The organism is Pseudomonas chlororaphis (assembly GCF_001921865.1).
Lineage (GTDB): Bacteria > Pseudomonadota > Gammaproteobacteria > Pseudomonadales > Pseudomonadaceae > Aquipseudomonas > Aquipseudomonas chlororaphis_D.
Genome location: NZ_MSCT01000006.1, coordinates 1 through 54,687 on the forward strand (window position 1 = coordinate 1; position 54,687 = coordinate 54,687).

A 54,687-nucleotide genomic window follows, 5' to 3' on the forward strand; every position below is an offset into this window, starting at 1 on the left:
GAGCTGTTGCTGACGGCCCAGCATCGCGACGATCAAGCGGAAACCTTGCTGTTTCGCCTGTTGCGTGGGGCCGGAGTCAGGGGGCTGTCGGCCATGCCCGCGTCACGTGCGCTGGGGCAGGGGCATTTGTTGCGGCCTTTGCTCGACATTCCCCGTAGCGAGCTGGAACGTTACGCTAGCGACCATCAACTGCAGTGGATCGACGACCCCTCCAACCAGGATCGGCAATTTTCCCGCAACTACCTGCGGCATCAGGTATTCCCGCAATTGACGGCACGCTGGCCGCAGGCTGTCGGCAGCATGGCGCGCAGCGCGGCGCATCTGCGTGAGGCGCGTGAGTTGCTGGATGACCTGGCGGGTATCGATCTGCAAGAAGCGTCTGCCGGTGTCGAGTTCGAGTGGTTGGGATTGCCCTCCCTGGCGCTGGCGCCGTTGCGCGGGCTATCGGAGGCGCGGCAGCGTAACGCGCTGAGTCACTGGTTGAGCCGTTTCACGCCGTTGCCCGATAGCGACCACTGGGCGGGTTGGCAGACGCTGCGCGATGCCGCGGGCGATAGCTGCCCGGTATGGCGGCTGGGGCAGGGCGAACTGCGAAGGGCCGTGGGGCGCTTATGGTGGTTGGCGGATGGGTGGCTGGAGTCCGTTGTGTCGCCGGCTCGCTGGCTCGATACCCACTCGCCCCTGGTGTTGCCTGGCAACGGCCTGTTGCAGTTTTCCGGTCATGCGCCGCAAGGACCTTTACAGGTACGGTACCGCCAGGGTGGCGAAGTGATGCAACTGCCGGGGCGTGGCCATCGCGACCTCAAGCGCCTGCTCAACGAGGCGGGGTTGCCGGCTTTCGCGCGTGGCAGATTGCCGCTGCTCTATCGAGGCGAGCAATTGCTCGCGGTGGCGAACCTGCCAGGGCTTGACGCAAATGCCCATGAAGGGTGGCAGTTGCATTGGCAGCCGCCTTCGAGCGATCAAGGTTTGAGCTGAAAGTCCCTTTCCGGTAGACTACGCTCCCTTCTTGATACAACTTCTGTGGATTCGCCTGAATTGCAGGAGTTGCCGATTACCAAGCAGTCTTTGCTGGGCGATTCCAAAAAATGTGTAGCGAGCAACGTACCGGTGTTTTCTCTTCCGGTCTGTCCCAACGCGGCGGTTTTTTTGAAAGGTGCACTGTGATTAATGCAGGTGATCGGGGGCTTCGGCCTTCCTTCGCTTTCCCCGGCGGCACTGACCGCTTTAACGCAGACTTCTAGGGTTTTTCATGACGCGCTACATATTCGTCACGGGCGGTGTTGTTTCTTCATTGGGGAAAGGCATTGCATCGGCTTCATTGGCGGCCATCCTGGAGGCGCGGGGACTTAAGGTCACCATGCTCAAGCTGGACCCGTACATCAACGTCGACCCGGGCACCATGAGCCCGTTCCAGCACGGTGAAGTGTTCGTCACCCACGACGGCGCCGAGACCGACCTGGACCTGGGCCACTACGAGCGGTTCATCCGCACGACCATGACCCAGAACAACAACTTCACCACCGGCCGTGTCTACGAGCACGTGCTGCGCAAAGAGCGCCGTGGTGACTACCTGGGCGCGACCATCCAGGTGATTCCGCACATCACCGACGAAATCAAGCGTCGCATCATCAAGGGTGCCGGCGATGCCGACGTGGCCCTGGTGGAAATCGGCGGCACGGTGGGCGACATCGAGTCGCAACCGTTCCTCGAGGCCATCCGTCAGTTGCGCGTCGAAGTCGGTTCCAAGCGCGCGATGCTGATGCACCTGACCCTGGTTCCGTATATCGCCACCGCTGGCGAGACCAAGACCAAGCCGACCCAGCACTCGGTGAAGGAACTGCGCTCCATCGGTTTGCAGCCTGACGTGCTGATCTGCCGTTCCGACCATCCGGTGGACGTCTCCTCGCGTCGCAAGATCGCCCTGTTCACCAACGTTGAAGAGCGTGCGGTGATCTCCCTGGAAGACGTCGACACCATCTACAAGATCCCGGCCGTGCTGCACGCCCAGGGCCTGGACGATTTCGTCGTCGAGCGTTTCGGCCTGCAATGCAACGGTGCCGACCTGTCCGAGTGGGAAAAAGTGGTCGACGCCAAGCTCAACCCAGAGCACGAAGTCACCATCGCCATGGTCGGCAAGTACATGGAGCTACTGGATGCCTACAAGTCGCTGATTGAAGCGATGAGCCACGCCGGCATCACCAACCGCACCAAGGTCAACCTGCGTTACATCGATTCCGAAGACATCGAGAACCAGGGCACCGCGCTGCTGGAAGGCGTCGATGCGATCCTGGTCCCGGGCGGTTTCGGCCTGCGTGGCGTGGAAGGCAAGATCACTGCGGTGCAGTACGCTCGCGAAAACAAGGTTCCGTACCTGGGTATCTGCCTGGGCATGCAAGTGGCCGTGATCGAGTTCGCTCGTAACGTGCTGGGCTGGAAAGATGCCAACTCCACCGAGTTCGATCGCGCCAGCGGTCACCCGGTCGTCGGCCTGATCACCGAGTGGGAAGATGCCACCGGCGCGGTCGAAACCCGTACCGAAACCTCCGATCTGGGCGGCACCATGCGCCTGGGGGCTCAGGAATGCCTGCTCGCGGCCGGCTCCAAGGTGCACGACTGCTATGCCAAGGACGTGATTGTCGAGCGTCACCGTCATCGTTACGAAGTGAATAACAAGCTGCTGCCGCAGTTGATCGAAGCCGGCCTGAACATTTCCGGTCGTTCCGGCGACGGCGCGCTGGTCGAAGTGGTCGAGGCCCCGGATCATCCATGGTTCGTCGCCTGCCAGTTCCACCCAGAGTTCACCTCGACGCCACGTGACGGCCATCCGCTGTTCAGTGGCTTCGTCAAGGCGGCTTTGGCTCAACACCAGAAGAAGGCGTAAACCCGATGGCACAGAAGATCATCCGCGTCGGCGACATCGAGATTGCCAACGACAAGCCCATGGTGCTGTTCGGCGGCATGAACGTGCTGGAAAGCCGCGACATGGCCATGCAGGTCTGCGAAGAGTACGTGAAGGTCACCGAGAAGCTCGGTATCCCTTATGTATTCAAGGCCAGTTTCGACAAGGCCAACCGGTCTTCTGTGACCTCCTATCGTGGTCCTGGGCTGGAAGAAGGCATGCGTATCTTCCAGGACATCAAGCAAGCCTTTGGCGTGCCGATCATCACTGACGTCCATGAGCCGCACCAGGCAGCGATCGTCGCTGAAACGTGCGACATCATTCAGTTGCCGGCCTTCCTGTCGCGCCAGACCGACCTGGTGGTCGCGATGGCCAAGACCGGTGCGGTGATCAACATCAAGAAAGCCCAGTTCCTCGCGCCCCAGGAAATGAAGCACATCCTGAGCAAATGCGAGGAAGCGGGCAACGATCAGTTGATCCTCTGCGAGCGTGGTTCGAGCTTCGGCTACAACAACCTGGTGGTGGACATGCTCGGCTTCGGCATCATGAAGCAGTTCGAATACCCGGTGTTCTTCGACGTGACCCACGCGCTGCAAATGCCGGGCGGTCGCGCCGACTCAGCCGGCGGTCGCCGTGCCCAGGTCACCGACCTGGCCAAGGCCGGCATGAGCCAGTCCCTGGCCGGCCTGTTCCTGGAAGCGCACCCGGACCCGGACAACGCCAAATGCGACGGCCCATGTGCCTTGCGTCTGGACAAGCTCGAACCTTTCCTGGCCCAGCTCAAGGCCCTGGACGAACTGGTTAAGAGTTTTCCGACGGTAGAGACCGCGTAAAGCCGATTTCTCCGGTAAAGTACCGCACGATTAAACGCTCAGGCCTGCGGGCCTGAGCCTTATTGTCCGCAAGTCTGCCTCCCGTTCCCTGCTTGCCGACGGTAAAGAGATTCCCTTCAGCTGCGTCGTTTTCGTCAACTTTGGAGTGTTTACAACAATGGCAAAAATCGTCGACATCAAAGGTCGTGAAGTTCTCGACTCCCGTGGCAACCCCACCGTCGAAGCGGACGTGCTTCTCGACAACGGCATCATCGGCAGCGCCTGCGCGCCGTCCGGTGCTTCCACCGGCTCGCGTGAAGCGCTGGAGCTGCGTGATGGCGACAAGAGCCGTTACCTGGGCAAGGGCGTACTGAAGGCAGTGGCCAACATCAACGGTCCGATCCGTGACCTGCTGCTGGGTAAAGACCCAAGCGACCAGAAAGCCCTCGACCACGCGATGATCAAGCTCGACGGTACCGAGAACAAGGCCACCCTGGGCGCCAACGCGATCCTCGCTGTTTCCCTGGCCGCGGCCAAGGCTGCGGCACAGGACCAGGACCTGCCGCTGTATGCACACATCGCCAACCTGAACGGCACCCCGGGTGTGTACTCGATGCCTGTGCCGATGATGAACATCATCAACGGTGGCGAGCACGCCGATAACAACGTCGACATCCAGGAATTCATGGTGCAGCCGGTTGGCGCCAAGTCCTTCTCCGAAGGCCTGCGCATGGGCACCGAGATTTTCCATCACCTCAAGGCTGTGCTGAAGGCCCGTGGCCTGAGCACCGCGGTTGGCGACGAAGGCGGTTTCGCACCGAACCTGGCGTCCAACGAAGACGCGCTGAAAGTGATTTCCGAAGCCGTGGCCAATGCCGGTTACAAGCTGGGCACCGACGTGACCCTGGCTCTGGACTGCGCCGCAAGCGAGTTCTTCGAAGACGGCAAGTACAACCTGTCCGGCGAAGGCCAGGTGTTCACCGCTGAAGGTTTCGCCGACTACCTGAAAGGCCTGACCGAGCGCTACCCGATCATCTCCATCGAAGACGGACTGGACGAGTCCGACTGGGCTGGCTGGAAGATCCTCACCGACAAGATCGGCGAGAAGACCCAACTGGTGGGCGACGACCTGTTCGTGACCAACACCAAGATCCTGAAAGAAGGCATCGACAAGAAGATCGCCAACTCGATCCTGATCAAGTTCAACCAGATCGGCACCCTGACCGAAACCCTGGAAGCCATCCAGATGGCCAAGGCTGCTGGTTACACTGCAGTGATTTCGCACCGCTCCGGCGAAACCGAAGACTCGACCATCGCCGACCTGGCCGTGGGCACCTCGGCGGGCCAGATCAAGACCGGTTCGCTGTGCCGTTCCGACCGCGTATCCAAGTACAACCAATTGCTGCGTATCGAAGAGCAATTGAACGGTAAAGCCAAATACAACGGCCGCAGCGAGTTTCGCGGTTAAGCAGTAGATGGTAAAAAGACACCGGATCGGGGCGAAAAACTCGCAAAAGCGTGGTTTTTGCCACTAATCTGATGCCTTAAGAGCACAAGCCTGGTTCTTCCAGGCTTCGTGCTGTCAGTAGGTTCGAAGTTGTTGGCATGGCTGTCTTTTTTCACTGGATACCCGATATTCGATGCGCAGTCCCAATTGGTTGTTCCTCGTCTTGCTCTTGCTGCTGGCTGGCCTGCAGTACCGCCTATGGGTGGGGAATGGCAGTTTGGCGCAGGTAGCCGACCTGACTCAGCAAATTGCCGATCAGCGTTCCGAAAACGAGCGTCTGCTGGAGCGCAACCGCGTACTCGACGCGGAAGTCATGGAATTGAAGAAAGGCATGGAGACCGTCGAAGAGCGGGCTCGCCATGAACTGGGCATGGTCAAGGAGGGCGAAACCCTCTACCAGTTGGCCCAATGATTCAGTCGTTACCGGCCTTCTGGGCCGTGATTCCTGCCGCGGGCGTCGGTGCCCGCATGGCCGCGGACCGTCCCAAGCAATACCTGCAACTGGGCGGGCGCACTATTCTCGAACACAGCCTCGGCTGTTTTCTCGACCATCCGACCCTGAAGGGGCTGGTGGTCAGCCTGGCGCTTGACGATCCCTATTGGCCGACCCTGGCCTGTGCCCACGATCCTCGGATCCAACGGGTCGAAGGTGGCGCCGAGCGTTCCGACTCGGTGCTCAATGCCTTGCTCCATCTGCATGCGCAGGGTGCCGCCGATGAAGATTGGGTGCTGGTGCACGACGCCGCGCGGCCGAACCTGTCCCGCGATGATCTGGATAAGCTGCTGGGCGAACTGGCGAACGATCCTGTCGGTGGCTTGCTGGCCGTGCCGGCCCGCGACACCCTGAAGCGGATCGACAAGCATGGACGAGTGCTGGAAACCGTCGATCGCAGCCTGATCTGGCAAGCCTATACGCCGCAGATGTTCCGCCTGGGCGCCTTGCATCGCGCCTTGGCCGACAGCCTCGTGGCGGATGTGGCGATTACCGACGAGGCGTCGGCGATGGAGTGGGCCGGCCAGGCGCCACGCCTGATCGAAGGGCGTGCCGACAACCTCAAGGTGACCCGTCCGGAAGACCTGGAGTGGTTGCGCCAGCGTTTGGCCAATCGCCGCTGACATCGGTCTGCTGTGCAGTCTTTCGGTTATCCGCAATACTCCGGCCGCTTGGCCAACCCTTCCTTGAGATAATCCACCAGCTTGCGCACCTTGGGCGACAGATGCCGTTGCTGCGGATACAGCGCCCACACCGCGGTATTCGGTGGCTGATGCGCTTCCAGCAGAGAAATCAGCGTGCCCTGGTGCAGGTGCCCCAGCACGTAGTAATCCGGCAACTGGCAGAGGCCAGCTCCCTGTAGCGCTGCATCCAGCACGGCCTGCCCGCTGTTGCAGCGCCAATTGCCTTGTACCCGTTGGGAAAACTCGCGACCGTCCTGCTCCAGCTGCCAGATGTCCGAACTGCCGATCAGGCAATTGTGCCGGCTCAACTCCGACAGGCTGTGGGGCCGTCCGTAGCGTTCCAGATAGGACGGCGAAGCGCAGAGATACATGCGCCGTGGCGCCAGGCGGGTCGCCACCAGCCGCGAATCCTGCAGGCGGCCCAGGCGAATCGCCAGGTCCAGGCCTTCGTGCACCAGATCCAGCGGGCGGTTGCTCAGCTCGATATCCACCCGCAGTTGGGGATAAAGCCCCATGAAACGGGTCACCAGCGGCACGATGAAGCGCTCGCCATAGGCCACCGCGCAGGTCATGCGCAGCATGCCCTTGGGTTCGCTGGTCAAGTCGCTGACCGCGCGTAGCGCTTCTTCCCGGCCGTCCTGCAAGCGCTGGCAATGTTGCAAAAACGTCTGTCCGGCTTCGGTCAGGGTCACCCGGCGGGTGCTGCGATACAGCAGCCGGGTCTGCAACCGCTCTTCCAGGCGCACGATCTGCCGGCTGATATGGGACGACGAAACCCCCAGGCGCTCCGCGGCGGCGGTGAACTGGCTGCATTCGGCCACGGCGACGAACTCGTCGATACCTTCCCAGCGGTTCTCGTTCACGATGATTATCCCTGTGTGGCAATAATGTTTTGCTTTTGCCTGGATTATTCATCGCTGTGCGCTGTTTTACACTCCCTGTCTCGTTTTTATTCGTTGGAGACCCAGGATGATCAAGTCGCGCGCTGCCGTTGCCTTCGAGGCCAAGAAACCCCTTGAGATCGTTGAAGTCGACGTCGCCATGCCCAAGGCCGGCGAGGTGTTGTTGCGGGTCGTTGCTTCCGGCGTTTGCCACACCGACGCTTACACCCTGTCCGGGGCCGACCCGGAAGGTATCTTCCCGTCGATCCTTGGTCACGAAGGCGGCGCGGTGGTCGAGGCCATCGGCGAGGGCGTGACTTCGGTCGCCGTGGGCGACCATGTCATCCCGCTGTACACCCCGGAATGCGGCAAGTGCAAATTCTGCCTGTCGGGCAAGACCAACCTGTGCCAGGCGATCCGCGCCACCCAGGGCAAGGGCCTGATGCCGGACGGCACCACTCGTTTCTCCTACAAAGGCCAGCCGATTTTCCACTACATGGGGACCTCGACCTTTTCCGAGTACACCGTGTTGCCGGAAATCTCAGTCGCCAAGATCCCTAAAGAGGCCCCGCTGGAAAAGGTCTGCCTGCTGGGTTGCGGCGTCACCACCGGGATCGGTGCTGTGATCAACACCGCCAAGGTCAAGGCGGGTGACACCGTGGCGATCTTCGGCCTGGGCGGTATCGGTCTGTCGGCGGTGATCGGCGCTGTGAAAGCGAAGGCGGGCCGGATCATCGCCATCGACATCAACCCGGCCAAGTTCGAGATCGCCAAGCAACTGGGCGCGACCGACTGCGTCAACCCGAAAGACTTCGACCGGCCGATCCAGGAGGTCATCGTCGACATGACCGACGGCGGCGTGGACTTCTCCTTCGAGTGCATCGGCAACGTGCAACTGATGCGTGCGGCGCTGGAGTGCTGCCACAAGGGCTGGGGTGAGTCGGTGATCATCGGCGTGGCCGGTGCCGGCCAGGAAATCGCCACCCGTCCGTTCCAACTGGTGACCGGCCGCGTCTGGCGCGGTTCGGCGTTCGGCGGCGTGCGTGGTCGTTCCGAGTTGCCAAGCTACGTGGAGATGGCGCAGACCGGTGAGATCCCACTGGACACCTTCATTACCCACACCATGGGCCTGGAGGACATCAACAAGGCCTTCGACCTGATGCACGAAGGCAAGAGCATCCGCACCGTCATTCATTTCTAAGAGCAGCAACAAGCAGTGAGCTGCAAGCGGCAAGCGAGAAACACCTGCTTGTGGCTTGAGGCTTGCGGCTTGTGGTTGGAGGTCTGCCATGAGTCTGGAAAACCTGTCCTGCCAGAAAAGTTTCGGCGGCTGGCACAAACGCTACAAGCATCATTCCCAGGTGTTGGGCTGCGACATGGTATTTGCCGTCTACCTGCCGCCGCAGGCGGAGCAGGGCGGCAAGCTGCCGGTGCTGTACTGGCTATCCGGCCTGACCTGCACCGACGAGAACTTCATGCACAAGGCCGGTGCCCAGCGCATGGCCGCCGAGCTGGGGTTGATCATCGTCGCTCCGGATACCAGCCCGCGCGGCCCCGGCGTGCCGGGCGACCCGGACGGTGCCTGGGACTTCGGCCTGGGCGCCGGCTTCTACCTCAATGCCACCCAGCAGCCCTGGGCCGAGCACTACCGCATGCACGACTATGTGGTGCAGGAGCTGCCGGCCTTGGTTGAAGCGCATTTCCCGGCTTCAGACCAGCGTGGTATCAGCGGGCACTCCATGGGCGGTCACGGGGCACTGGTCTGCGCGTTGCGCAACCCGGGGCGTTACCGCTCGGTGTCGGCCTTCGCGCCGATCAGCAATCCGATGGATTGCCCGTGGGGGCAGAAAGCCTTTTCCCGTTACCTGGGCGAAGAGCGCTCCCGTTGGCGCGAATGGGATGCCAGCGTATTGATCGCCGAGGCCAGCGAAAAGCTGCCACTGCTGGTGGATCAGGGCGATCGCGACGATTTCCTGGCCAACCAGCTCAAGCCCGAAGCGTTGCAGCAGGCGGCGAAAACCGCGGGTCATCCGCTGACGCTGCGTCTGCAGCCCGGCTACGACCACAGCTATTTCTTCATCGCCAGCTTTATTGACGACCACCTGCAGCATCACGCACGCGCTCTGAACGCCTAATGTCCGCCAAAGCAGGTAGAATCACGCCCTGACTCAATCAGGGCGTTTTTTTATGCGTATTGGCCACGGCTACGATGTGCACCGCTTCGCGGAAGGCGATTTCATCACTCTGGGCGGCGTGTGTATCGCACACAGCTTCGGGCTGCTTGCCCATTCCGACGGCGACGTGCTGTTGCACGCGCTGAGCGATGCCCTGCTGGGTGCGGCCGCGTTGGGCGACATCGGCAAGCATTTTCCGGACACCGATCCGCAGTTCAAGGGCGCCGACAGCCGTGCGCTGTTGCGTCACGTCGTCGCACTGATCCATGCCAAGGGCTGGAAAGTCGGCAACGTCGATAACACCATCGTCGCCCAGGCGCCGAAGATGGCACCCCATATTGAAACGATGCGCGCGCTAGTTGCCGCGGATCTGCAAGTCGAGCTCGATCAAGTGAACGTCAAGGCCACTACCACCGAAAAACTCGGTTTCGTCGGGCGCGAAGAAGGCATTGCCGTGCATTCCGTCGCCTTGTTGCTGCGCGCATGAACGAACTGCAACTGTTGGGCCCGCGGGCCTATGGTGAATCCCTGGGTAGCGCGGTACTGAAGGCTACCGCCGAAGATTTCCAGGTCGATGAAGTGCTGGATATCCCACTGACCGGCGAGGGCGAGCACCTGTGGCTGTGGGTGGAAAAGCGCGGCCTGAACACCGAAGAAGCGGCGCGGCGGATTGCCAAGGCTGCCGGCGTGCCATTACGCACGGTCAGCTATGCCGGATTGAAGGACCGCCAGGCGTTGACCCGCCAGTGGTTCAGCGTGCAGTTGCCGGGCAAGGCAGACCCCGATCTGTCCGCCGCCGAAAACGACACGCTGAAGATCCTCAAGCTGACCCGCCACAAGCGCAAGCTGCAGCGCGGTGCTCATGCGGCCAATGGCTTTACCCTGCGCCTGACCCAGTTGCAGGCAGACAAGGCCGGGATCGAAGAGCGCCTGCAGTCGATTGCCAAGCAGGGCATTCCCAATTACTTCGGCGCCCAGCGTTTCGGCCATAACGGCGGCAACCTGGCGGATGCTCGCGATTGGGCCGCCCGCAAGGCTCTGCCGGAGCAACGTAATGTGCGCTCGCGGCTGCTTTCCACCGCGCGCAGCTACCTGTTCAACCGGGTGCTGGCGGCGCGCGTGGCCGACGGCAGTTGGCAGCGGGCCCAGGTTGGCGATCTTCTGGCGTTCACCGACAGCCGCAGTTTCTTCCCCGCCGGCGAAGCCGAATGCAGCGACCCGCGCCTGGCCATTCTCGACCTGCACCCGACAGGGCCGCAGTGGGGTGAAGGCGAATCGCCCGCCGCCGGGGAAACGCATCGGCTGGAACAACAGGTGGCGGCTGGTGAAGCGGATCTGCGCGATTGGTTGATTAAAGCGGGAATGAGCCACGAACGTCGCATCCTGCGGCTGCCCATTGGCGGGTTGACGTGGCATTATCCGTCGCTGGACATTCTGCAACTGGAATTCGTCCTGCCGGCCGGATGCTTCGCCACCGTATTGGTGCGCGAACTCGTCGATCTGGTGCCGGTAGGGCAGACGGACAGCTCATGCGTATTCTGATTTCTAACGATGATGGTGTAACGGCACCCGGTCTCGCCGCGCTTCATGCTGCGCTGGCGGATTACGCCGAGTGTGTGGTGATCGCCCCGGACCAGGACAAAAGTGGCGCCAGCAGCTCGCTGACGCTTGACCGGCCGTTGCACCCCCACACCTTGAGCAACGGTTTCATCAGTCTCAACGGTACGCCGACCGACTGCGTGCACCTGGGCCTCAACGGCCTGCTGGAGCGCGATCCCGACATGGTGGTGTCCGGGATCAACCTCGGGGCGAACCTGGGCGACGACGTGCTGTATTCCGGCACCGTCGCCGCAGCTCTGGAAGGGCGTTTCCTGGACCTGCCGGCGTTTGCGTTTTCGTTCGTTTCGCGCCAGGTGGACAACCTGCCTACGGCGGCCTATTTCGCCCGCAAACTGGTCGAGGCCCATGGGCAGCTGGATCTGCCGCCACGTACCGTACTGAACGTGAATATTCCCAATCTGCCGCTTGACCATATTCGCGGCATTCAGCTGACGCGCCTGGGCCACCGCGCCCGAGCCGCGGCGCCGATGAAGACCGTCGACCCGCGAGGCAAGGCCGGTTACTGGATCGCCGCGGCGGGGGACGCCGAGGACGGCGGCCCGGGCACGGACTTCCACGCTGTCATGCAGGGCTATGTATCGATCACGCCATTGCAGCTCGATCGTACCTTCAACGATGCCTTCAGAAGTCTCGACGGTTGGCTGGAGGGGCTGCGCTGATGGCTCGTGAGCAGGACGATTTATTGCGTCGCGGGATCGGGATGACCTCCCAGCGTACCCGCGAGCGGTTGATCCAGCGTCTTTACGACGAGGGCTTGTCCAACGCCCAGGTACTGGAAGTCATTCGACGTACGCCGCGGCATCTGTTCGTCGACGAAGCCCTGGCACATCGTGCCTATGAGGACACGGCGTTGCCGATCGGGCACAACCAGACGATCTCGCAGCCTTATATGGTGGCGCGCATGAGCGAGTTGCTGCTGGCGGCGGGTCCCTTGGATAAGGTGCTGGAGATCGGCACCGGTTCGGGTTACCAGACCGCGGTGTTGTCGCAGTTGGTGGAACGGGTGTTCTCGGTCGAGCGGATCAAGGTGCTGCAGGACCGCGCCAAGGAGCGCCTGGTCGAGCTGAACCTGCGCAACGTGGTTTTCCGTTGGGGCGATGGTTGGGAAGGCTGGCCGGCGTTGGCGCCCTACAACGGGATTATCGTCACGGCAGTGGCCACCGACATACCTCAGGCATTGCTGGACCAATTGGCGCCCGGTGGGCGGATGGTGATTCCAGTCGGCGCCGGAGAGGTGCAGCAGTTGATGCTGATCGTTCGCGAAGAGCAGGGCTTTTCGCGGCATGTGCTGGGGGCGGTTCGCTTCGTTCCTCTGCTCAACGGGCCGCTGGCCTGAGCATTTATTCGGCGCGGGTGAATTCTGTTTGATCGGCTTGGTCTTACTGCTGAATCAATCGGTTAAGCGGCGTTGTTCCCCGATTGATAAGCCGGTGTTTGCCGATTTCGCTTTACCGGGAGTAAAGCGCGGATGGCCGGTTATACTTGCGACATTTCATGCCTGAGCCGGGCACTATTTATCTTCAACCACCACAAAGGGAGCGGCGGGTGAGTCTCACAGTCATTGCGCAGCGTATGGGTACAAAAAGCTTTCAGCGACTGGTGATTGGCCTTGTCTTGAGTTCCCTGTTGGTCGCATGTTCCAGCAACAAGTCCAGCACTGTTGGGGTCGTCGACCGGAATAACGCAGTACCGCAGCGTCCGACAGTGACCACCGGGCAATACACGGTGCGTCGTGGCGACACCCTGTTCTCGATCGCTTTCCGTTATGGCTGGGACTACAAGGCCCTGGCCGCGCGCAACAATATTGCCGAGCCGTACACCATCCATCCGGGACAAAGTATCCGCTTCGATGGTCGCTCCGGTTCTGCCCCGACAGCGGTGGTTACAAAGTCGGCTTCCAGTGCATCTTCTTCAAGTAAAACCACGGTAATTCGTCGTCCGGCAGGGGCCGCGCCAACGATTGCGAGCCAGCCCGCGCCGGCGCCATTACCGCCTGCAGGCCCCGCGCCAAAGGGCTGGGGCTGGCCTGCGAACGGTATTCTGATTGGAAAATTCTCTTCAAACGGTAGTTTGAATAAAGGCATTGATATCGCCGGGGATTTGGGACAGCCTGTTTTAGCTGCGTCTGATGGGACGGTGGTTTACGCCGGGAGTGGCTTAAGGGGCTACGGCGAATTAGTCATCATCAAACACAGCGATACCTACGTCAGTGCTTACGGCCACAACCGTAGGCTGTTGGTTCGGGAGGGGCAGCAGGTCAAAGTCGGACAGACAATTGCCGAAATGGGATCAACTGGTACAGACCGGGTGAAACTGCACTTTGAGATTCGCCGACAAGGTAAACCTGTGGATCCGCTGCAATTCCTGCCACGTCGTTGATCCGTTACCAAGCCTGTTCCGTCGCGTAGAGGGAACAGGTTCCAGCGTTGCCAAGGATAAAGGCGTCGCTTGAGCCTGAGGTCGAACTCACCAAAGGACTATAACAATGGCTCTCAGTAAAGAAGTGCCGGAGTTTGACATCGACGATGAAGTTCTCCTTATGGAGACGGGCATCGCCTCTGATTCGATGTCGAATGAGGGATCTGCTGTACCTTCAGTTCGTGCCAAATCCAAACACTCCGCTTCACTGAAACAACATAAATACATTGATTACACGCGAGCACTCGATGCGACGCAGCTGTATCTCAATGAAATCGGCTTTTCTCCATTGCTCTCTCCGGAAGAAGAAGTTCATTTTGCGCGTCTTTCGCAAAGTGGCGATCCGGCCGGGCGCAAGCGCATGATTGAAAGCAACTTGCGTCTGGTGGTGAAAATCGCCCGACGTTATGTCAATCGTGGGCTTTCGCTGCTGGACCTGATCGAAGAGGGCAACCTCGGCCTGATCCGGGCGGTGGAGAAGTTCGATCCGGAGCGCGGTTTCCGCTTCTCGACCTACGCCACCTGGTGGATTCGTCAAACCATCGAACGGGCGATCATGAACCAGACCCGGACTATCCGGCTGCCGATTCATGTGGTCAAAGAGCTCAATGTCTACCTGCGGGCAGCACGGGAGCTGACACAGAAACTCGACCATGAACCCTCCCCTGAAGAAATCGCCAACCTGCTGGAAAAACCGGTAGGCGAGGTCAAGCGCATGCTGGGCCTGAACGAGCGGGTTTCTTCAGTCGATGTCTCGCTGGGTCCGGATTCGGATAAAACCCTGCTGGACACCCTCACTGACGATCGTCCTACCGATCCGTGCGAACTGCTGCAGGATGACGACCTGTCGCAAAGCATCGATCAGTGGCTTTCCGAGTTGACCGACAAGCAGCGTGAAGTGGTGGTTCGCCGCTTCGGCTTGCGTGGCCATGAAAGCAGCACCCTGGAAGACGTCGGCCTGGAAATCGGGCTTACCCGCGAGCGGGTACGGCAGATCCAGGTCGAAGGTCTCAAGCGCCTGCGTGAGATTCTGGAAAAGAACGGCTTGTCCAGCGAGTCTCTGTTCCAGTAACAGCACGAGCAATCCTGCTGTAGAAAGCCCCGACCTGTTCGGGGCTTTTTATTGGTGGCTCGATAAATATACGTACAGTTGTTTAATAGCTGAAAGAGCATGTAAGCAAAGGCTTACTCTTTCGTAAGTGTTCGGTTTTTATGGAGTGTGAAAGTTACCAGCTTCGTGTGAGGATTTTATTTATCTTATTGAATAATAAGCAGTTATTTTTGTTTTTCGGTGTTTGACGGGCAGTTTTCCTGTCGGTCAGTGCCATTGCTCTGTCATGGAAACTCTCTAATATCAGCCCTGTGTCGACGGATAGACACAACCATCAAGGATGATGGTCAGGACATCGCAGGATGCGATTCATCAGGACGATGAAAAGGAATACAGGGAATAGGGAAAAAAGGTGGGCGGGTCATACCGCCCCTTTTTTTTGCCTGCGAAAAAGCAGAGCCAAATCCGGAACAGCAAAAAGGCCCGCAAGGGGCCTTTTCGGGGAACGCGGGGTAATCAGCGTTCGAGGTCTTTGATCTTGCCTTTGACGCCATCCCACTCTTCGGCATCGGGCAGGGAATCTTTCTTTTCAGTGATGTTGGGCCAGATCTCGGCCAGCTCGACGTTCAACTGAATGAACTCTTGCATCTCTTCCGGAACTTCGTCCTCGGAGAAGATCGCTACAGCGGGGCATTCAGGCTCGCACAGCGCGCAGTCGATGCACTCGTCCGGGTGAATCACCAGGAAGTTCGGGCCTTCGTAAAAGCAGTCCACCGGACAGACTTCTACGCAGTCGGTGTACTTGCACTTGATGCAGTTGTCGGTGACGACGAAGGTCATTTCTAATTCTCTCCTCAGGCGGCGGCAGCGGAGCCCCTTCAGGACGGGGTCGCCAGGTTCGGGAGCGATAGTCTGCGGACCAGGCTAATAGTCCGCAGCATCCCAAACCGCGCGAGATTCTAACAGCTTGAAAGCATCAGCGTTAGATGCGTGTCTTCAATGTATAGAGCATTTCCAGTGCCTTGCGTGGGGTCATGTCGTCCAGATCGAGCTTGGCCAGGTCATCGAGCACCGGGTGCGGCAGGCTGGCGAACAGATCGCTTTGTTGCGGAACCGCGGGCTTGCCCGACGCAGGCTGCGGTGCTTCGTGGGGCAGGCTGGTGGTTTCCAGGCGGCTCAGATGCTCGCGGGCGCGAAGGATCACCGTGCTTGGAACCCCCGCCAGTTGGGCCACGGCCAGGCCATAGCTCTGGCTGGCGGGACCGGGCAGCACGTGGTGCAGGAAGACGATGCGCTCGTTGTGCTCGGTGGCGTTGAGGTGCACGTTGGCGACCAGGGGCTCGCTTTCCGGGAGCACGGTGAGTTCGAAGTAGTGGGTGGCGAACAGGGTATAGGCCCGCAGTTGGGCGAGACGTTCTGCCGCAGCCCAGGCCAGGGACAAACCGTCGAACGTACTGGTGCCGCGACCCACTTCGTCCATCAGCACCAGGCTGCGTTCGGTGGCGTTATGCAGAATGTTGGCGGTTTCGCTCATTTCCACCATGAAGGTGGAGCGGCCGCCGGCCAGGTCGTCGCTGGAGCCGATCCGGGTAAAGATGCGGTCCACCAGGGACAATTCGCAACTGGCCGCCGGCACGAAGCTGCCGATATGCGCCAGCAGCACGATCAGCGCGGTTTGCCGCATGTAAGTGGATTTACCGCCCATGTTCGGGCCGGTGATCACCAGCATGCGAGTGTGGTCGTCCAGGCTCAGGTCGTTGGCCACGAACGGCGTGGTCAGTACCTGTTCCACCACCGGGTGGCGACCCTGGGTGATACGCATGCACGGTTCGCTGACGAAGCGCGGGCAGTTGAGGTCGAGGTTCAGCGCGCGCTCGGCCAGGTTGCTCAACACGTCCAGCTCGGCCAGCGCCCCGGCGGTGTCCTGCAGCGGCGGTAAGTGACTGATCAGGGTTTCCAGCAAGGCTTCGTAGAGCATCTTCTCGCGTGCCAGAGCACGGCTCTTGGCGGACAGCGCTTTGTCCTCGAAGGCCTTGAGCTCCGGAGTAATGAAGCGTTCGGCGCCCTTGAGGGTCTGGCGGCGGATATAGTCTGCCGGGGCCTGCTCGGCCTGCTTGCTCGGCAATTCGATGAAGTAGCCGTGAATCCGGTTGTAGCCGACCTTCAGGTTGGCCAGGCCGGTGCGGGCTTTTTCCCGGGCTTCCAGGTCGATGAGGAACTGGCCGGCGTTTTCGCTCAGGGACTGCAACTCATCCAGTTCGCTGTCGTAGCCGGTCTTAAGCACGCCGCCGTCGCGGATCACCGCGGGCGGGTTGTCGATGATGGCCTTCTCCAGCAGCGCGGCCAGTTCCGGGTAGGTGCTGGTGGTCACGGCCAACTGGCTCAGGTGCTCGGCGTCGAGTTCGGTCATTGCCACTTGCAGTTCAGGCAGTGCCGCCAGGGCGTCGCGCAAACGCGCCAGGTCGCGAGGACGGGCATTGCGCAGGCCGATACGCGCGAGAATCCGCTCGATGTCGCCGATCTCCTTCAGTTGCGGCTGCAGCCTTTCGAAGCGATAACCATCGAGCAGGCAATTGATCGAGTTTTGCCGCGCCTGCAGGACCTTCAGGTCCCGCAGCGGACGGTTCAGCCAGCGGGTCAACAGGCGGCTGCCCATGGCGGTCTGGCAGCGGTCGACCACCGATTGCAGGGTGTTGTCGCGACCGCCGGCCAGGTTGGTGTCCAGTTCCAGGTTGCGTCGGCTGGCGCCGTCGAGCACCACGGTGTCGTCCAGGCGTTCGTGACGCAGGCTGCGCAGATGGGGCAGGGCTGTGCGCTGGGTTTCCTTGGCGTAGCCCAACAGGCAACCGGCGGCGCCGATGGCCAGGGTCAGGTTTTCGCAGCCAAAGCCCTTGAGATCCTGGGTGGAGAATTGCTGGCACAGGCTCTTGTGGGCCGAGTCGCGCTCGAAATCCCAGGGCGCGCGGCGGCGCACGCCACGGCGTTTTTCCGCCGGCAGCCCTTGCGGCCAATCGTCCGGGATCAGCAGTTCCACCGGGTTGATGCGTTCCAGTTCGGCCAGCAGGTTTTCCCAGCCCTTGATTTCCAGGACTGTGAAGTTGCCGCTGGTGATATCCAGCACCGCGAGGCCGAACAGGCGCTCGTCGCCCAGCACCGCGGCGATCAGGTTGTCCCGACGCTCGTCGAGCAGCGCCTCGTCGCTGACGGTCCCCGGGGTGATGATACGGACCACCTGGCGTTCCACCGGGCCTTTGCTAGTGGCCGGGTCGCCGACCTGTTCGCAGATCACCACCGATTCGCCCAGCTTCACCAGCTTGGCCAGGTAACCTTCGGCTGCGTGATAGGGAATCCCGCACATCGGAATCGCCTGGCCCGCCGACTGCCCGCGCGCGGTCAGGGTGATGTCCAGCAACTTGGCGGCCTTCTTCGCGTCTTCATAGAAGATTTCGTAGAAGTCGCCCATGCGATAGAACATCAGCTGGTCCGGATGCTGGTTCTTGAGGCGCCAGTACTGCTGCATCATCGGCGTGTGGGAGGACAGATCGGTGAGCGCTTTATTCATCGGGTCGTCAGGTTGATTCGTTGAAAGGGTGGGCAAGGGCGGGCATGGGCCCGGCTTTTTTGCAATGGGCGCAAGGTTACCATGGGCGGTCAGGCCTTCGCAGGGATGAAACAACCGGGAATTCGGCGACTTTATGCGCAGATATGCATTTTAGCATTTGCTGTCGGCGAAAATAACCAGCAATATGCGCGTTATGCAAAAGCGCAATGTTTCTACCGTCTTGAAAGAGCTGCTCGATCGCGATGGCATTTCCCCCACGGAACTCCATCGGCGTACCGGCGTGCCTCAATCTACCCTTTCGCGGATCCTCAACGGCAAGATCGTCGATCCTTCGGATAAACACATCTCGCGGATCGCCGAGTACTTCCAGGTCAGTACCGACCAGTTGCGCGGGCGTGTGCCTGTTGCCTCGGTCCGGTCGGGCGATCCGCATTCGGAACTCAAGGACATAAGTCTGTGGGATGACGAAACCCCCGTCGACGACGACGAGGTGTCGGTCCCCTTTCTTCGCGAGGTTGAATTGGCTGCGGGATCAGGAAGATTCGTCATCGAGGAAAGCGAGCGCTCCAGCCTGCGCTTCGGCAAGCGCAGCCTGCGGCACAACGGTGTGCAGTTCGACCAGGCCAAATGCGTGACGGTTCGCGGCAACAGCATGTTGCCGGTGCTGCGCGACGGCGCCACGGTGGGGGTCAATGCCGGCAAGTGCGGCATCGGCGACATCGTCGACGGCGACCTGTATGCCATCAACCACAATGGCCAGTTGCGAGTGAAGCAACTCTATCGCCTGCCTTCCGGCATTCGCTTGCGCAGCTTCAATCGCGACGAGCACCCGGATGAGGACTACAGCTTCCAGGAAATGCAGGAAGAGCAGATTGTCATCCTGGGCCACGTCTTCTGGTGGGGCATGTACGCCCGCTGATCGCCCCCTATAGAGCCAAAGCCCGCCATCGAGCGGGCTTTTTTGTGCTTGCGATAAACCCTCCAGGCCTTTGTTTATGCGTGTCTCATGCGTAATAGCATTTCTCATGCATAAATAAATGCATTTGCGCATTGACTGGATATGCATCCATGCATATTATTCGTTCCAAGCCGCCCGACAGCGGCGAGCGACACCGCTCTTTAGTGGCAAAACAACAGGCAGCGATGAACCGGCCTCGACGGTTCAGAGGGTTGGCAACTGGCCCGGGTGTGCAGCGTAAAGCACCGTGAACAGTTATCCGGCGGGCAGGGACCGCGGTCGGAAAAACAATTTGAATAGACTCGTACCGCGCCAGTAGCGCCGAAAAGTCAGCTTCCTTTTTGTTCGCAGGATGAAAGGAAGGCGAAGGACCGCATTACTGAAAAGCCCGGGCGACCGGGCTTTTTGGAATGCCTACCTACCGTTGGCCATACCGGGATATGCACGATTGATACACAAGCCAATTCATTACCGGGCCCGCTCCGTGGCCGGTTCCACTCAGGAGGAGTGACATGACAAACGAGCAACAAGCGTTGCTGGACATGCCGATCTGGCTTGTCATCGTCCTTGCCCTGGTGGGCGGGGTGTCCGGCGAAATGTGGCGCGCCGACAAGGAGGGCGCCCGCGGCTGGTTGCTGGTTCGGCGTCTGGCCCTGCGCTCCGGAGCCTGCGTGATCTGCGGGGTCTCGACCATCATGCTGCTGTACGCCGCCGGCGTATCGATCTGGACCGCGGGCGCCTTCGGTTGCCTGACCGCCATGGCGGGCGCCGACGTGGCCATCGGGCTCTACGAGCGTTGGGCGGCCAAGCGGCTTGGTGTGTGCGAGGTGCCGCCCAAGGATTCCCGCTCGGATTCCTGAACACCCATCAGAACAAAACGTCGGCCTTATGAGTCGACACTTGCGTGATACCCGCCTGACGCAGGACGCGTACTCCAATTGAACGACGCGAAATCAGCCCTCCCGACCGGGAGGCGCCCCTATCAATCCGTTTCAAAGAGAGGCAACTCATGATCCCTATCGACTACAACAGCTATCGCACCCTCGCGCCCTACAACAAACGCGTGCGTTTTCTGGTGCTGCATTACACGGCGCTGAATTTCGAAGCGTCGGTCAAGGCCCTGACCACCGGCGCGGCGAGCGCCCATTACCTGATTCCGGCGGTGCAGGATCCGACGTACCAGGCCGCGGGCTTCCAGGAGCAGCGGATTTTCAACCTGGTGGCCGAAGAAGACCGCGCCTGGCATGCCGGCGTCAGTGACTGGGCCGGTCGCAGCGGCTTGAACGACACCTCGATCGGCATCGAGATCGTCAACGAGGCCACCGACGTCAATGGCGTGTTCACCTTCCCGGATTACGAGCGCTCCCAGGTCGAGGCGCTCAAGCAACTGGCGCTGAACATTCTCCAGCGCTACCCGGACCTGACGCCGAAAAACGTGGTGGGCCACTCCGATATCGCGGTGGGCCGCAAATCCGATCCGGGTCCCAAGCTACCGTGGAAAGAACTCTACAAGGCCGGCATCGGCGCCTGGTACGACGAGCCGACCAAGAAGAAGTACGTCCAGCAATTCCGCGCCAGCGGGCTGCCGCCGCGCGCCGACGTACTCAAGGCGTTCGCCACCTATGGTTATGGCGTGCCGGCCGAAGTCACGGATGACTTCTTTCAGTCGCTGGTCCGGGCGTTCCAGATGCATTTCCGGGCGAAGAACTACGCCGGGAAACTGGATGTGGAAACCTGCGCCATCTTGTATGCGCTGAACGAGAAGTACGTTTGATTCGCTGAACGTCGGCGGGTCGCGGAGTCGGCGCTGCCATCGAGGCATGCGCCGGGCCTTGACCAAGGCTCGCCAGTCATCTGCCGCATCACTCAACCGCGCGGCGTCCTGCGCTGTTGCATCTAAGCCTCACCTCCCCACAGCCGTTCCTCTCGGGACCCTAGCGCTGTTATCCGAACAGGAAGCCTCTCCATGCCCGCGCTCATCGACAAACCCTCGCAGCTGCTATTCGCCATTGCCCAGACCCTGCGCGGGGCGGGGCTTGGCCTCAAGGTTGGCAGCCCCGCGGACTTCGACGGCGTGCTCGACCAGGCCTGGGTGCTGATTGCGTTCGAGCGTAACGCTCCGGGCATTCGCAGCCAGGAGGGGCGCAGCGCTCATGTGCTGACTGTTTCGCTGCAAGGCGTGACGGGTGTTGGCGGTTCCGGGTTCGAGGCTGGCGACCTGGCGAGCGCGTTGAAGAACCTGGCCCTGGACAATCGTTGGGGCCTGCCGGCCGCGCAATGCGATCTGCCGGCGAACCTCGATGCCTTGCCCTCGACCGTCGTGCGGGGCGACCGGCAATACCCCGCCTGGACGCTGTCGTTCACCCAGACGCTGTACCTCGGGCAGCCCCTGCTGGACGACCCGACGGGCACACCGAAGTTCGCCCGTACCTGGGAAGTCTCGAACATCGACGACCCCGACCAATACCAGGCCCTGGAGGGTTGAGCCATGTTTGAGCAACTGCTGCGCATGCAGCTGGGCCCGATCATCGAGCGGCTGGCGGAAATGGAGGCCGAGCTCGAGGACGTGCAGCGGCGCGCGGAAAACCATTGCCGCATCGGCGTCTGCCAGGCGGTCGACGCGGCGAGCAATACCTGCAGGGTCAGCCACGGCGAGCTGCTGACTCCGGCCATCCGCTTCTTCAACCCCAGCGCCGGTGCGCAGAGCGAGTCGCGCATTCCCACCGTGGGCGAGCAGTGCCTGTTGTTCAACTACGGCGGCGGCGACAACGGCGCGCAATCGGTGGCGCTGTTCGGCCTCAACTGCGACCGCTTTCCGCCGGCCTCGACCTTGGCCGCGCTGACTCGCCGGCAATACGTCGACGGCACCCAAAGCAGTTACGACGATGCCGGCCACGTCTTGAGCTGGAGCAACGGACCGACCGCGCTGACCGCCTCCCGCGAGGCGGTCGAGTTGAGCATCGGCCCGGCCCGCCTGGCGCTGAGGCCAGAGGCGATCGAGCTGCGCCTGGGCGCGGTCGGCCTGTTGCTCGACAGTGCCGGCGTTCACTTCAGCGGCCCCTTGGTGGAGCACCAGGGCCGCGTCATCAGCACAGGATAAGAGGCTTGCCATGATTGGAGTCGATAGAAACACCGGGGCGGCGGTCGACGACTGGCCGCAGTTCGTGCAGCGCGCGACCCGGGCCCTGACCACGCCGCTGGGCACCCGGCAGAAGCGCCCTTTGTACGGCTCGCTGATCCCCGGCCTGCTGGGGCAGAACCTCGGCGGCGACCTGCTGATCCTCGCCCAGAGCCATGCCGCGCAGGCGTTCTACAACGAGCAGAACGGCATCGGCGATTTCGAGCCCCAGGTGATAGTCGCCAGCCGGCGCGGCGCCGGGCTGTTGTTGCGTTTCGCCGGCACCTGGAAAAACCGCCAACAGACGTTCGAGGTCGTGACATGAGCATGCTGATACCCGGGCAAAACCAACTGGCCGAGCCGGCGATCGTCACCGTCGAAGCCTTCGAGGACCTGCTCGCCGAGTTCAAGGGCTTCGTCGTCGAATACGTCGGCGCCCGTTCGCCCGAAAGCGCGGCCAAGCTGAAGGTCAGCCTGGAGAACGAAAGCGAGTTGCTGAGCATGGCCCTCGAAGCGTTTTGCCTGCGCTTGCAGACCCACGAACGTAAGTACAACGCCCGCATCAAGCAGATGCTGGCGTGGTGGGCGACCGGCAGTAACCTGGATGCGCGCCTGGCGGACATGGGCCTGGAGCGCCAGTTGCTCGACCCGGGCGATTCCGCGGCCTTTCCGCCAGTCCCTGCGGTCTACGAAAGCGACGACGATGCCCGCCTGCGCTACTACCTGGCGCCCCATGCGCCGGCCGCCGGTTCGCGCATGCAGTACCGCCGCGAGGTGTTCACCCTCGGCGAACGGCCGACGGTGAAGGTGGACTCCAGCGATTCGGGCGTGGTGACCGTCACCTACACCTTCGACCCGGACGGTTTCGCGGCGCAGGTCAAGGATGGCAATGGGCGCCGCATCGCGCCGGGCGAAGTGCAGGTCACCGTGCTCTCGCGGGAAGGCGACGGCACGCCGTCCGTGGACCTGCTCGACGGCGTGCGCCGCCACTTCGCGCGGCCGGATGTGAAGCCGGAAACGGATCGGGTCACGGTGCGGGCGGCCGAGATCAAACCCTACAAGATCCGCGTGGTGGCCAAGATCAATCCCGGCCCGGATTCGGGGCTGACCCAGGTCGCCACGCAGCGGCAACTCCAGGCGTATGCCGACAGTTGCCATCGGCTGGAAGGGCGGGTGGACCCGAGCTGGATCGATTACACCCTGCATACGGCAGGAGCGGTACAGCTGGAAATTCTCGAGCCGGTGCAACCGATCGTGACCACGGCTTTCCAGGCGCCGTATTGCACGGGGGTCGAGGTCAAGGTGCTGACGCTATGAGCGATCAAATCAATTCCCCCAGCCTGTTGCCCGCCAACAGCTCGCCTCTGGAACGAGCCCTCGATCTGGGTTTTGCCCGATTGCTCGAGGGTATCGAGCCGCCGTTTGTGCAACTGATGAGCCCCGCCGATACGCCGGTGGAATTCTTGCCTTATCTGGCGGCCGATCGCGGAGTCGGCGAGTGGCGCTCCGACGCGCCCGAGCCCGAAAAACGTTTAACGGTAGAACTGGCTTGGCCTACGGCGCGCCAAGCCGGCACACGAAAGGCGCTGGAAAACGCGGCCAAGGGTTTGCAATTGATGCCCGAGGTTCGCGCCTGGTACGAGCAAACCCCGCCAGGGATGCCTTACAGCTTTTCAGTCAGGGCGTTCACCGAGCAGCCCTACAGCGAAGAGATCGACGCGCGCCTCGACCGACGCCTGGCGGATGCCAAAAGCGAACGCGACACCTTGTCGGTCTCCGTGGGGTTGAGCGCATTCGGTTCCCACTCCATCGCGGCGGCGACCATCTGCGGCGAGTTGACCACCGTCTACCCGATCGTCATCGAGGGGCTCGAAGCCTCGGGCCTGGCCTTCATGGCCGCGGGGCTGTACAGCGTCGAAATATCCACTATTTATCCTCAGGGGTCCTAAATGGCCGACTATTACACCCTGCTCACGAATGCGGGGATCGCCTACGAAACTGCCTGCAAGGCGGCGGGCGTACCGATCAAGCTGTCGCAGATTTCCGTCGGTGACGGCGGTGGTGCGGTTTACAACCCGGCGGCGACCGACACTGCGCTCAAACGCGAAGTCTGGCGTGGTCCGTTGAACGCACTGTTCCAGGACGAGAAAAACCCTAGCTGGCTGCTGGCCGAAGTGACCATTCCGCCGGAAGTCGGCGGCTGGTATGTACGCGAGGCCGGGCTGTGGACCGATAGCGGAATCCTTTACGCCATCGTCAAGTATCCGGAGTCGTTCAAGCCGGTGCTGGCGACGTCGGGTTCGGGGAAAGAGTTCTATATCCGTTCGATTTTCGAGACCAGTAATGCTTCGCTGGTCACACTGCTGATCGACGATACGGTGGTAAAAGCCACTCGGGCCTGGGTGGCGGGTTATGTCGCCGACGAGTTGGCGAAGCTCGATGCAAAACAGTCGGTGAGGGCCGCGACCACCGGGAATATCGTCTTGAGCAGCGCGCAGATGATTGATGGTGTTGCGGTATTGGCGGGAGATCGGGTTCTGGTCAAGAACCAGACACTGGCAAAAGATAACGGTATCTATGTCGTCGCCAATGAACTATGGACTCGGGCAAAGGACGCAGATGCCAGCATCAAGGTAACGCCCAATCTCACGGTCTCTGTAGAGGAGGGCACGACACTGGCTGATACCCGCTGGCAATTGGTCACCGACGGGGTCATTGTCCTGGGCACGACGGCTCTGAAGTTCCAGAACGTGACCCAGGGTTTTGCGCCGCTCAACTCACCGGCGCTGATTTTCCCTACGGCGAATACACCGGCGCAGTTCGATGTCAGCCAGGCATTGGTCAACACCCACTTCCTGAAGCGTCGAGGTTTTGAATATTCGTCTTTCACATCGAATGATGTGGATACCAATATGACGGCGATTCATATCGGTGGTTTTCATATCTTTTCCAAAGTGACGCCTATCACTGCCGTTCTGCCCGCGACGGCCCAGGTTGCCCAGGGGGCAACTATCACCGTAGCCAGTTCCAATGTGGGAGAGGTGACGATCGCGGCAGCCGCTGGTGACATCTTGTTCACCTCAACGGGATTTGCCGGACCCTTGGTAATGGCTATCGGCGATACGGCGGAGTTCATCAAGCTGGAGGGGCAATGGCGGCTTATCGGCGGAACCTTGGCTTTACGATTCGCCGGGGTTATGTCTTCGCCGTCGTTTAAAACCCGTCCGCAGTTCGACAACTCCAAGGCGTTCGCCACCACGGAATTCGTTGCGCGGGCGCTTGGGAACTTCAGGGGAGGTATCGGTGTTCTAGCAAGCCGGACATTGACTGACGATGATCTTGGTAAGCGCCTGGAGCTGGCCGCCGGTGTCACGGTGGCAATGCCAGCAACTTCGTCTGTACCTGATGGGGCTGCGGTGTTGATATCGGCGGGGCCGCAGTCCACAAGCTCGCGGGTGACTGTCGCCGCGGGGGATCAACTGGCCATGAACAACCTGGCTGTGACAGTACCCTACACGCTGTCGCCTGGTGGGGACTTTATTGCGATACGAGAGGCGAATGTATGGCGCTGCCATTCTGGCAGCGAGACTCTACGGTCCTCGCCACTGTTTGCGGCTTCGATGGCGACAAGCGGCTATCAAAAGCTGCCGTCCGGGCTGATTCTCCAGTGGGGTACGTTCTCGGTCGTAGCCAGTAGCACCGACCAGACAATTACTTTGCCGATCGCATTTCCGGTGACGTTCCACTCGGTAGTGGCGACCAGCGATTACACGCCGAACAGTGGTGTAGTCGGCACCGTCGCGGCGACTCTGAGCGGGAGTCTAGCGTCGTTCATTATCCGTTGCTCTTATGGAACCAGCACGCGCTGGTTCGCCCTCGGAAAATAAAGGGAATCTATGTTCACTTCAAAAACAACTTGTGGTTTCTATGACGCGTCTATTAGCGCCTGGATGCCGGATGACGTGGTTGAAATCTCTACTGAGCGGCATGCTGAGTTGCTGGCGGGGCAATCTGAAGGAAAGGTTATTACTTGGGGTGATGATGGATACCCGGTGCTAGCTGATCCACCACTACCAACTAATGAAGAGTTGTCTGCTATCGAGCGGGCTTGGCGTGATCAGCAACTATCTGAAACGGATGGTGTAGTGGCACGTCACCGCGATGAGTTGGAGGAGGGGATTGCAACCACTCTTTCAGCAGATCAGTACACGGAGCTTCAGACTTATCGTCGAGCGCTCCGTAACTGGCCGGAGGCAGGTGAGTTCCCGCTGAGTGAACATCGTCCTCCAGCGCCGTTGTGGCTGGCCGAACAACTCCAATAAACGCCCCGCACCGCCGGGGCGTTTTCTTATCCGCAACGCAATACACAACACCCAACAGCCCCACTCGCCTGGGGCTTTCTCGTATCTGGAGAGACTGAAATGGCAGAACGCCAAAGCTACACCGTGCTCCTTCCGTTCCCCACCGGCGGCGGCCACTGGTCGAGTGTCGACCAACAACTCGAACTGCTCGATGTCGAGGCCAGTGCCTTGCGTGCCGCCGGCCGCCTGGAACTGACCAGCGTCCTCGCGGCGCGCCAACCGGCCGACGCGGCCACCCCAACCACCAAGGCCGTGAAGGCCGCTGCCAAGAAGGCTGAATAACCATGGCTGAGGTTCTGAACTTCGAGCACAACGGCATTACCGTGAATGCCACCGAATCCCCCGAGGCCATGGGCGGCCTGGGCGATAACGTCATCGGCCTGGTCGGCACCGCGCCGAAGGCCGACCCGCTGATCCCGCGTAACGCGCCGTTCCGTATCAACAGCTTCACCACCCAGGCGCTGCTCGACCCGACCGGTGCCGAGGAAGGCACCCTGTATCACGCGGTGTACCAGATTCTCAAAGTGGTCAAGGTGCCGGTGTACGTGGTGATCGTGGAGGCGGGCGCGACCCCGGCCGACACCGTCAACAACGTGATCGGCGGCGTCGATGCCACCACCGGCCGCAAGCTCGGCCTGGCCGCGCTGAGCGGTGTCCCGGAAGACCTGACCATCATCGGCGCGCCGGGCTTCACCGGCACCAAGGCGGTGGCCAGCGAGTTCGCCTCGTTCGGCAAGCGCATCAAGGCCCGTGTGGTGCTCGACGGCAAGGACGCCGCGGTCGCCGACCAAGTGACCTACAGCCAGGAACTGGGTGGCGCCGACCTGGGCTTCGACCGTTGCCTGGTGGTGCACAACATGCCGGCCGTGTACTCCAAGGCGGCGAAGAAGAACGTGTTCCTCGCGCCGTCGAGCCTGGCCATCGCCGCGCTGGCCAAGGTCAAGCAGTGGGAGAGCCCGGGCAACCAGGTGACCTACGCCGAAGACGTGTCGCGGACCGTGGAATACAACATCCTCGACACCTCGACCGAGGGCGACCTGCTCAACCGCTACGGTGTCAGCTACTACGCCCGTACCGTGCTCGGCGGCTTCTCGCTGCTGGGTAACCGCTCGATCACCGGCAAGTTCATCAGCTACGTCGGCCTGGAAGACGCCATCAGCCGCAAGCTGGTCAAGGCCGGGCAGAAAGCCATGGCCAAGAATCTGACCAAGTCGTTCATGGACCAGGAGGTCAAGCGCATCAACGACTGGCTGCAGACCCTGGTCGCCGACGAAACCATCCCCGGCGGCAGTGTGTACCTGCACCCCGAGCTGAACAGCGTCGAGAAGTACAAGAACGGCACCTGGTACGTGGTCATCGACTACGGCCGCTACGCGCCGAACGAACACATGGTTTATCAACTCAACGCCCGCGATGAAATCATCGAGCAGTTCCTGGAGGACGTTCTCTAATGTTTACCAACCGCGTAAGACAGGCCATCGCGGCCACCCTGCAAGGCCTGCCGTTGTCGGCGACCGTGGAAGAGTTCACCCCGCCGAAGATCGAATTCGAGATGGAGGCGATGACCGGCGGGCGCTTTATCGCAGAAGAAATGGCCAAGAGCGGCAAGGCCCTGACCGCCACTCTCAAGCTGCAGGGGCTGGGGCCGGAAATCATGCTGGCGCTGGGGGTCAAGCTGGGCGACGACATCCTGCTCAATGTCCGCGAGGCAGGCCAGGACCAGGACGGCAAGACCTGGTTCACCTACCACACCGTGGGCGGCAAGCTGAAGTCCCTGGCCGAAACGGCCATGAAGATGAATGAAAAACCGACCACCACCTTCGAGCTCGCGTGCCGTACCTACAACCGTATCGAGAACGGCGTGCCGGTGATCGACATCGATGTGCGGACCCAGAAGTTCGTGCTCAGCGGCGTCGACATTCTCGGCGACGCCCGTCGCGCGGTCCTGATGCCGTAACCCGCAACACTCTCCCCTGTAGGAGCGAGCTTGCTCGCGATGGCGGCCGTACAGCCAACATCGCAGTCGCTGGCCATCTCCTGTCGCGAGCACGCTCGCTCCTACCCGTTACCAAGGAATTCATTCATGTCCTGGACGCCTCCGATCCATGCCTTGCTGTGCCCGATCACTGCCGACGACGAGTCGCGGATCGCGCAGATTCAGCTCAGGCCATTGTTTTATGCCGCGCAGAAAGAGGCCCTGGCCCGTGCCGGCGACGACGAGGACGATCAGTTCTTCGAGCTGGCCAAGCTGGCCACCGGCCTGTCGGCCAACGAGCTCGACCAGCTCAAGCGCCCGGACTACGTGAGCATCGCTCAGTACGTCCACGACATGTCGACGCGCCCGGCTGCGTATTTCCTCCAGCCAGGCGCCGCGCCTGAAACGGCGCACGACACCCCCGACGATGCACAGGCCGGCCCGGACCAGGTGAACCTGCTGTTGCCGCTCGATGTGGCGGGGCAGCGCCTGACGTCCCTGACCCTGGAGATGCCCGCGCTGCGAGCGACCAAGGTGATGCAGAAGCTCAAGACCGCCAAGGAGCGCGCGGAGTTCATCACCGCGCACTGCACCGGCCTGATGCTTCCCGACCTGGCGCTGCTGAGCGTGCCTGACTGGACGCAGCTGCAAGAGCGTATCGACGATTTTTTAAACAAACCGGCGGACTTCTTTCGCAGCGCGACATCGAAGTGATCCTCGATGTGGTGCCGCTCATTTACTCGGTGAGTGAAGCGGAAATCCTCGAGTGGGACGCCGGCAAGGCCTTGCGCCGCTACGACATCGCGATCACTCGCCTTGGCGTGAAACAGGAGTAGAGCGGGATGGCGAACAATCAGTTTGCAATCAGGAATGCCGCGATGGAACCGGCCCGGCCAGTGGGTGCCGAAGCCGGGTCGCCGGGTGGCTTGACGGTGCCCATGGCCAGCCCGGGCACGATCGGGTTGTCGTCGAGCGGGTTGATCCAGGCGTTGCAGACGGCCAGCCTCGATATCCGCCTGCTGACCACGGCGGTGGACGCGTTGAAGCTGGCCGTGTCGCAGCAACGCCCCTTGCAAGGGGCAAGCGCTGGCGGGGCCAAGGCCGACGCGAGCGGCGCAGCAAAGGCCACGGACAAGGCCGCAGGCGCTGGGCAACTGGCTGACCTGCTCAAGCCGGCTGTGGCGATGGAGGCGGCCATGGCCGATCTGGGGCGGGTGGTCTACCTCCCCGGGAATGAACGCGCGGACCTGACCGAGGCCAATTATCGGATGGCACGCGTGCCCGGGATTGCCGCCGGCGCAACCACCGCGGTCGATCTGGCGAAGGTCGAGTACATCGGCGCCAAGGCTGGCATCGAGAACGATAAGGGCATGTCTCGGCGGCTGACATTGCAGACCTTCGCCGCCGACGTCGGGCTTACGGCCACCGCGTTCAAGATGCCCGCCAAGGATGTCGGGGACATGCTGGCCGGTTGGCGTACGTCGATGAACCTGGATCGCTCCCAAACGCTCGATCTGGCCGATGCGACCCATTACCTCGGCAAGCGTCCGGGAGAGGCAGAGGCCGCCGATATCGGTGCCATCCTGCAACGGCACGGCGCCGCCGCCACGTCGGCGGGGCTGGCCCCGGAGCAGGCGGCGGCGCTCACCGCCGCGCTGCTCAACACTGGTACGGCAAAAGCCGATGCCGGAGGCGCGCTGAAGAACATTGCCGCGGCACTGGCCAAGGACGGACCGAAGTCCGAGGCGCAACGCGAGGCCTGGCAGCGGCTGGAGATCGACCCGCTGAAACTGGCTGCGCCCGAGGCGTTGACCAAGGTCCTGACGGCGTTGCAGGCCCCGACGGTGTCGGCGGGCGAGCGTTCGGCGCTGGCCAGCACGCTGTTCGGCAGCGGGGACGAAGCGGCGTTGCGCCTGTCCCAGCAACTGCCCGAACTGCGGAGCGCGCTGGCGCAGGTGGCGGACAAAAAGCAGTACGCCAGCTCGGAACTGGGCGACAAGGGCTCGGTGCGCCAATCGGCATCGACCCAGGCGGCTACCTTCGACGCCCGCGTGAACCGGATGAACGCCTCCTTCGGCGCCGCGCTGGCGCCGGTCACCGAGGGCGCGATGGCCCCCGTCGGTGGGGTAATCGATGGCTTGAGCTCCCTGGCCGAAGAGTTTCCGAAGCTCGCCGCGGGCCTGGCATTGGCCGGGGCGGCCATTGCGCCGGTGGTAGGGCGCCTGCTCAAGTCGGTGCTGGACGAGGTCTTCACCCAGGTGGCGAAGAAGCTCCTGAGCCTGGCGGCGCCCAGCTTGCCCTCCAGCCTCGGCAAACTGTTCAGCGAAGGCGGGGGTTGCTGCGGCGGCTCTCCGGGCGCGGGCCAAACGCGCGGCCCCAACAGGAAAGAGCGCAGGCAACGCGACAGGCAAGAAAGGAAAGAGCGGCAGAAAAGCCCGGCCAATACGGCCCGGCCGGCTAAAAAGGCCGTCGCTGCCAACGCCGCTCCGCGCGCCGGGCTGCTGTCGCGCATGGGCCGTGGCCTGGGTAGCGGCTTCGCCGGCGTGCGTTCAGTGGCCGGGCGCGTGGTCAGAAAACCGCTCAATCTGCTCAGGGCAGGGGTGAATGTGTTCAAGGGGCTGCGCAACCGCGACCCCAAGGCCATCGGCTCCGGCCTGGGTACCTTGGGCGGCTCCTGGGCCGGCAGCGCTTCCGGTGCTGCGTTGGGGGCCGCCCTGGGCAGCGTCGTGCCGATCCTCGGGACGGCGGTCGGCGGGCTGGTGGGCGGGGCCATCGGCGGATGGCTGGGCAGCGAGGCAGGCGACCGGTTGGGGAAAGAGGCCGGTGGATACTTGGGAGGCCAGCCGGTGGACCGTTTGAAAGCGCCGGATGAAGTGAGCAAGAGCCTCATGGCCAACTCGGCCACCAGCCAGCAAGTCACCTTGGCTCCGGTCATCAATATCTATGGCCAGGATCAGGCCAGCTCCAGGCAACTGGTGGACATGGTGGTCCAGCAAATGCAGGTGCAGATCATGCCCCTGATGATGAGCAACCCGCTCGCGGTACGCCGCGGCGCGGCCCTGACCGATGGAGTGGCGTGATGCGACAGCAGATGGCATTGGGCAGTTTCATTTTCGGCCTGTCCACCGGGTTCGCCTACGATCGGCTAGAACGCAAGACGGACGGTGGCTGGGCCAGTATCGACATCATCACCAGCAAGCCGAAATCGCAGCAGGCCGGGCAGAAACTGGAAACGCTGCAGATCAGTGGCAAGTCGATGTACGCCACCGGCATGGCGCGCCTGGATGAACTGCGTGAGTTGCAGGCCGCCCGTGTGCCGCTGCCGCTGGTGGATGGCATCGGCCGTAACTGGGGGCGCTGGCGCGTCAACCTGGTGACGGAGGTTCAGACCTCCATCATCGATGACGGTACGGCGCTGGTGATCAACTGGACCATTAACCTCGAGGAGTTCGTCAATGCGTAGGGTTCGCAGTATTGCCGGCGATTCGGTCAACCTGCTGCTCTACCGCGAGGTGGGGCGTTCCGACGACGGGATCGAAGAGGCGCTCTGGCGCCTGAACCCGCTTTTGGCCGAGCAGGGCCCGCTGCTACCGGCGGGCGTCTGGGTGGTCGTGCCCGAGATCGAGTCCCGGCCGGTGGCCGCGACCCCGGTCTCGGCCTGGGACTAAGGAGGCGCTATGACCCTGGGATTCACCCCGAGCATTGAGCTCTACGGCGCCAATGCCGCGCGCTTCAACGAACGGCTGATCGCCTGGACGCACATCGACGCGGCGGGCATCGAATCCGACCAGCTGATGCTGACCCTGGACATCGACGGCCTGGAAGGGCTTCCCGAGCTGGGGGGCAACGTCGGCCTGCGGGTGGGGTATCTGGAGTCGGGGCTGGTCGACCGTGGCGAGTTCGTCATCACCCGACGCACGCCCAACCTGTTTCCTCCGCGCCTGACGCTGGTGGCCACGGCGGCGCCGTTCAAAGTGGCGGACGCGAGCGGCTTCAAACAGCGCCGCTCCACCAGCCACGGCCCGACGACCCTCGGCGCGCTGTTTCGCCAGCTGACCTCCCGGCATGGTTTTTCGCCCCGGGTGGCCGCCGAGCTGGATTCGATACCGATCACCCATGTCGATCAGTCCAACGAGACCGACATGGGCTTTTTGACGCGCCTTGCCCGTTCGTACGATGCCGTCACCAAGCCGATCAACGAGATGTATGTGCTGGCGCTGCGCGGGCAGGCGAAATCGCTCTCCGGGAAAATCCTTTCGCCGGTGCGCTTGAGCGTCACCCGGGACAACCGCCCGGGGGATCCGGCATTCATCTCGGCCAGCATCGACGAGAACGGCCGGGCCAAGCACAAAGGCTGCAAGGTCAGCTGGTGGGATTCGGCCGCCGGCAAGGAGCGCGTGGTCAGTGTGGGCCAGGCCCCTTTCCAGACCCTGCGCCAGCGTTACCCGGGAGAGGCCGAGGCGCGCAGCGCGGCCCAGGGCGCGATGCGCCGGATCGAACGCGAAGCGATCAAGCTCAAGCTCGACTGCCCCGGCGATCCGGCCCTGTCGGCCGAGGGGCTGGTATGGCTGGACAACAGCTGGCCGGCTTTCATGCAGGGCACCTGGTCGATCGACAAGGTGACGGCCAGCGGCAGTCGCGAGAAAAACTATCGCTGCATGATCGAAGCCACCTGCCTGGAACAGCAACCCTGATTGCCCGGTGCCGCCCGGCATCGGCTCGTTCGCTTCCTGCTTCTCTGCGGCTGTGCCCTCTGCCCCGGACGGTCGCTCCCGCGCCTGACGGTTTTCCCATTCACTCCGCCCTGGAGCCTCTTCATGAAGATCACTCCGATCCTCACGCAACTGCGCGATCACTGCCCCGGCCTGGCCAATCAGGTGGCGGTCGGCCTCGATCTCGCCCTGCTGCAAAGCAACACCGCCTTGCCCACGCCCAGCGCCCATGTGACGTCGAGCGCCGACCTGGCCAGCCCCGGCACGGCGCAGAACGCCACTGGCCAGGCCATTCGCGATCGCCTCGAAATCATCCTGGTGCTGGACGCCGGCGATGCCCGGCGGGCGCTGGATCAGCTCGACGACGTACGGAGCGAGTTGTGGCGGGCGCTGGTGGGGTTCAAGCCGGGGCCGGACTACAGCCCGATCGAATACGACGGCGGCGAACTGGTTTCGCTCACCGCCACGCGCTTGTTCTACCGCCTGCGCTTTTTCGCCGGGTTCCAGCTGGGCCGCAACCTGGCCAGCCAGCCGGCGGAAACCTGGCACGAGCGCGAACTGGACGGCTTGCCGTCCTTGACCGGGGTCACGGTGCGGGTCGATGCCATCGACCCGGCGGACCCCAACCTGAAATACCCGGGGCCCGACGGGCGCCTGGAACTGACTTTCTCTGGAGACGTAACCCAATGAGCAACCGCATCACTGTGCTGCCGGCCGCGGGCCGCGCCGTGCCGGACCCCGAAGCCGGCGATCTGCTGCCCCTCGAAGGCCGTGAAGTCGCGGACAGCGCCTGGTGGCGCCGGCGTCTGGCCGACGGCGATATCACCCTCAAGGCCGCGAAGGCGGCGAAACCACAAGGAGCCAAATAATGGCGATCGGATTCAGCAATATCCCGGCGGACATTCGTGTGCCGCTGTTCTACGCCGAGATGGACAATTCGGCGGCCAATAGCGCTTCTTCGGCCATGCGCCGGCTGATCGTGGCCCAGGTCAACGACAACGTGGCGCCGGCCGAGGTCGGCCAGCTGGTGCTGGTCTCCAGCGTTGCGCTGGCCAAGAGCATTGGCGGCCAGGGTTCGATGCTCGCGTCGATGTACGAGACCTGGCGCAAGACCGACCCGATCGGCGAGATCTGGTGCCTGCCGCTGCACAACGTCGAAGGCAGCGTGGCCAAGGCCGAGCTGAAGTTCACCGGAACCGCCAGCGCCAGCGGCCTGCTCAACCTGTATATCGGCGGCGTGCGGGTCCAGGCGGCCATCGTCAATGCCGCCACCGCGGCCCAGGCGGCCAGCGCGCTGGCCCTGAAGATCAACGCTGCCGCCGACCTGCCGGTGAGCGCTGCCGCGGTCGAAGGCACCCTGACCCTGACCGCCAAATGGACCGGCGACAGCGCCAACGACATCAGCCTGCAACTCAACCGCCTGGGCAAGAGCAATGGCGAAGAGACCCCGGCCGGCTTGAGCGTGACCGTCGGCAAGATGGCTGGCGGTACCGGCGTGCCGGATCAGGTCGCCGCGCTGGCGGCCCTGGGCGACGAGCCGTTCGAGTTCATCGGCATGCCGTGGACCGACACCGCGACCCTCAACACCTGGCAAGCCGTCATGGATGACAGCACCGGCCGTTGGTCCTGGGCCAAGCAACTGTTCGGCCATGTCTACAGCGCCAAGCGCGGCACCGTCGGCACCCTGGTGGCGGCCGGCCAGGCGCGCAACGACCAGCACATCACCATCCAGGCCCTGGAGCCGGGCGTACCGCAACCGTTCTGGGTGCAGGCCGCGGCCCTGGCCGCGCGGACTTCGGTGTTCATCTCCGCCGATGCCAGCCGTCCGACCCAGAGCGGCAGCCTGCCGGGCGTCGATCCGGCGCCGGCCAGCGAGCGTTTCACCCTGACCGAGCGTCAGTCGCTGCTCAGCTACGGCATCGCCACCGCCTACTACGAAGGCGGTTACGTGCGCATCCAGCGTTCGATCACCACCTACCAGAAGAACGCCTACGGCCAGGCCGACAACTCCTACCTGGACAGCGAAACCCTGCACCAGTCGGCGTTCATCGTGCGTCGCCTGCAAAGCGTGATCACCAGCAAGTACGGGCGCCACAAGCTGGCCGCCGACGGCACCCGCTTCGGCGCCGGCCAGCCGATCGTCACCCCGAGCACAATTCGCGGTGAGCTGATCGCCCAGTACGCCAAGCTCGAACTGGAAGGCCACGTGGAGAACGCCGAGCTGTTCGCCGAGCACCTGATCGTCGAGCGCGACAGCCAGGATCCGAGCCGGGTCAACGTGCTGTTCCCGCCGGACTACATCAACGGCCTGCGGGTGTTCGCGCTGCTCAACCAATTCCGTCTGCAGTACGACGCGGCGGCCTGAGCCGAGCCTGTTTGACTGCGCTTTTCCAGCCCGCCTCGCGCGGGCTCATTTTTTTGGGAGATACACCATGGGGCAACTGATTGCAGGCACCTGCTACGTCAAAGTGGACGGCGCTCAACTGACCATCAACGGCGGCTGCGAAGCGCCGCTGATGTCCGTGAAGCGGGAAACCGTCGTGCCGGGTTTCTACAAGGAAACCGATATCGCGCCGTCGTTCAAGGTCACCGCGCTGCACACCGCCGACTTCCCGCTCAAGCAACTGGTCGCCGGTTCCGACATGACCGTCACCTGCGAATTCAACAACGGCAAGGTCTACGTCCTGGCCGGCGCCTACCTGGTGGAAGAGCCGGTATCCAAGGGCGACGACGCGAGCATCGAACTGAAATTCGAGGGCATCAAGGGGACCTGGCAATGAGCGATAGCGTAAAGCTGCGTGTGGCCATCGAGGCCCACGGCGAACCGCTGGCCGAGCTGACCCTGCGCCGCCCGACGGTGCAGGAAGTGCGGGCGATCAAGGCGCTGCCGTACAAGATCGACAAGAGCGAAGAAGTCAGCCTCGACATGGACGTCGCGGCCAAGTACATCGCGGTCTGCGCCGGCATCCCGCCATCCTCGGTCAACCAGCTGGACCTGGCCGACCTCAACGCCCTGAGCTGGGCGGTGGCGAGTTTTTTCATGAGTGCGGCATCGGCGCCATCAGCGACCTGATCGCGGTTGCCTATGACCTGGCCTGGTTCTGGAAGGTTGACCCCGAACAGATGATGGCCAGGCCACTGGATGTGCTCCGGGAATCCCTGGAGCACGCGCAACGGATCAATGCGATGCAGCAGGTGCAGTGATGGCGAAAAAAACGAATAAAGCAAAGCCGGTGAAGGCTTCCAAAGCCGAAGAAACTCCAACACCGCAAACGCTTGAAAACGGGCCGACTGTCGAAGCCTCGAGCGACATGGCAGCGGTCGCCAAAGGCGCAGAAAAACTGGACAAGGAAGTCTCAGGCATTCGCGCAAAGATCGCGGCCTTCAAAAAGGACCTGGCGGACAATGGCCTCGACAAGCTGAACTTTTCCAGCCTCATGGAAGGCACCGGGTTGGTGGGGCCGTTCGTGAAGGGCATCAGGTCGGCAGTGAAGGCCGAGGATGAGCTGGTTGCGGCGAATCTCAAGGCGCAAAGGCTTGAGGTGCCGGATGTGGTTCGAGGGAATACGGCCACCAACCTCCACAATTTCAGTGCGTCGCTGGATGCCGTTTCTCTGAAAGTCGGGCAGGCACTGCTGCCTGCGGTCAACAAAGTGGTCGTCGAGCTGCAGCCACTGCTGACCTCTGTCGGGCAGTTCGTCGCGAATAACCCGGCGTTGGTCGAGGGGTTGGCCGCTGCTGCGGTGGCATTTACCGTCGTGACTTCGGCGGCAACGGCGATGGCGGTCGTATTGGCTGCGTTGTCCTCTCCGGTCGGTCTGGTGGCTGCTGGAATAGCCTTGGCGGTGGGGTTGATCGTTGCCAACTGGGCACCGCTTTCAGGCTTTTTCAGGAAACTGTGGCAGAACATCCGACCGGTCCTTATTCCCATGGCGGATTTCTTCAAGACGTTGTTCGCGTTCACTCCAATGGGGCAGATCGCGAGCAACTGGGGGCCTGTCAGCGGTGCCTTGAGGGACATCTTCGCAGCGATTAAAGCGGTGGCCGGTGGCGTCATCGAGGTATTGAAATTCACCTTCAGCCTCACGCCGATGGGCGCGATCGTAGCGAATTGGGCGCCGATCTCGACGTTCCTGGCAGGGCTTTGGCAAACCATCAAAACGGCCGCGGCGCCATTGATCGCGTTTTTCCAGGAGTTGTTTTCCTGGACACCTATCGCCTTGATTGCCGCCAACTGGGGGCCGTTGACGGGTTTGTTCTCGGCCATCTGGCGCTTGCTCCAGGCCCTGGCCGTGCCCGTGGCGGAGTTTCTGCGGGGTATTTTTGCGTGGACGCCCATCCCGCTGATCATTGCCAACTGGGGACCGATCACCGAGTTCTTCGCCAGCGTCTGGAATGCCATCAAAGTGTCGGCGATGGCCATGTATACCGTGCTCAGCGAGATATTCGGCTGGACCCCGTTGTTTCAGATCATCAAGAACTGGGAACCGATCACCGAGTGGTTCTCTGCGTGGTGGCAGAAGCTCAAGGCGATCATCGAGCCGATCAAGGAGCTGCTGGGCGGAAGTTTTGGCGGTTTCATCACCCAGATCACCGGCAAAGTGGAAAGCCTGACCGAGCATCAGCTCAGGACCAATGAGCAGGACAGGGGGGCCTTGGCCCCGGCGTTCTTCGGTGCTGATGAGGACGCCGATCAGGTGTCGGGCGCGTTGCCTGGCAAGCGGCCCCAAACCGTGTCTCTTGCACCCGGTGGCCTGCAACAAAACTCCAGCTTGCTGCTGCAACAGACCGCCGCCAACAACCGCACGCAATTGCAGGGCGGCTTGACGGTGAGCTTCGAGAACGCTCCGGCCGGCCTGCGCACCAGCGCGCCGCAGATCAACCAGCCTGGCGTGGCGCTGTCGTCGCGTGTCGGCTACCGCTCCCTTTCCCTAGGAGGTTCCAATGAGCTGGCGTGATCGTTTGTTGCCGGCGTCGTTTCGTGGCGTCGGGTTCTGGGTCGACCAGGCGAAAACCCCGGTCGGCCACAAGGGCCAGTTGCACGAGTACCCGCAGCGCGACCTGCCGTTCTACGAGAACCTCGGCCGGCAGGCGCGGACCCACGACCTGACCGCGTTCATCGTCGGCGCCGACTGCCTGGAGCGGCGCGACCAACTGCTCAAGGCGCTGGAGGAGGGCAGCGGCGAGCTGGTGCATCCGTGGCTGGGGCGCTTGCAGGTCAAGGTCGGCGAATGCGAAATGACCCAGAGCCGCCAGGACGGCGGCCTGGTGACTTTCGCCCTGAAGTTCTACCCCGACCAGCCGCTGCAATTCCCCAGCGCCACGGTCAATACCCGGCAGCTGTTGCTGGTGTCGTCCGACAGCCTTATCGGCTCGGCGGTACGCCGCTTCGAAGAGGCCATGACCCTGGTCAAGGCCGCGCGGATCGGCATCGCCGACCTGCGCAACAGCCTCAAGGAGGTCTACGCGACCATCGAGCAGGAGCTCAAGCCGCTGCTCGACACCTACCGCGACCTCAACCTGCTGGTGCGGGCGATCAAGGACTTGCCCAAGGAAGTCAGCGCCGAGTTCAAGGGTTTGCTGGGGGACATCAAGGACCTCAAGGACTATGCGCGCAACGGCTACCGCGGTGTGCTGGCCAATGTCTCGCAGCAGGTGGAGGCGGTGAAGAAGATCGACACGCCGAAACTCACCACCGGCAAGGACACCACCGCCGCGGCGCAAGCCATGGCGGACCTGGTGCAGGATGCCGTCCTGGTGCGGATCGCCCAGGCGGTGGCGTCGCTGCCGGTGGCGACGCCGGCGGTCAAGCTCGGCAGTACGCCGTCCCTGGCCAAGCAGGCGATCCAGCCGGTAACCCGCGCGGAAGTGCCAGTGGCCGACGAGGTGCTGGCGCTGCGCAACGCGATCAACGAGGCCATCTGGCAGGCGGCGGAAAAAGCCGACGCGGTGCATTACGAGGTGCTCAACGGCCTGCGCCAGCTGGTTTACGGCCACCTCACCGCGGTGGCTTCGTCCGGTGTGCGGCTGGTGGTGAAGAACCCGATGCAGAGCCTGCCGACAGTGGTGCTCGCCTATCGCCTCTTCGGCGACGCCACCCGGGCGGCCGAGGTGCAGCAGCGCAACGGTGTGGTTCACCCCGGGTTCCTGCCGCCGACCAACGTCAAAGTGGCGGGGGAGTAGCCCATGAGCAACTTCGATAACCGTGTGCTGTTGACGGTGGACGGCCAGGATTACGGCGGCTGGAAAAGCGTGGAAATCAGCGCCGACCTGGAGCGCCAGTTCCGTACCTTCAAGCTCGACGTGACCTGGCAATGGCCGGGGCAGACCCTCGATCAGCGCATTCGCCCCGGCGCCAAGTGCCAGGTGCGGATCGGCGCCGACCTGCTGCTCAGCGGCCATGTGTTCAAGGCGCCGATCAGCTACGACGGCCGGCAGATCGGCCTGAGCATCGAGGGCAGTTCCCTGACCCAGGACCTGGTGGATTGCGCGGCGATCAACCAGCCCGGGCAGTGGCGCGAACAGAGCCTGCTGAAAATCGTCCAGGCCCTGGCTGCGTCCTATGGTGTCGGGGTGGTCAGCGAGATCGCCGAAACCACGCGCTTGAGCAGCCACAGCATCGTGCCCGGGGAAACCGTGTTCCAGTCCATCGACCGCTTGTTGACGCTGTTCCGAGTGTTCTCCACCGACGACGCCGAAGGCCGGGTGCTGCTGGCCCGGCCGGGCAGCGGCGGGCGCGCGGTGGATGCGCTGGAGCTGGGCAAGAATATTCTTTCGGCCAGTGCGCCGATGGATTTCAGCCAGGTGTTTTCCGAGTACCGGGTGATCGGCCAGCACAAGGGCAGCAACGAGAAAAGCGGCGCGGCGGTCAGCGAGGTGGCGGGCGTGGCCAGCGACAGCACCGCCAAGCGCAAGCGGGTCACGGTGATCAGCGAACCGTCGCAACTGACCCAGGAACTGGCCCAGCAACGGGCCGACTGGGAAAGCGCGATTCGCGCTGGCAAGGCCCTGACCAGCACTTACAAGGTGCAGGGCTGGCGCCAGAGCAACGGCGAGCTGTGGCGCCACAACACCCTGGTCCGGGTGATCGACCCGGTGCTGGGGTTCGACCAGGACCTGCTGATTTCCAAGGTCACCTACTCGCTCTCCGAACAGGGCTCGGTCACCACCCTGCAAGTGGCGCCGCCCCATACCTTCGACGCCAGTCCCGTGCCGGCCAAAACCTAAAACCCCCGGTACTGCAGGAGCGAGATTGCTCGCGATGGGGGCGACGCGGTGTGCCTGCAAGGCCGCTATCGCGAGCAAGCTCGCTCCTACACAGGGGGCAAGGAAAAAACCATGAGCCTACTGACACGCCTGTTGGCGCGCGGCACCGTCGTGCTCGCCAACTCGGCCAACAAACTGCAATCGCTGCAAATGCGCCTGACCGCCGGCGAAGTGAACGACGACATGGAGCACTTCGAGCCCTATGGTTTCACCAGCAACCCGCTGGCCGGCGCCGAAGGCATTGCCACCTTCCTCGGTGGCGATCGCTCCCATGCCATCGTGCTGGTGGTCGCCGACCGCCGCTATCGCCTCAAGGCCCTGGCCCCCGGCGAAGTGGCGATCTACACCGACGAGGGCGACAAGATCCATTTCAAGCGCGGGCGGATCATCGACATCGAGACCGGCACCCTGAATATCCGCGCCAGCGGCGCGGTGAATATCGACACCCCGACCCTGACCCAGACCGGCAAGATCGTCTCCCAGGGCGACCAGGTCGCTGCGGGCATCAGCCAGATCAAACACGTGCATGCCGGCGTGCAGCCGGGTAGCGGCCAGACCGGCGCGCCGGCGGGAGGGCAATGATGTTTGTCAGCCAAGACCTGCACCGCGCCCTGACCCGCGCCGTGCTGATCAGCCTGTTCACCTGGCGCCGCGCGGCGGACGACGACCGGCTCGACGACGAAGAGCGTTTTGGCTGGTGGGGCGACAGTTTCCCCACGGTGGCCGACGACCGCATCGGCTCGCGGCTGTGGCTGCTGCGCCGGGTCAAGCTCACCCGCCAGACCCAGCTCGACGCCGAGTTCTATGCCCGTGAGGCCCTGCAATGGCTGATCGACGACGGCCATTGCAGCGCGGTCGAGATCCTCAGCGAGCGTCTCGACGACCAGCGCCTGAACCTGCGCACGTCCCTGGTCCTGGCCAACGGCGAGCGCCTGGACATCAACCCTGATAACAGTTGGCAGGTGACCTATGCCCTTTGAAACCCCTTCGCTGCCGGTGCTGATCAAGCGCACCCAAAGCGACCTGGCCAGCGATGCGCTGCGCCAGTCCGATGCGCAAGTGCTGGCCCGCGCCCTGGGCGGCGCCGCCTATGGCCTCTACGGCTACCTGGACTGGATCGCCGACCAGATCCTGCCGGACAAGGCCGACGAGTCGACCCTGGAGCGTATTGCCGCGCTGCGTCTCAACCAGCCTCGCAAGGCAGCCCAGGCGGCCAGCGGCTCGGTGAGTTTCACCGCCGCGGCAGGCGCGGTGCTGGACGTCGATACCCTGCTGCAGGCCAGCGACGGGCGCAGCTACAAAGTCACCGCCGCGCGCACCGCCAGCGCCGGCAGCAACAGCACCACGGTCCAGGCCCTCGACGCCGGCACCCTGGGCAATGCCGAGGCCGGCCTGAACCTGATTCCGGTGCAACCGATCCAGGGCATCGGCAACAGCTTCACCGTGCTCGCGCCGGGCCTCGCCGGCGGCATCGCCGCGGAAAGCCTGGAATCGCTGCGCGCGAGGGTGATCCGCTCCTACCGGATCATCCCCCACGGCGGCTCGGCCCAGGATTATGAAACCTGGGCGCTGGAGGTGCCGGGGATTACCCGGGCGTGGTGCCGCGGCAGTTACCTGGGGCCCGGGACGGTTGGTCTGTTCGTCATGCGTGATGGCGACGCGAATCCTGTACCCAACCCGGAGCAGTTGGCCGATGTGAAAGCCCATATTGAGCCGCTACGGCCCGTGACCGCCGAGTTGTATGTAATGGCCCCCGTCCGGCAGCCGGTGTTCTACAGCATTCGCCCGGTACCGGATACGAGCACCGTACGTGCGGCCATCCAGGCCCAGTTGATCGATCTGCATAGCCGAGAGGCCGGCTTGGGCGAGACGTTGCTGTTGACGCATATCGCCGAAGCGATCAGCGGATCGACGGGTGAGACCGATCACAAACTGCTAGCTCCCGTCGCCGATGTGGTCGCCGGTCCCAATCAGTTGCTGACGTTTGGGGGGATCGCATGGCTATAGCCCACACCGCCGACGAATACCTCCAGCAACTGCGAGGCCTGCTGCCCATCGGCCCGGCCTGGTCGCTGGAGATGGCCCCCGAGATTGACCGAATTCTGGCCGGGGTCGCCATTGAGTTCTCTCGGCTCGATGCCCGGGCGGTGGATCTGCAGAATGAAATGGACCCTTCCGGCGTCAGCGAACTCGTCCCTGACTGGGAGGCAATCATGGGGTTGCCGGATCCTTGCCTGGGGCTGAACCCAGCGTTTGAAGATCGTCGTTTGGCGGTACGCCGAAGACTCGTCGAGGTGGGCGGGCAGAGTCGAGCCTATTTCATCGACGTAGCGCTCAGTCAGGGCTACCCGAACGCAACCATTAGCGAACATCGAGCGCCCCGGATGGGGCGTTCTCGTTTTGGCACCGCGCGTTTCGGTACCTGGTTGGCGCAGTTCATGTGGACGCTGAACACCGGCGGCCGGCAACGACAGGGTCGCAGGTTCGGCGCGAGTTACTGGGGGGAGCGATTTGGCTCCAACCCAGGCGACGCGTTGGAGTGTCAGATTCGTCAGAAAACGCCCGCACACACAATGGTTCTTTTTAATTATGACTGAGGGGTAAGAACGTGGATTTTCCGAAAAGTGTTCCCAGCGTAGGGCTGGTAAATGGCCAGTTTGTTGATGAAAACCCGCTGACAGGTACTCCGGGCTCGTTAATCCCTTCCGCCTGGGGTAATGCCGTCACGCTGGAAGTACTCAACGCGATCATCGATTCGGGACAAGTGCCAGCGGAGACAGATGTCACACAGCTTTCGAAGGCTATTAAAACGGCAGCAGAGGCTTACGGTATCGGTTCGACGGACGGCGGCCCGCAAGCAGATAACGCAGATGCACTGGTGGCAACAGGTGTCTATAGCGTCGGGGCAACTTGGGGCGGGTCTATTTTTCCTGGTACTGATCCGAACAACCAAGGATCGATTTTTCACCGTAGTTCGTTTGAAAATACGTGGTACGAGGTGCAGTTGTTTCAATCCATGACAGCTGACACGTTGGCCTTTCGCAGGAAAACGGCCAATGCCTGGCAGCCGTGGAAAGTTCTTATTCACTCCGGCAACTTGCCTTTGGCAACGACGACGGCACCCGGTGTAGTCAGGTTTGCAACGCAATCCGAAGTAACGGGTGGAGCTGACAATAATTCGACAGTCACGCCGCTGACACTCAAGAATCGTTTCGATGCGTTGTTGGCCAGTGCCACTACGACGGTTGCTGGGATTTTACGAATCGCAACTCAAGCCGAAGTTACTGCAGGTGCTGACAATAACTCGGCAGTAACCCCGCTAACCCTCAAGAACAGACTCGCTGCAGTGGTGGTGGGCGCCACAACGACGATTGCCGGGGTGCTGAGAATATCAACCAATAGTGAAGTCATTGCCGGGACTGATATCAGCAGTGCCGTCACGCCTGGAACCCTTGCCGCAAAGTTGAATACGGTTCTTGTTGGGGCTACCGAGTCTGTGGCGGGCTTTATAAAAATTGCCACTAATGATGTGATGGCTGGGCTAAGTAATAACTCTGATGCGGTTACCGTCGCGAAGTTAAGGCTCGGTTTTTCTTTGTTGGGCGCTACCAATGGTTATATCGTCCTTCCCATATGGTTGGGGGGGCTTATCTTTCAATGGGGAGAGACGGCCCATACGGGTTCTGACAGCAAAACTGCCAGCCTGCCTATAGCGTTTCCCAACGGTGTGATGAAGGCTGTTGGCGGAACGTTCGCCAATGCGTCGGTTGCGCCCCAAGGCATTGTCAAAACAGTTAGCTTGAATCAAATAACTACCTATTCCACGGGCGGCTATAACGTTTCGTGGTTTGCAATTGGTTGGTAAGTTTATAAAGGGATTGATATGTCAAGGTTATATAGTAAGTCCACCGGGAATCTTTATCTTCCCGGTGTCAATAAAGATATTCCGGCTGATGCAGTGGCAATAACCGATGAACTGGTGTTGTCGGTCATCGGTAACCCCGCGCCAGGGAAAGTTCGCGATCACGACGAAAACGGGCTTCCTTTTCTGGTGGATGCTCCGCCGCCTACCATCGAACAGCGTGCAACGGTTGAGCGCGAATGGCGCGACGAGCAGTTGCTAGCCACTGATGGCTTTATCAATCGGCACCGTGACGAGGTAGAGGTCGCTGGCGAAACGACGTTCACTGGCGAGCAATACAGAGAGTTGCAGGTTTATCGCCAGAGGCTTCGCGACTGGCCGGAAACTGCAGTGTTTCCTGATCGTGCCGAACGCCCAACGGCTCCCGGCTGGTTGCTGGAACAGCTCAACGAGTAGGAGGCATTCGACGATGCAACTTGCAGAACAGTTGCTGCAGATCCTCCCTAACGCCCGCCCTCAAGCGGGCGTTTTTGCTCCAGCTCTCAACGCGGCCATGAGTCATCGGCAGATCAATACGCCCAAGCGCATGGCTGCCTTTCTCGCGCAGATCGGGCATGAGTCTGGCCAGCTGCGCTACGTGCGTGAGATCTGGGGGCCGACCCCCGCACAGATAAAGTACGAAGGCCGTGCGGACCTGGGTAACACTGCAGTTGGAGATGGCTTCAAGTACCGCGGCCGCGGCCTGATCCAGGTTACCGGCCGCAACAATTATCGCCAGTGCAGCCTCGGGCTATTCGGCGACGAACGCCTGCTGGCGCTGCCTGAACTGCTGGAGCAGCCGCAGTGGGCCGCCGAATCGGCCGCCTGGTTCTGGCAGCATAATGGCTTGAACGAGCTGGCCGACCGCGACCAGTTCAACAGCATTACGCGCCGCATCAACGGTGGCCTGAATGGGCTGGAGGATCGCCTGCAACTCTGGGCGCGGGCGCGGGAGGTGTTATGTCCGTGAGCCCTCTGTCTTCCCGGGCCTTGATAGTGCTCGTGTCGCTGGCGGTGGTAGCGGCTGTCTCGGCGACGCTGGCCTGGCGGATTCAGGATTGGCGCCTTGGCCGGCAGTTGGCGGAGCAGGCCAGGCTGCACGAAGAAGCCCTGGGCCGGCTGAGCCTGGCGGCCGCGGCCCGGCAGCAGGACGCGCAAGACAAACGCCTGGCCCTGGAGCAACAGTTGCAGGCCAGCGATCAAACCCACTCTCGAGCCTTGAGCGATGCCCAACGTGATCAAGGTCGCTTGCGCGACCGCCTTGCCACTGCTGATCTGCGCCTGTCGGTCCTCCTCGATGCCCGAGATGCCGGCGGTGCTGTGCCTGCCACCGCCACCACCGGCGGCCTGGTTCATGGAGCCGCGCGAGCCCGACTTGACCCGGCGCATGCTCAACGAATTGTCGGCATCACCGGCGACGGCGACCGGGGACTGATCGCCCTGCAAGCCTGCCAGGCCTACGTCAGGGCGCTGGGCCGCTAAACATTTTGATCCGCTGTGTGCCTTGCAAGCGCGTTCCGCTCGTGTACGGTAAGTCCTCCGCCAGCCCGATCAGGAGAGGACTGTGAACGAAATCACCCAGCTTGCCGCTGAACTAGGCAGACGCTTGCAGGTTCTGAATGCCCACGTCACCACCGCCGAGTCTTGCACCGGCGGCGGAATTGCCGAGGCCATTACCCGGATTCCCGGGAGCTCGGCCTGGTTCGAGGCGGGTTACGTGACCTATTCCAATGGTCAGAAGACCCGACAGCTGGGAGTCCCACAAACGCTTTTTGCCTCCGTCGGGGCGGTCAGCCGCGAGGTGGTCGAGGCAATGGTGCGCGGTGCGCAAAGCGAAAGCCTGGCGCGTTTTGCCGTGGCGGTCAGCGGAGTGGCCGGCCCGGACGGCGGCTCGCCGCAAAAACCGGTGGGCACCGTGTGGCTGGCCTGGGGCGTCGGCGAGACCCTGACGAGCGAGTGCCGACACTTCGCCGGGAATCGGGACGACGTTCGCCGACAAACGGTGAAGGCCGCGCTAGAGGGCTTGCTGCAACATGCCGCGGCAGAAATCTCAAAACAGGGGTAGGCGATCCTCGAACGCTGTGGAATAATACTGGCTACTTATACAGGTGTTGGCCGTCAGGCCTTATTGATTACGTGAGGACTTTAATGGACGACAACAAGAAGAAAGCCTTGGCTGCGGCCCTGGGTCAGATCGAACGTCAATTCGGCAAGGGTGCCGTAATGCGTATGGGCGATCACGACCGTCAGGCGATCCCGGCCATTTCCACCGGCTCTCTGGGTCTGGACATCGCCCTTGGCATTGGCGGCCTGCCAAAAGGCCGTATCGTTGAAATCTACGGTCCGGAATCGTCCGGTAAGACCACCCTGACCCTGTCCGTGATTGCCCAGGCACAGAAGATGGGCGCCACCTGCGCCTTCGTCGACGCCGAGCACGCGCTGGACCCGGAATACGCCGGCAAACTGGGGGTCAATGTCGACGACCTGCTGGTTTCCCAGCCGGACACCGGCGAACAGGCGCTGGAAATCACCGACATGCTGGTGCGCTCCAATGCCATCGACGTGATTGTGATCGACTCCGTGGCGGCACTGGTGCCCAAGGCCGAGATCGAAGGCGAAATGGGCGACATGCACGTGGGCCTGCAGGCTCGCCTGATGTCCCAGGCGCTGCGCAAGATCACCGGTAACATCAAGAACGCCAACTGCCTGGTGATCTTCATCAACCAGATCCGCATGAAGATCGGCGTGATGTTCGGCAGCCCGGAAACCACCACCGGCGGTAACGCGCTGAAGTTCTACGCTTCGGTCCGTCTGGATATCCGTCGTACTGGCGCGGTGAAGGAAGGCGACGAAGTCGTTGGTAGCGAAACCCGGGTCAAGATCGTCAAGAACAAGGTGGCTCCACCGTTCCGTCAGGCTGAATTCCAGATCCTGTACGGCAAGGGTATCTACCTGAACGGCGAGATCATCGACCTCGGCGTGCTGCACGGTTTCCTCGAGAAGTCCGGTGCCTGGTACAGCTATCAGGGCAACAAGATCGGCCAGGGCAAGGCCAACTCGGCCAAGTTCCTGCAGGACAACCCGGAAATCGGTAACGCCCTCGAGAAGCAGATCCGCGACAAGCTGCTGGCTCCGAGCGGGGATGCCAAGGCTCTGCCAGTCAACGAAAGCATCGATGACATGGCCGACGCGGATATCTGATCGATCCGATGATCGCCGTACTCGATACCCTCGTCGCGGTGCGGCGAACCGCCATGGACCTGCTCGCGCGACGCGAGCACGGTCGAGTCGAGCTGACGCGTAAACTGCGTCAGCGCGGCGCCCCTCCCGAAATGATCGAAACTGCCCTTGACCGTTTGACGGAAGAAGGCCTGTTGTCCGAATCCCGTTACCTCGAAAGTTTCGTTTCCTACCGTGCCCGTTCCGGCTACGGCCCCCTGCGTATTCGCGAAGAACTCAACCAGCGCGGCTTGCAGAGTACCGATATCGAGTTGGCCTTGCGTGAGAGCGGTATCGATTGGCAGGCACAGTTGGAAGATGTCTGGCGGCGCAAGTTTGCCGGACATCTCCCGGTCGATGCCAAGGAGCGCGCCAAACAAGGCCGCTATCTGGCGTACCGGGGATATTCGATGGACATGATCGGCCGCTTGTTGAGCGGCCGAAGGGTGGACGATTGAGGTGTCGGGCCCGCGAATCGAATGCGCGGGCCGCTGTTTTTCCGCTCAAGTGACCTTGATCGGTTCTCTGCTGCGTTGTGCTGCCCTGGCCTGATTCATGGCCCAGTTTTCCGGCCAGTTGATGAAGTCGATCAGCTCACGCAGGCGGCCATTGTCGCGGGCGTTGAAGGTGAACGACAAACGCGCCAGATGGCTGAACTCCGGTTCGTTGTGCTCCTCGCCATTGTAGGCATGTTGATGAAAGCGGTCGCTCAGGCACAGGTCGGCGAAGGCCGTCTGCATCTGTTCGAGCGCCGGTTCGCTGAGGGTGTGATTCATGCGAATGACAAACTGGTTTTTTAGCCAACGGCTGGAGTGGAAGTTGCTGTAGAACTGGTTGATTTCCTCGACCGCCTCCTCGGTGTTATGCACCAGCCGCACCAGTTTCATGTCGGTCGGCAGAATGTAGCGGTTGTTTTCGAGCTGGTTGTGAATGAAGTCCAGCGCCCCTTGCCAGAACGTCCCCCCTGGAACATCCAGCAATACCACCGGTACCAGCGGGCTTTTGCCGGTCTGGATCAGTGTCAGTACTTCCAGCGCCTCGTCCAGTGTGCCGAACCCACCTGGGCACAACACCAGGGCGTCGGCTTCCTTGACGAAGAACAGCTTGCGGGTAAAGAAGAAGTGGAAGGACAGCAGGTTGCCCGTGCCGTCCACCGTCGGGTTCGCATGTTGCTCGAAAGGCAGGGTGATGTTGAACCCCAGGCTGTGATCGCGGCCGGCGCCTTCGTGAGCCGCGGCCATGATGCCGCCGCCGGCTCCGGTGATGACCATCAGGTCGGAGCGGGCCAGGGCCGCGCCGAGTTCTCGCGCCAGGCCATACAGCGGGTGTTCGATCGGCGTTCGCGCGGAGCCGAACACGGTCACCTTGCGGCGTCCCTTGAACTGTTCCAGTACGCGAAACGCATGTTCCAGTTCGCGCAGGGCCTGCAGGGTGATTTTTGCGTTCCAGCGGTTGAGGTCGTCCTGCGCCATGCGCAGAACGGTGAGAATCATGTCGCGATAAAGAGGGATGTTGGGGCTGTTGGGGGCAATCAGGTTGAGTTGTTCTTCGACCGTGCTGAGGTCGATTCCGTTGCTCTGAAAATGACGACTGAGGAGGTCATTCGGTTCGTAAGGCATTCAACTTCTCCTTCTGCACAGAACCTTTGACGCAAACGAAGCATTCGTTGGCATCGCGACACTGCATGTGTCGCTGTCAGCCCGACTCCAGCGGCGGATTCACCAGGGTGGAAAAACCCGGCCGGGGCCTGCGGGTCATTCATACAGGTTCTGCTATTCCTTGATTTATAAAGCAATCGCACAACAAGACGCGCTGGGGCGGCCTCCGGATCCACCCAGGAAAATTCAGCATGAACAGATTGAAATCTAGACCTTCATGATGATTCGCGCTGGCTTGATCATGGGCCTTGAAAGTCGGGGCTGGCAATCACTTATTGGCAGGTATGGACGGGGTTTGGCCGCCTGTCCGAACGCATCCCGGGTAGCGCAAGCTCTGATTTACTAAGTTACAGCGCCAACAAGACAGTGTGGCGTCAAAGGCAGGATGCTCAGGTCAGGTGCATCGCTCAGGTAGTGGCGAATGGGGGCACGGAGGCTGGTGATGAACAGAGTCGTTCTGGAAATCGATGGGCAGTTGTATCAACTGCTGAGGTCGGCGGCGGATGCCAATCATCTGACGTTCGAAGAGGAATGCCGGCGCCGGCTTGAAGGCGGAGAGCGCCGTTCGAGCTATTTGCAGGCGCTGTTGGCGGAGCTGCGAGCCGATGATCAACAACGGCGCGCAGCTGGGCACTGAATTACTTTTTCTTCTTCGCCGGGGCCGGGCAGTCCGACTCCTGGAACCGCGCCGAAGCCACGGGGCGATTGGTCCGGTTCTCGGTGAACTCGTAGCGCATGACGGCGCCCTTGGCCATCAGCTTGCGGTAGTTCGGGTCGCGGCAAACGCTGGCGCCCAGTTGCAGGTAGACCGCCTTGGGGTTGGCGCGCATTTTTTCCGCATGTTCGGCCTGGACGCTGAGGTGGTTGATCAGTTCCTTGCCTTCGACGGTATACCCCTGATCGAGGATGTTCTCGTTGACTTCCCGAGGCGTGCCGACGTTACTTTCCTCGGCGGTTTTCTGCAGGGTCTTGTTCAGTTCGTAGTCTTGCAGCGATGCAGCCTGGGCACTGAACGGCAAGGCCAGCAGAAGGGCGGCGGTGGGAACGATAAAGCGCAACATGAAACTCTCCTGGTTCAGTGACTGATGCTTCGACCAGTCACGCGACTGTGCGTTCAGTGGCGGCGAATTATAGGGGAGCGAGGGGAGGCGGTACAGGTTTGAGCTGGGAGCTCTGATAAACTTGCCGACTTTTCAGCTTTCCGAGTTCCTTTCGTGTCGATTCCTTTCTTGTGCCGGGGCCGCTTCTGATGAGCCATGCCGTTTCCCGCCTGCGGGCCCAACGTCTTGCGCGTGCCGTCAGGCCTTTTACCGCCCGTGGTTCCCGTGCGGAGCGCTGTGCGGGCTGCCGGGTGATTCCCAGCCATTGCATGTGTGCCTGGCGGCCCAAGGTTTCGGCACAGTCGGCCATGTGCCTGATCATGCACGACGTCGAGCCGATGAAACCGAGCAATACTGGCTGGCTGATCGCCGATGTCATAGAAGACACCCTGGCGTTCCCCTGGTCGCGGACGGAAGTCGATCCGCAGTTGTTGGCGTTGCTGGCCGATCCCCAGTGGCAGCCTTACGTGGTGTTCCCCGGGGAGTTCGTCGCGCCGCAGCGGGTGGTGAACGAGGTTCGTGTGCAAGAGGGCAAACGCCCGCTGTTCATCCTGCTGGATGCGACCTGGAGCGAAGCGCGCAAGATGTTTCGCAAAAGCCCTTATCTCGAGCACTTGCCAGTGTTGAGCCTCGCGCCTGAACAGTTATCGCGCTACAAGCTGCGACGCTCCAAGCGCGACGACCATTTCTGCACCGCGGAGGTGGCGGCGCTGTGCCTGGAGCTGGCCACGGATCAGCAGGCCAGCGAAGTGCTGGATGCTTATCTGGATGTGTTCAGCACCCACTATCTGTCGGCCAAATTCCAGCTCGATATCGACCCCAACGACGAGACGCACGCCCGCCTCAAGCCTTTTCTGTAAGGCTTGAAACGCTTGGCGGCAGCTTTTTCGGCCAGAGTTGCGCGACCAGCATCCCACTGAGCATCAAGACGCAGCCGATATAGCCGCGCAGTTGCAGGGACTCGCCGAGCAACCATGCGCCGGCGATGGCGGCAAATACTGCTTCGAGCGACAGAATGATCGCCGCGTGCGAGGCGATTGCATGCTTCTGCGCCACCACCTGCAAGGTGTAGCCGATGCCCACGGCCACCACGCCGCCATATAGGATGGCCGGGCCCGCGGCGAGGATCGCTTCGCCGTGCACCGGCTCCAGGCACAGGGCCAGGACCAGGCTGACCAGCGAGCAGGTGGCGAACTGCAGGAAGGCCAGGCGAATCGGGTCGTGGCGGCTGGCGAACACCCCGACCAGCACCACATGGGCGCCCCAGACAAAGGCGCCGATCAGTTGCAGCCAGTCGCCGGAAGCGACCTGGAAGCTGTCGCTGACGCTCAACAGAAACATGCCCAGCACCGCGAGCAGGGCGCCGAGCCAGGTGCCCAGCCCGGTCTTGTGGCCCAGCAGCAGGCCGAGCAGCGGCACTACAATGACGTAGAGCCCGGTGATGAAACCGGCGTTGGTCACGCTGGTGAACATCAGGCCGACTTGCTGCAGGTTGATGCCCAGCGCCAGGGCCAGCCCCATCAGCACGCCGCCGGTCAGCAGGCCGCGGGTCAGGAAAGGTTCGGCTTTGGCTTGCCGGCGATCGCCGCGCAGTACCAGCGGCAGCAGGCACAGCGAACCGAGGGCGAAGCGCAGCCCGGAATAGAGGAAGGGGCCGATATGATCCATGCCCGAGGTCTGGGCGACGAAGGCCGAGCCCCAGATGATGGCGGTCACCAGCATCAGGATGTCGGCGCGCAGGGCTTGGCTTTGCATGATGGCACTCTTATTAGTTAGCCAGCTAAGATGCCGCAAAGCCCGATGCTTGACCACCCCGGCTTCGCTGGGCATGCTTGGCGCCGATTAGGGCGCGACCGATCTTTGAAACGCCGCATTTCCGGGCTCTTGGCGTTGATCGTGCTCTTTGGGTGCAGCATTCTGGCTGACACCTGCGTTGCCTTGGCGAGGACCGAATGCATCGGTTCTGCCATAAAAAACAGGATCATTTGAAAAATGGCCACATACGAAATCCTGATTGCCGATGACCACCCCCTCTTTCGTAGCGCACTGCATCAAGCGGTGACCCTGGGCCTCGGCCCGGATGTCCGTCTGGTGGAAGTGGCGAGCATTGCCGAACTGGAAACACGCCTGACCGAAAAGGCCGATTGGGACCTGGTGCTGCTGGACCTGAACATGCCCGGCGCTTATGGCTTTTCCGGCCTGGTGCTGTTGCGCGGCCAATACCCGCAGATTCCGGTGGTGATGGTCTCGGCCCAGGAAGAGGCATCGGTGATGGTGCGCTCGCGGGAATTTGGGGCCAGCGGTTTCATTCCCAAGTCCAGTTCCCTGGAAGTCATTCAACAGGCCGTGCGCAGCGTCCTCGACGGCGACGTCTGGTGGCCGCCGCAAGCCTTCGAGCAGGTCAGCGTCTCCGCCGAGGCCAAGGCGGCCAGCGAAGGCCTGGCCAGCCTGACTCCGCAACAGTTCCGCGTGCTGACCATGGTCTGCGAAGGTTTGCTGAACAAGCAGATCGCTTATGAGTTGAGCGTTTCGGAGGCGACCATCAAGGCCCATGTGACGGCGATCTTCCGTAAACTGGGCGTGCGTACTCGCACCCAGGCGGCGTTGCTCTTGCAACAACTTGAGTCAATTTCCAGCCAGTAACCGGTTATTTCTTCACGCTTTTTTGACTTTGGTTGAACTAGCTTTCCCATTCCCTATCGTTCTAGTTGCCTATTTTATGTCGCCTTTCAAAGGTCAAACCGGTCTTAAACGCATCCTCAACGCCGCAGGCTATTCCCTTGACGGTTTGCGTGCCGCCTTCACCGGCGAAGCTGCCTTTCGTCAGTTGGTGCTGCTCAACGTAGTGCTGATTCCTGTGTCTTTCCTGCTGAATGTCAGCCGGGTGGAGCGAGCGCTGTTGATCGCTGTCTGCCTGCTGGCACTGATTGTCGAGTTGCTCAATTCGGCGGTCGAGGCGGCGATCGACCGTATTTCCCTGGATCGCCATCCGCTGTCGAAAAATGCCAAGGATATGGGCAGCGCCGCTCAATTCGTGGCCTTGAGCATGATCACCGTGGTCTGGGCGGTGATTCTCCTCTAGGGAATGTTCGGCAGCACGATCTCGTCGCTGCGCCGCACCCCGGCGGTAAAGGCGCGGCAGAGTTCGAGGAACTCGCGCATCGCCGACGTCTGATATTTCTGCTTGTGCCAGATGAAGTAGAACTGCCGGGCCAGATCCAGGTCCGGCGTTTCCACCGCCACCAGGCTGCCGCGCCGGAAGGCGTCGCGCAGCGCCAGCCTGGAAATGCAGCCGATCCCCAGCCCCGATTCCACCGCGCGCTTGATCGCTTCGGTGTGTTCCAGCTCGAGGCGGATATTCAGCGCGGTGCGGTGATGGCGCATGGCCTGGTCGAAGGTCAGGCGCGTGCCCGAACCCTGCTCCCGCAGGATCCAGGCTTCGTGAGTCAGCTCTTCCATGCTCGCGTGGCCACGTTTGGCCAGCGGATGCTGCGGCGCGCAGAACACCACCAGTTCGTCCTCGACCCAGGTTTGCACTTCGATATCCGGGTGGCTGCAGTCGCCTTCGATTAGACCCAGGTCAATTTCGTAGTGGGCAACCTGTTGCACGATATGCGCAGTGTTCTGCACATGGAGTTTGACCTGGCTCTCCGGGTGGACCTGCATGAAGCTACCGATCAGCAGGGTCGCCAGGTAGTTGCCGATGGTCAGGGTCGCGCCGACCGACAATGAGCCGAAGCCGGATTTGCCGTTGAGCAGGTCTTCGATTTCCTTGGCCTGGTCCAGCACCGCCACTGCCTGGGGCAGCAGTTGCTTGCCCAGGGCATTGAGGCTCAGGCGTTTGCCGGCGCGGTCGAACAGCTGGCAACTGGACTGGCGTTCGAGTTCGGTGATCGAGGTGCTCGCCGCCGATTGGGAAAGGGCCAGCAGGCCGGCAGCGCGAGAAACGCTCTCTTGCTGGGCGACGGCGACGAATACTTGCAGTTGACGGAGAGTAAATCGCATATCGATATAACCGATAACCCTTATCTTAATAATCCAGTTAACAGATATTGTCGCCGCCATTAGAATGCTGTGCAATTGCGCGCGGCTCGCTTGTCGCAGAGTAGGCGCAGACAACTTTCCAGGAGTCCCCCGTACATGAGCAACATGAACCACGAGCGTGTCCTCAGTGTTCATCACTGGAACGACACTCTGTTCAGCTTCAAGTGCACCCGCGATCCGGGCCTGCGCTTCGAGAACGGTCAGTTCGTGATGATCGGCCTGCAACAACCCAATGGCCGCCCGCTTATGCGCGCTTACTCGATCGCCAGCCC

Annotated in this window: 63 protein-coding genes (1 of these 63 only partly in view); 56 read left to right on the plus strand and 7 right to left on the minus strand. The window is 62.0% G+C overall.

What is annotated here, in order from left to right:
- The 6 genes from tilS to ispD form a co-directional block, all read left to right on the plus strand.
- A partial coding sequence (gene tilS, locus BTN82_RS05380) for a tRNA lysidine(34) synthetase TilS (protein ID WP_075118132.1) occupies positions 1-978 on the plus strand: 978 nt, incomplete at its 5' end.
- 274 nt (positions 979-1,252) lie between these two features.
- Complete coding sequence (locus tag BTN82_RS05385; RefSeq protein ID WP_075118133.1) at positions 1,253-2,884, plus strand: CTP synthase; 1,632 nt, start codon at positions 1,253-1,255, stop codon at positions 2,882-2,884.
- 5 nt (positions 2,885-2,889) lie between these two features.
- Complete coding sequence (gene kdsA / locus BTN82_RS05390; protein WP_075118134.1) at positions 2,890-3,735, plus strand: 3-deoxy-8-phosphooctulonate synthase; 846 nt, start codon at positions 2,890-2,892, stop codon at positions 3,733-3,735.
- Between the two features lie 157 nt (positions 3,736-3,892).
- Positions 3,893-5,182 (plus strand): phosphopyruvate hydratase, encoded by a 1,290-nt coding sequence (gene eno / locus BTN82_RS05395; protein WP_053277649.1) that lies wholly within the window; start codon positions 3,893-3,895, stop codon positions 5,180-5,182.
- Positions 5,183-5,354: 172 nt separating this feature from the next.
- Positions 5,355-5,633: a cell division protein FtsB gene (gene ftsB / locus BTN82_RS05400; protein WP_075118135.1), complete on the plus strand. Its 279-nt coding sequence runs from the start codon at positions 5,355-5,357 to the stop codon at positions 5,631-5,633.
- Positions 5,630-6,337, plus strand: coding sequence for a 2-C-methyl-D-erythritol 4-phosphate cytidylyltransferase (ispD, locus tag BTN82_RS05405; RefSeq protein WP_075118136.1), 708 nt, complete (start codon positions 5,630-5,632; stop codon positions 6,335-6,337). Before ftsB ends, ispD begins: the two co-directional genes overlap by 4 nt.
- A 26-nt stretch (positions 6,338-6,363) precedes the next feature.
- Here ispD and BTN82_RS05410 read toward each other — a convergent pair whose 3' ends face one another.
- Complete coding sequence (locus BTN82_RS05410) at positions 6,364-7,260, minus strand: LysR substrate-binding domain-containing protein (protein WP_075118137.1); 897 nt, start codon at positions 7,258-7,260, stop codon at positions 6,364-6,366.
- 106 nt (positions 7,261-7,366) lie between these two features.
- Here BTN82_RS05410 and BTN82_RS05415 point away from each other — a divergent pair, with 106 nt between their 5' ends.
- The 8 genes from BTN82_RS05415 to rpoS all read left to right on the plus strand — a co-directional run bounded on the left by BTN82_RS05415 (position 7,367) and on the right by rpoS (position 14,562).
- Positions 7,367-8,479 carry an S-(hydroxymethyl)glutathione dehydrogenase/class III alcohol dehydrogenase gene (locus tag BTN82_RS05415; RefSeq protein WP_075118138.1) on the plus strand — a complete coding sequence of 371 codons (1,113 nt, stop codon included), beginning with the start codon at positions 7,367-7,369 and terminating at the stop codon, positions 8,477-8,479.
- A gap of 88 nt (positions 8,480-8,567) precedes the next feature.
- A complete protein-coding gene (gene fghA / locus BTN82_RS05420) occupies positions 8,568-9,413 on the plus strand; it encodes an S-formylglutathione hydrolase (RefSeq protein WP_075118139.1) in 846 nt (281 codons plus the stop codon).
- A gap of 52 nt (positions 9,414-9,465) precedes the next feature.
- Positions 9,466-9,939, plus strand: a complete 474-nt coding sequence (ispF, locus tag BTN82_RS05425) for a 2-C-methyl-D-erythritol 2,4-cyclodiphosphate synthase (protein WP_075118140.1) — start codon at positions 9,466-9,468, stop codon at positions 9,937-9,939.
- Positions 9,936-10,994: a tRNA pseudouridine(13) synthase TruD gene (truD, locus tag BTN82_RS05430; protein WP_075118141.1), complete on the plus strand. Its 1,059-nt coding sequence runs from the start codon at positions 9,936-9,938 to the stop codon at positions 10,992-10,994. Before ispF ends, truD begins: the two co-directional genes overlap by 4 nt.
- Positions 10,982-11,731 carry a 5'/3'-nucleotidase SurE gene (gene surE / locus BTN82_RS05435; RefSeq protein ID WP_075118142.1) on the plus strand — a complete coding sequence of 250 codons (750 nt, stop codon included), beginning with the start codon at positions 10,982-10,984 and terminating at the stop codon, positions 11,729-11,731. The genes truD and surE overlap by 13 nt, the downstream gene beginning before the upstream one ends.
- Before the next feature lie 41 nt (positions 11,732-11,772).
- Positions 11,773-12,408: a protein-L-isoaspartate(D-aspartate) O-methyltransferase gene (locus BTN82_RS05440; RefSeq protein WP_186828359.1), complete on the plus strand. Its 636-nt coding sequence runs from the start codon at positions 11,773-11,775 to the stop codon at positions 12,406-12,408.
- A gap of 209 nt (positions 12,409-12,617) precedes the next feature.
- Positions 12,618-13,451: a peptidoglycan DD-metalloendopeptidase family protein gene (locus BTN82_RS05445; protein WP_075118144.1), complete on the plus strand. Its 834-nt coding sequence runs from the start codon at positions 12,618-12,620 to the stop codon at positions 13,449-13,451.
- Positions 13,452-13,557: 106 nt separating this feature from the next.
- On the plus strand, positions 13,558-14,562 hold the full coding sequence (gene rpoS / locus BTN82_RS05450) for an RNA polymerase sigma factor RpoS (protein WP_075118145.1): 1,005 nt from the start codon (positions 13,558-13,560) through the stop codon (positions 14,560-14,562).
- A gap of 495 nt (positions 14,563-15,057) precedes the next feature.
- Here rpoS and fdxA read toward each other — a convergent pair whose 3' ends face one another.
- Together fdxA and mutS are read right to left on the minus strand one after the other, a co-directional pair.
- Positions 15,058-15,381 (minus strand): ferredoxin FdxA, encoded by a 324-nt coding sequence (fdxA, locus tag BTN82_RS05455; RefSeq protein WP_007924025.1) that lies wholly within the window; start codon positions 15,379-15,381, stop codon positions 15,058-15,060.
- A gap of 142 nt (positions 15,382-15,523) precedes the next feature.
- Positions 15,524-18,103 carry a DNA mismatch repair protein MutS gene (gene mutS, locus BTN82_RS05460; protein ID WP_075118146.1) on the minus strand — a complete coding sequence of 860 codons (2,580 nt, stop codon included), beginning with the start codon at positions 18,101-18,103 and terminating at the stop codon, positions 15,524-15,526.
- A gap of 193 nt (positions 18,104-18,296) precedes the next feature.
- On the opposite strand from mutS, the gene BTN82_RS05465 reads away from it, so the two are divergent.
- The 37 genes from BTN82_RS05465 (at position 18,297) to recX (ending at position 48,071) form a co-directional block, all read left to right on the plus strand.
- The gene (locus tag BTN82_RS05465; protein ID WP_075118147.1) at positions 18,297-19,022 is read left to right on the plus strand and encodes a helix-turn-helix transcriptional regulator; all 726 of its coding nucleotides are present in this window, start codon (positions 18,297-18,299) and stop codon (positions 19,020-19,022) included.
- 551 nt (positions 19,023-19,573) lie between these two features.
- Positions 19,574-19,921: a phage holin family protein gene (locus BTN82_RS05470; RefSeq protein WP_075118148.1), complete on the plus strand. Its 348-nt coding sequence runs from the start codon at positions 19,574-19,576 to the stop codon at positions 19,919-19,921.
- Positions 19,922-20,070: 149 nt separating this feature from the next.
- On the plus strand, positions 20,071-20,835 hold the full coding sequence (locus BTN82_RS05475) for an N-acetylmuramoyl-L-alanine amidase (RefSeq protein WP_075118149.1): 765 nt from the start codon (positions 20,071-20,073) through the stop codon (positions 20,833-20,835).
- Positions 20,836-21,027: 192 nt separating this feature from the next.
- Entirely contained in the window at positions 21,028-21,546 is a 519-nt protein-coding gene (locus BTN82_RS05480; RefSeq protein WP_075118150.1) for a hypothetical protein, read from the plus strand.
- Between the two features lie 3 nt (positions 21,547-21,549).
- Entirely contained in the window at positions 21,550-22,161 is a 612-nt protein-coding gene (locus BTN82_RS05485) for a phage baseplate assembly protein V (RefSeq protein ID WP_075118151.1), read from the plus strand.
- A gap of 10 nt (positions 22,162-22,171) precedes the next feature.
- Complete coding sequence (locus BTN82_RS05490) at positions 22,172-22,504, plus strand: phage baseplate protein (RefSeq protein ID WP_075118152.1); 333 nt, start codon at positions 22,172-22,174, stop codon at positions 22,502-22,504.
- Positions 22,501-23,496 (plus strand): baseplate J/gp47 family protein, encoded by a 996-nt coding sequence (locus tag BTN82_RS05495; RefSeq protein WP_075118153.1) that lies wholly within the window; start codon positions 22,501-22,503, stop codon positions 23,494-23,496. The genes BTN82_RS05490 and BTN82_RS05495 overlap by 4 nt, the downstream gene beginning before the upstream one ends.
- Positions 23,493-24,128, plus strand: coding sequence for a phage tail protein I (locus BTN82_RS05500; protein WP_075118154.1), 636 nt, complete (start codon positions 23,493-23,495; stop codon positions 24,126-24,128). Before BTN82_RS05495 ends, BTN82_RS05500 begins: the two co-directional genes overlap by 4 nt.
- The gene (locus BTN82_RS05505; protein WP_075118155.1) at positions 24,129-26,066 is read left to right on the plus strand and encodes a phage tail protein; all 1,938 of its coding nucleotides are present in this window, start codon (positions 24,129-24,131) and stop codon (positions 26,064-26,066) included.
- 9 nt (positions 26,067-26,075) lie between these two features.
- Positions 26,076-26,501, plus strand: coding sequence for a tail fiber assembly protein (locus tag BTN82_RS05510; protein ID WP_075118156.1), 426 nt, complete (start codon positions 26,076-26,078; stop codon positions 26,499-26,501).
- Between the two features lie 99 nt (positions 26,502-26,600).
- On the plus strand, positions 26,601-26,822 hold the full coding sequence (locus BTN82_RS05515) for a hypothetical protein (RefSeq protein ID WP_075118157.1): 222 nt from the start codon (positions 26,601-26,603) through the stop codon (positions 26,820-26,822).
- Positions 26,823-26,824: 2 nt separating this feature from the next.
- Complete coding sequence (locus BTN82_RS05520; protein WP_075118158.1) at positions 26,825-27,991, plus strand: phage tail protein; 1,167 nt, start codon at positions 26,825-26,827, stop codon at positions 27,989-27,991.
- A complete protein-coding gene (locus BTN82_RS05525) occupies positions 27,991-28,497 on the plus strand; it encodes a phage major tail tube protein (protein WP_075118159.1) in 507 nt (168 codons plus the stop codon). The genes BTN82_RS05520 and BTN82_RS05525 overlap by 1 nt, the downstream gene beginning before the upstream one ends.
- Before the next feature lie 126 nt (positions 28,498-28,623).
- Positions 28,624-29,229, plus strand: a complete 606-nt coding sequence (locus BTN82_RS05530) for a phage tail assembly protein (RefSeq protein WP_075118160.1) — start codon at positions 28,624-28,626, stop codon at positions 29,227-29,229.
- A 128-nt stretch (positions 29,230-29,357) separates the two neighbouring features.
- A complete protein-coding gene (locus tag BTN82_RS05535; RefSeq protein WP_075118161.1) occupies positions 29,358-31,595 on the plus strand; it encodes a phage tail tape measure protein in 2,238 nt (745 codons plus the stop codon).
- Positions 31,595-31,978 carry a phage tail protein gene (locus BTN82_RS05540; protein WP_075118162.1) on the plus strand — a complete coding sequence of 128 codons (384 nt, stop codon included), beginning with the start codon at positions 31,595-31,597 and terminating at the stop codon, positions 31,976-31,978. The genes BTN82_RS05535 and BTN82_RS05540 overlap by 1 nt, the downstream gene beginning before the upstream one ends.
- Positions 31,971-32,183, plus strand: a complete 213-nt coding sequence (locus BTN82_RS05545; RefSeq protein ID WP_075118163.1) for a tail protein X — start codon at positions 31,971-31,973, stop codon at positions 32,181-32,183. Before BTN82_RS05540 ends, BTN82_RS05545 begins: the two co-directional genes overlap by 8 nt.
- A gap of 9 nt (positions 32,184-32,192) precedes the next feature.
- Positions 32,193-33,209 carry a contractile injection system protein, VgrG/Pvc8 family gene (locus BTN82_RS05550; RefSeq protein ID WP_075118164.1) on the plus strand — a complete coding sequence of 339 codons (1,017 nt, stop codon included), beginning with the start codon at positions 32,193-32,195 and terminating at the stop codon, positions 33,207-33,209.
- Between the two features lie 123 nt (positions 33,210-33,332).
- Entirely contained in the window at positions 33,333-33,917 is a 585-nt protein-coding gene (locus tag BTN82_RS05555) for a hypothetical protein (protein ID WP_075118165.1), read from the plus strand.
- Positions 33,914-34,096: a DUF2635 domain-containing protein gene (locus BTN82_RS05560; protein ID WP_044461504.1), complete on the plus strand. Its 183-nt coding sequence runs from the start codon at positions 33,914-33,916 to the stop codon at positions 34,094-34,096. The genes BTN82_RS05555 and BTN82_RS05560 overlap by 4 nt, the downstream gene beginning before the upstream one ends.
- Positions 34,096-35,592 (plus strand): phage tail sheath subtilisin-like domain-containing protein, encoded by a 1,497-nt coding sequence (locus BTN82_RS05565; protein ID WP_075118166.1) that lies wholly within the window; start codon positions 34,096-34,098, stop codon positions 35,590-35,592. The genes BTN82_RS05560 and BTN82_RS05565 overlap by 1 nt, the downstream gene beginning before the upstream one ends.
- A 67-nt stretch (positions 35,593-35,659) precedes the next feature.
- The gene (locus BTN82_RS05570; RefSeq protein ID WP_075118167.1) at positions 35,660-36,007 is read left to right on the plus strand and encodes a phage tail tube protein; all 348 of its coding nucleotides are present in this window, start codon (positions 35,660-35,662) and stop codon (positions 36,005-36,007) included.
- Entirely contained in the window at positions 36,004-36,300 is a 297-nt protein-coding gene (locus tag BTN82_RS05575; protein WP_075118168.1) for a phage tail assembly protein, read from the plus strand. Before BTN82_RS05570 ends, BTN82_RS05575 begins: the two co-directional genes overlap by 4 nt.
- A 130-nt stretch (positions 36,301-36,430) precedes the next feature.
- On the plus strand, positions 36,431-38,185 hold the full coding sequence (locus tag BTN82_RS05580) for a phage tail protein (protein ID WP_261792934.1): 1,755 nt from the start codon (positions 36,431-36,433) through the stop codon (positions 38,183-38,185).
- A complete protein-coding gene (locus BTN82_RS05585) occupies positions 38,172-39,410 on the plus strand; it encodes a DNA circularization protein (RefSeq protein ID WP_075118169.1) in 1,239 nt (412 codons plus the stop codon). The genes BTN82_RS05580 and BTN82_RS05585 overlap by 14 nt, the downstream gene beginning before the upstream one ends.
- A 3-nt stretch (positions 39,411-39,413) precedes the next feature.
- Positions 39,414-40,454, plus strand: coding sequence for a phage baseplate assembly protein (locus tag BTN82_RS05590; protein WP_075118170.1), 1,041 nt, complete (start codon positions 39,414-39,416; stop codon positions 40,452-40,454).
- A gap of 111 nt (positions 40,455-40,565) precedes the next feature.
- Positions 40,566-41,075 (plus strand): phage baseplate assembly protein V, encoded by a 510-nt coding sequence (locus BTN82_RS05595; protein ID WP_075118171.1) that lies wholly within the window; start codon positions 40,566-40,568, stop codon positions 41,073-41,075.
- Complete coding sequence (locus BTN82_RS05600; protein ID WP_075118172.1) at positions 41,075-41,473, plus strand: phage GP46 family protein; 399 nt, start codon at positions 41,075-41,077, stop codon at positions 41,471-41,473. Before BTN82_RS05595 ends, BTN82_RS05600 begins: the two co-directional genes overlap by 1 nt.
- Positions 41,463-42,500, plus strand: a complete 1,038-nt coding sequence (locus BTN82_RS05605) for a baseplate J/gp47 family protein (RefSeq protein WP_075118173.1) — start codon at positions 41,463-41,465, stop codon at positions 42,498-42,500. Before BTN82_RS05600 ends, BTN82_RS05605 begins: the two co-directional genes overlap by 11 nt.
- Entirely contained in the window at positions 42,491-43,090 is a 600-nt protein-coding gene (locus tag BTN82_RS05610; RefSeq protein WP_075118174.1) for a YmfQ family protein, read from the plus strand. The genes BTN82_RS05605 and BTN82_RS05610 overlap by 10 nt, the downstream gene beginning before the upstream one ends.
- Positions 43,091-43,101: 11 nt before the next feature.
- Positions 43,102-44,358: a hypothetical protein gene (locus BTN82_RS31445; protein WP_261792935.1), complete on the plus strand. Its 1,257-nt coding sequence runs from the start codon at positions 43,102-43,104 to the stop codon at positions 44,356-44,358.
- An 18-nt stretch (positions 44,359-44,376) separates the two neighbouring features.
- On the plus strand, positions 44,377-44,811 hold the full coding sequence (locus BTN82_RS31450) for a phage tail assembly chaperone (RefSeq protein ID WP_075118175.1): 435 nt from the start codon (positions 44,377-44,379) through the stop codon (positions 44,809-44,811).
- A gap of 13 nt (positions 44,812-44,824) precedes the next feature.
- On the plus strand, positions 44,825-45,364 hold the full coding sequence (locus tag BTN82_RS05625; RefSeq protein WP_075118176.1) for a glycoside hydrolase family 19 protein: 540 nt from the start codon (positions 44,825-44,827) through the stop codon (positions 45,362-45,364).
- The gene (locus tag BTN82_RS05630) at positions 45,355-45,876 is read left to right on the plus strand and encodes a lysis system i-spanin subunit Rz (RefSeq protein ID WP_075118177.1); all 522 of its coding nucleotides are present in this window, start codon (positions 45,355-45,357) and stop codon (positions 45,874-45,876) included. The genes BTN82_RS05625 and BTN82_RS05630 overlap by 10 nt, the downstream gene beginning before the upstream one ends.
- 82 nt (positions 45,877-45,958) lie before the next feature.
- Positions 45,959-46,459: a CinA family protein gene (locus BTN82_RS05635; RefSeq protein WP_075118178.1), complete on the plus strand. Its 501-nt coding sequence runs from the start codon at positions 45,959-45,961 to the stop codon at positions 46,457-46,459.
- An 83-nt stretch (positions 46,460-46,542) separates the two neighbouring features.
- Positions 46,543-47,595, plus strand: a complete 1,053-nt coding sequence (gene recA / locus BTN82_RS05640; protein WP_075118179.1) for a recombinase RecA — start codon at positions 46,543-46,545, stop codon at positions 47,593-47,595.
- 8 nt (positions 47,596-47,603) lie between these two features.
- A complete protein-coding gene (gene recX / locus BTN82_RS05645; RefSeq protein WP_075118180.1) occupies positions 47,604-48,071 on the plus strand; it encodes a recombination regulator RecX in 468 nt (155 codons plus the stop codon).
- 45 nt (positions 48,072-48,116) lie between these two features.
- Here the strand turns inward: recX and BTN82_RS05650 are convergent, their stop codons facing one another.
- A complete protein-coding gene (locus BTN82_RS05650) occupies positions 48,117-49,232 on the minus strand; it encodes a TIGR00730 family Rossman fold protein (RefSeq protein ID WP_075118181.1) in 1,116 nt (371 codons plus the stop codon).
- A 481-nt stretch (positions 49,233-49,713) separates the two neighbouring features.
- Here BTN82_RS05650 and BTN82_RS05655 point away from each other — a divergent pair, with 481 nt between their 5' ends.
- Positions 49,714-49,908 carry a hypothetical protein gene (locus BTN82_RS05655; protein WP_075118428.1) on the plus strand — a complete coding sequence of 65 codons (195 nt, stop codon included), beginning with the start codon at positions 49,714-49,716 and terminating at the stop codon, positions 49,906-49,908.
- 1 nt (position 49,909) lies between these two features.
- Here BTN82_RS05655 and BTN82_RS05660 read toward each other — a convergent pair whose 3' ends face one another.
- Positions 49,910-50,332, minus strand: a complete 423-nt coding sequence (locus tag BTN82_RS05660; protein WP_075118182.1) for a PA3611 family quorum-sensing-regulated virulence factor — start codon at positions 50,330-50,332, stop codon at positions 49,910-49,912.
- Positions 50,333-50,520: 188 nt separating this feature from the next.
- On the opposite strand from BTN82_RS05660, the gene BTN82_RS05665 reads away from it, so the two are divergent.
- Positions 50,521-51,231, plus strand: a complete 711-nt coding sequence (locus BTN82_RS05665) for a tRNA-uridine aminocarboxypropyltransferase (protein WP_075118183.1) — start codon at positions 50,521-50,523, stop codon at positions 51,229-51,231.
- Here BTN82_RS05665 and BTN82_RS05670 read toward each other — a convergent pair.
- Positions 51,215-52,126: a DMT family transporter gene (locus BTN82_RS05670; protein ID WP_075118184.1), complete on the minus strand. Its 912-nt coding sequence runs from the start codon at positions 52,124-52,126 to the stop codon at positions 51,215-51,217. The two genes, BTN82_RS05665 and BTN82_RS05670, sit on opposite strands and share 17 nt — an antisense overlap.
- Before the next feature lie 237 nt (positions 52,127-52,363).
- Here BTN82_RS05670 and erdR point away from each other — a divergent pair, with 237 nt between their 5' ends.
- On the plus strand, positions 52,364-53,014 hold the full coding sequence (gene erdR / locus BTN82_RS05680) for a response regulator transcription factor ErdR (protein WP_025806687.1): 651 nt from the start codon (positions 52,364-52,366) through the stop codon (positions 53,012-53,014).
- Positions 53,015-53,090: 76 nt separating this feature from the next.
- The gene (locus tag BTN82_RS05685; protein ID WP_075118186.1) at positions 53,091-53,453 is read left to right on the plus strand and encodes a diacylglycerol kinase; all 363 of its coding nucleotides are present in this window, start codon (positions 53,091-53,093) and stop codon (positions 53,451-53,453) included.
- Here BTN82_RS05685 and BTN82_RS05690 read toward each other — a convergent pair.
- A complete protein-coding gene (locus BTN82_RS05690; protein WP_075118187.1) occupies positions 53,450-54,376 on the minus strand; it encodes a LysR family transcriptional regulator in 927 nt (308 codons plus the stop codon). The two genes, BTN82_RS05685 and BTN82_RS05690, sit on opposite strands and share 4 nt — an antisense overlap.
- A gap of 135 nt (positions 54,377-54,511) precedes the next feature.
- Here BTN82_RS05690 and fpr point away from each other — a divergent pair, with 135 nt between their 5' ends.
- Positions 54,512-54,687, plus strand: partial view of a ferredoxin-NADP reductase gene (fpr, locus tag BTN82_RS05695; RefSeq protein ID WP_007923929.1) — the 5' portion only. 604 nt of this gene lie beyond the right edge of the window; 176 of the gene's 780 nt are visible here — the first part of the coding sequence; it begins with the start codon at positions 54,512-54,514; its stop codon lies off the right edge, out of view.

Bases quoted from the DNA above. Each gene is read 5' to 3' on its own strand.
- BTN82_RS05590 (WP_075118170.1), top strand. From the start codon at position 39,414: ATGAGCAACTTCGATAACCGTGTGCTGTTGACGGTGGACGGCCAGGAT.
- BTN82_RS05465 (WP_075118147.1), top strand. From the start codon at position 18,297: ATGCAAAAGCGCAATGTTTCTACCGTCTTGAAAGAGCTGCTCGATCGC.
- recA (WP_075118179.1), top strand. From the start codon at position 46,543: ATGGACGACAACAAGAAGAAAGCCTTGGCTGCGGCCCTGGGTCAGATC.
- BTN82_RS05505 (WP_075118155.1), top strand. From the start codon at position 24,129: ATGGCCGACTATTACACCCTGCTCACGAATGCGGGGATCGCCTACGAA.
- eno (WP_053277649.1), top strand. From the start codon at position 3,893: ATGGCAAAAATCGTCGACATCAAAGGTCGTGAAGTTCTCGACTCCCGT.
- BTN82_RS05605 (WP_075118173.1), top strand. From the start codon at position 41,463: ATGCCCTTTGAAACCCCTTCGCTGCCGGTGCTGATCAAGCGCACCCAA.
- BTN82_RS05665 (WP_075118183.1), top strand. From the start codon at position 50,521: ATGAGCCATGCCGTTTCCCGCCTGCGGGCCCAACGTCTTGCGCGTGCC.
- ispD (WP_075118136.1), top strand. From the start codon at position 5,630: ATGATTCAGTCGTTACCGGCCTTCTGGGCCGTGATTCCTGCCGCGGGC.
- BTN82_RS05610 (WP_075118174.1), top strand. From the start codon at position 42,491: ATGGCTATAGCCCACACCGCCGACGAATACCTCCAGCAACTGCGAGGC.
- ftsB (WP_075118135.1), top strand. From the start codon at position 5,355: ATGCGCAGTCCCAATTGGTTGTTCCTCGTCTTGCTCTTGCTGCTGGCT.
- BTN82_RS05490 (WP_075118152.1), top strand. From the start codon at position 22,172: ATGATTGGAGTCGATAGAAACACCGGGGCGGCGGTCGACGACTGGCCG.
- ispF (WP_075118140.1), top strand. From the start codon at position 9,466: ATGCGTATTGGCCACGGCTACGATGTGCACCGCTTCGCGGAAGGCGAT.
- BTN82_RS05655 (WP_075118428.1), top strand. From the start codon at position 49,714: ATGAACAGAGTCGTTCTGGAAATCGATGGGCAGTTGTATCAACTGCTG.
- BTN82_RS05650 (WP_075118181.1), bottom strand. From the start codon at position 49,232: ATGCCTTACGAACCGAATGACCTCCTCAGTCGTCATTTTCAGAGCAAC.
- BTN82_RS05440 (WP_186828359.1), top strand. From the start codon at position 11,773: ATGACCTCCCAGCGTACCCGCGAGCGGTTGATCCAGCGTCTTTACGAC.
- fghA (WP_075118139.1), top strand. From the start codon at position 8,568: ATGAGTCTGGAAAACCTGTCCTGCCAGAAAAGTTTCGGCGGCTGGCAC.
- BTN82_RS05500 (WP_075118154.1), top strand. From the start codon at position 23,493: ATGAGCGATCAAATCAATTCCCCCAGCCTGTTGCCCGCCAACAGCTCG.
- BTN82_RS05595 (WP_075118171.1), top strand. From the start codon at position 40,566: ATGAGCCTACTGACACGCCTGTTGGCGCGCGGCACCGTCGTGCTCGCC.
- BTN82_RS05570 (WP_075118167.1), top strand. From the start codon at position 35,660: ATGGGGCAACTGATTGCAGGCACCTGCTACGTCAAAGTGGACGGCGCT.
- rpoS (WP_075118145.1), top strand. From the start codon at position 13,558: ATGGCTCTCAGTAAAGAAGTGCCGGAGTTTGACATCGACGATGAAGTT.
- BTN82_RS05600 (WP_075118172.1), top strand. From the start codon at position 41,075: ATGTTTGTCAGCCAAGACCTGCACCGCGCCCTGACCCGCGCCGTGCTG.
- BTN82_RS05660 (WP_075118182.1), bottom strand. From the start codon at position 50,332: ATGTTGCGCTTTATCGTTCCCACCGCCGCCCTTCTGCTGGCCTTGCCG.
- erdR (WP_025806687.1), top strand. From the start codon at position 52,364: ATGGCCACATACGAAATCCTGATTGCCGATGACCACCCCCTCTTTCGT.
- BTN82_RS05540 (WP_075118162.1), top strand. From the start codon at position 31,595: ATGCGACAGCAGATGGCATTGGGCAGTTTCATTTTCGGCCTGTCCACC.
- BTN82_RS05690 (WP_075118187.1), bottom strand. From the start codon at position 54,376: ATGCGATTTACTCTCCGTCAACTGCAAGTATTCGTCGCCGTCGCCCAG.
- BTN82_RS05495 (WP_075118153.1), top strand. From the start codon at position 22,501: ATGAGCATGCTGATACCCGGGCAAAACCAACTGGCCGAGCCGGCGATC.
- BTN82_RS05555 (WP_075118165.1), top strand. From the start codon at position 33,333: ATGAAGATCACTCCGATCCTCACGCAACTGCGCGATCACTGCCCCGGC.
- BTN82_RS05670 (WP_075118184.1), bottom strand. From the start codon at position 52,126: ATGCAAAGCCAAGCCCTGCGCGCCGACATCCTGATGCTGGTGACCGCC.
- BTN82_RS05585 (WP_075118169.1), top strand. From the start codon at position 38,172: ATGAGCTGGCGTGATCGTTTGTTGCCGGCGTCGTTTCGTGGCGTCGGG.
- fdxA (WP_007924025.1), bottom strand. From the start codon at position 15,381: ATGACCTTCGTCGTCACCGACAACTGCATCAAGTGCAAGTACACCGAC.
- truD (WP_075118141.1), top strand. From the start codon at position 9,936: ATGAACGAACTGCAACTGTTGGGCCCGCGGGCCTATGGTGAATCCCTG.
- BTN82_RS05485 (WP_075118151.1), top strand. From the start codon at position 21,550: ATGTTTGAGCAACTGCTGCGCATGCAGCTGGGCCCGATCATCGAGCGG.
- BTN82_RS05625 (WP_075118176.1), top strand. From the start codon at position 44,825: ATGCAACTTGCAGAACAGTTGCTGCAGATCCTCCCTAACGCCCGCCCT.
- BTN82_RS05475 (WP_075118149.1), top strand. From the start codon at position 20,071: ATGATCCCTATCGACTACAACAGCTATCGCACCCTCGCGCCCTACAAC.
- BTN82_RS05510 (WP_075118156.1), top strand. From the start codon at position 26,076: ATGTTCACTTCAAAAACAACTTGTGGTTTCTATGACGCGTCTATTAGC.
- BTN82_RS05535 (WP_075118161.1), top strand. From the start codon at position 29,358: ATGGCGAACAATCAGTTTGCAATCAGGAATGCCGCGATGGAACCGGCC.
- BTN82_RS05550 (WP_075118164.1), top strand. From the start codon at position 32,193: ATGACCCTGGGATTCACCCCGAGCATTGAGCTCTACGGCGCCAATGCC.
- BTN82_RS05685 (WP_075118186.1), top strand. From the start codon at position 53,091: ATGTCGCCTTTCAAAGGTCAAACCGGTCTTAAACGCATCCTCAACGCC.
- BTN82_RS05630 (WP_075118177.1), top strand. From the start codon at position 45,355: ATGTCCGTGAGCCCTCTGTCTTCCCGGGCCTTGATAGTGCTCGTGTCG.
- recX (WP_075118180.1), top strand. From the start codon at position 47,604: ATGATCGCCGTACTCGATACCCTCGTCGCGGTGCGGCGAACCGCCATG.
- BTN82_RS05530 (WP_075118160.1), top strand. From the start codon at position 28,624: ATGTCCTGGACGCCTCCGATCCATGCCTTGCTGTGCCCGATCACTGCC.
- BTN82_RS05515 (WP_075118157.1), top strand. From the start codon at position 26,601: ATGGCAGAACGCCAAAGCTACACCGTGCTCCTTCCGTTCCCCACCGGC.
- BTN82_RS31450 (WP_075118175.1), top strand. From the start codon at position 44,377: ATGTCAAGGTTATATAGTAAGTCCACCGGGAATCTTTATCTTCCCGGT.
- BTN82_RS05480 (WP_075118150.1), top strand. From the start codon at position 21,028: ATGCCCGCGCTCATCGACAAACCCTCGCAGCTGCTATTCGCCATTGCC.
- kdsA (WP_075118134.1), top strand. From the start codon at position 2,890: ATGGCACAGAAGATCATCCGCGTCGGCGACATCGAGATTGCCAACGAC.
- BTN82_RS05565 (WP_075118166.1), top strand. From the start codon at position 34,096: ATGGCGATCGGATTCAGCAATATCCCGGCGGACATTCGTGTGCCGCTG.
- BTN82_RS05560 (WP_044461504.1), top strand. From the start codon at position 33,914: ATGAGCAACCGCATCACTGTGCTGCCGGCCGCGGGCCGCGCCGTGCCG.
- BTN82_RS05385 (WP_075118133.1), top strand. From the start codon at position 1,253: ATGACGCGCTACATATTCGTCACGGGCGGTGTTGTTTCTTCATTGGGG.
- surE (WP_075118142.1), top strand. From the start codon at position 10,982: ATGCGTATTCTGATTTCTAACGATGATGGTGTAACGGCACCCGGTCTC.
- BTN82_RS05520 (WP_075118158.1), top strand. From the start codon at position 26,825: ATGGCTGAGGTTCTGAACTTCGAGCACAACGGCATTACCGTGAATGCC.
- BTN82_RS05580 (WP_261792934.1), top strand. From the start codon at position 36,431: ATGGCGAAAAAAACGAATAAAGCAAAGCCGGTGAAGGCTTCCAAAGCC.
- BTN82_RS05575 (WP_075118168.1), top strand. From the start codon at position 36,004: ATGAGCGATAGCGTAAAGCTGCGTGTGGCCATCGAGGCCCACGGCGAA.
- BTN82_RS05415 (WP_075118138.1), top strand. From the start codon at position 7,367: ATGATCAAGTCGCGCGCTGCCGTTGCCTTCGAGGCCAAGAAACCCCTT.
- BTN82_RS05545 (WP_075118163.1), top strand. From the start codon at position 31,971: ATGCGTAGGGTTCGCAGTATTGCCGGCGATTCGGTCAACCTGCTGCTC.
- BTN82_RS05470 (WP_075118148.1), top strand. From the start codon at position 19,574: ATGACAAACGAGCAACAAGCGTTGCTGGACATGCCGATCTGGCTTGTC.
- mutS (WP_075118146.1), bottom strand. From the start codon at position 18,103: ATGAATAAAGCGCTCACCGATCTGTCCTCCCACACGCCGATGATGCAG.
- BTN82_RS05525 (WP_075118159.1), top strand. From the start codon at position 27,991: ATGTTTACCAACCGCGTAAGACAGGCCATCGCGGCCACCCTGCAAGGC.